Genomic DNA, 57,671 nt, shown 5'->3' with positions numbered 1-57,671 from the left:
GGCAAAGTCTGTTCCATGATCAAGATTAAAACCACGAATAAAATATTGATTCGCTTTTCCAGAGCCGCTGTGTTGGGTGACAGCCATGCCGGGAATTAACTCAAGCAATTCAGTAGATCGAAGCATGGGTCTATTTTCTATTTCACCCTGACCAATAATACCGCTAGAGGCGCTTATAGACTCACCAATTAATCCAGTACGGTGACCATAAACCGTTATTTTTTCTATATTAGCAAACGCGTTAAAAGAGCAGCAGAAGGTTACAACACTGATACATAGCTTATTCATTTGAAAGATCCTTATTTGAAAGGTGCTAATCAACAAACGAGTAATTGCTAATATTGGATGCAAAAAACGTTTAAAAAATTGAGTTAATTTGCTTCATGGTCAATTTGTGTTAGATTTAATAAAATATTCCAAAAATAATAACAAGTGGGAATTTTATTTTATGTATGTGAAAGGTGCATATCAAAACAGGCTGGCTATAAGTTGCACCCTGATACTCTTGGCAGGTTGTCAAACAAGCACTGAAAAAGCCCCGTTAACCGACCAACAATACTTCGAGCAGGTGATGTTAGCGCCTGCTATTTTGCCAAACGATTTAACCAATACTGGCTGTTTATCGCTTGAGAGTGAAACTAAGCTGCAAGGCTATAAATCAGCGGCTGAGGTTAATTATCAGCAAGCAGGTTGGCAAAACAGAGTGGCAGCCGATTGGCAGTATTTTTTAGCCCCAGAGCAACCGGGTAAGCTACTCCTAATTGATTATCAAGTTCAAGCAGGGCAATTAGCTTACCGGTATTTAAGTGACGGCAGCCACAATGAGCTGTATGAACCTTGGAGCTCATCGAAGGTTCAAGCGTTTAGCGGTGCGCTGTCAAAAGTAAGACAAACTCACCCAGAGCTTGGTGCAGCTTCTTTTGCTGGTGATATGGCACTCGCTGATTTGATCAGCAGTATTAATAGTTACGAAGCATTTGGTAAAGCCGATGGTAACTCAAATGCGATAGCCAGTTATTTTGTCAATGTCGCAGGGCGCGAATATTTACGTGGGCTTTTTAATGATGGCTGGCTAAAACTACAGGATCAGCGTTTGTTATTTAACGGCGCATATGGCTCAGAGCAGTTTATGCCATCAGACGAATACTGGCATAACTCTGTTAATAATGAGCTTGATGCAAAGATAAGCCGGTTCAAAGCAAGCAGTGATGATCCTGGCTATTTAGGGTATCGTTGTGAGGGTTGTGGTTTAACGGGCAACAAAGCAATGACCACACTTGTTCAAGCGGAATGGTTAAAACGTCTGGTTAGTCATCAGCGTGAACCAAGTACGCAAATGCCTTATTTACAAGCAACTGATGTTGACGTGCTACTTAACGGCACAGGTCATACAGATGAACATGCTCCTGTAGGCGGCATGATGGTGGGTATCAGTCATATCGTTACAAATGCATTGGCAAATGTTATTGCACCAAATGATAGTCGCTCAGCAAAGGAAGTGCTCGATGGCGCAACGAATGGGCAGTGGCGTGTTTGGCAAAAAATTGGTTGGGGGCCAAGTGAAACGCGCTCCACCACAGAAACGGTTATGTTGGCACATGTGTGTTTAGGCAATTATCAAGGTGGCCGCGAGTTTACGTTTAGTGTGCAACAGTCAACTTTGGGGGCCGAAGAAGCCAATTTGCCAACAGTCGGTAAGCAAATGCAGCAAAAGTTGCAGCATGCTTTTACAAAATTATTAGATTCACGCGTTCAATAAGAATTAAGGTACAGCTATGCGTCGTTCAATTATCGCTTTATCAATTACTTTAGGTGTTGCTTTTAGTGCACCTATGCATGCTGAGGGGTGGCAATCAGATGTTATCGGGGTCACGCAGTCACAGCTTTCGCCCAGCTACTGGCTAGCACAAGGTGCATCGGCAAAAGTGATCATGACAGAGGCGCAAATTGCAGCCTTCAACGAGAAATTAATTAAAGATAATAAATACATTGTTGATCCTCTTTCATTTCAAAAATCGCTCACTAAAGACGAGCTAACAAGCGCCATTCATTCAGCAAGTTCAATTCCAAAAAGCCCGCGCTTTTTTACTGATGGCCGACAACTCACCGCGAAAGATTTTGCTAAATATCAGGAAAACTTAAACCTTAACAAAGTCGGAGATAACAATGAGGTACGCTTTGCTGTGGTCGTTAAGCGCACCGCATTACGCACTTTTCCAACCTGGGATCGGGTATTAAATAGCGGCCTTGATCAAGACTTAGATCGTTTTCAAGAAAGCGGTATGTTTCCGGGCGAAGCGGTTGCTGTATTGCATCAAAGCGCAGATAAAAAATGGTTGTTAGTTCGTGCTTACAACTACCTTGCATGGACGCCAGCCGAAGATCTTGCCTTTGCTGATGCGGATAAAATAAAAGCTTATCGCGAACAAGCTAACTTTTTGGTGGTAACCGGGGCAAAGGTCAATACTGCTTATGTGCCAAGCGATGAAACCCTCTCAGAAGTGCAGCTCGATATGGGAGTACGCTTACCATTGGTTGATAGTGAGCAAGTACCGTATTTGCTCAACGGCCAAAACAGCTATGCTAGCCATGTTGTACAGTTACCAACCCGCGATGAGCAAGGCAAACTTGTAATTAAACCGGCGATGATCAGTAAAACTGCCGATGTAAACTTAGGCTACCTAGACTACAACGAACAGAATCTGATTAAACAAGGCTTTAAGTTTTTAGGCGAGCGTTATGGTTGGGGCCATGATTACAATGGTCGCGACTGCACTGGGTTTGTTGGTGAAATTTATAAGAGCTTTGGCCTACTAATGCCGCGTAATTCAGGCCAGCAAGGCAGTAGTGAATACGGGCAAAATAGTCGTTTTGATAAAAATACTGCGGCAGATGATAAGTTGCCGACGGTTAAGAACATGGCGATTGGCGATCTAATTTATATTCCGGGTCATGTAATGATGTACTTAGGAGAGCATCACGGTGAGCCTTATGTTATTCATGACGTTAAAGGCTTAGGTTATAACAAAGGTGATGGTAGCTTTTATAGTAGTGCCTTGAATGGGGTGTCGGTCACGCCATTATTGCCACTTAGATTATCGCAAGAAACCAGCTACTTAGATCGTGTTTATAACATTAAGCGTATTCGTTAGAGGCCAGTATGAAAATTAAAGCTGTTCGCTTTGCAAAACTCAAAGTGCCATTAGTTACCCCATTTAAAACCGCACTGAGAGAAGTCAGTTTTATCGAGGATTTAGTGGTTTTAATCGACACTGAATGTGGTCAAATTGGCTATGGCTCTGCGGCCTCAACTCCGGTTATTACAGGCGATACCCATCAAGGAATGATAGCGGTCATTCAGCAGTTTATTGCTCCTAAATTAGTGGGGCAAGAAATCGAAAACATTAATCAGCTTACCCACATTATTCAATCAACGGTGGTTGGTAACAGTAGTGCAAAAGCGGCTTTAGAGTTGGCGGTTTACGACTTGTGGGGCAAGCTCTATCAAGCGCCTTTATATAAGCTACTTGGTGGTGGTAAATCAGCGCTAAAAACCGATATCACCATTAGTGTCGATAACATAGATAAAATGCTCAGTGACTGTCAGCGAGCGATTGAGCAAGGCTTTGATGTATTAAAAATAAAAATCGGCAATAACCTTAATCAAGATATTGAACGTGTAAAAGCAATTCATGCCGGCTTTGCCGATAAGGCTCAGCTGCGTTTAGATGTAAACCAAGGTTGGAATGCCAAACAAACTGTGTTTGCACTGCAGCAACTTGAGCAAGCCGGCGTGGTATTAGAGTTGGTTGAGCAGCCAGTAAAAAGCAGTGATATTCAAGGTCTAAAATATATTACTGAGCGAGTGAACACCCCGATTATGGCCGATGAAAGCGCCTTTTCACCGAAGCAAGTAATACAACTTTTAGAACTTGGCGCAGTTGATATCATCAATATTAAATTAATGAAAACGGGCGGTTTAAGCCGAGCAATAGAGATTGCTAATATCACAGCGCAATACCAAGCAGAGTGCATGATAGGTTGTATGCTAGAGGGCAGTATTGCCGTTGCAGGTGCTGCACATTTAGCCTCTGCCAAAGCGCAGCAAATCAGTAAAATCGATTTAGATGGTCCAGCCCTTGGTCAATATGACCCTGTGCAAGGGGGCGTTGAATTTAGCGGCCCACAAATACGCTTATCGGAATCCCCAGGTCTTGGTATTGAATCAATAACGGGGCTTGAACTAATTACAAACGGAGTATGGCCAGCATGAAAAAACTAGTCAGTCTTATTGCAGTTATGAGTTTATCGGCTTGTGCCAGTAAAGAGTTACCTAAACCTGTTATTGATAACAGTCATCAACAGCTCGTGGTGGTGGTAGCCAATGACAGTGATGCCATTGATGCTACCTTGTATCGCTTTGAAAAAACCGCTGGTAGTTGGCAACAACAAGGCCAGCAACACGCGGTGGTACTGGGTCGTACTGGCCTTGCGTGGGGAGTGGGGCTGCATCCTGCACAGCCGGGTCAGCAAAAACAAGAAGGTGATGGTAAAGCGCCGGCAGGTATTTTTGAGCTTGGTACTGCTTTTGGCTATTTAGATTCATTACAAACGAACCTTAGTTATCAAGCAATGACAGCAAATGATTATTGTATCGATGTGAAAGGCTCACCGTTTTACAACCAATTGGTTGATAAAGCACAAGTAGGTGAAGATGCCGTAAAAGACTCTTCAGAGTGGATGCGTCGTGATATTTACAGCCAAGATAACCTTTATAAAAAAGGCATTGTTGTTAAGCATAACCCAAGCAATATCAATGGCGCGGGCAGTTGTATCTTTATGCATTTATGGCGGGCGCCAAGTAAGCCTACAGCAGGTTGCACAGCAATGACAGAAAGCAATATGGATGCGTTACTTGCGTGGTTAGATGAGCGTAAAAAGCCGCTATTAGTCAGCTTAACCAAAGCGCAATATCAACAAAAGCAAAGTCAGTGGCAATTACCTAACTTAGCTAAATAAAAATAATGAAATAAAAGTATTTTAATTTTGTCATAATGATGGAATAATATATTCCATCAAGGTTTGGGTTAGGATAATAAATGAGTGCAAATTACGCTTTTCTCGATTGGCTAGTATTCGCAAGTTACGGTGCAATTTTATTGCTAAGTGGCTGGTGGTTTAATCGCAAACGCGCTAACTCAAGCCAAGATTTTTTTCTAGGCGGAAATAGCATGCCAACGTGGATGGTGGCTATTTCTGTTTTAGCGACTTCGCAATCAGCGGCAACGTTTATTGGCGGGCCTGATCAAGGCTATCAAGGTGATTTTTCTTATATTGCGACTAATATCGGTGCCTTTATTGCGGCCTTCATAGTATCGGCATTTTTAATTCCGAAGTTCTACCAGCAAAAAGTGTTCACTGTATATGAACTGCTTGAAAAACGTATCGGGCCAAAGGCCAAGCGCCGTAGCGGCATGATGTATTTATTTGGTCGTGTGTTTGCCAGTGGCGCCCGCTTATACATGGCAGCGATTGCTGTGGCGATGATTCTGTATGGCAATATCGATGCCGATAGTGTGGTCATCGCGACTTTAGTATTGGCGCTTGCGGGTCTGCTTTATACCTTTTTGGGTGGCATTCGCAGCGTTATTTATTCTGATGTACTGCAAAGTATCGTTTATGTCAGTGCGGCTATTGCGGTTATTTGGTGCTTGTTGAGTGTTATTCCGGCTGATTTCTCAACCATTATTGCAACTTTGAGTGAACCAAGTCCTGGTGCAGATTCAAAACTTGCGCTGTTTAAATTTGATTTAGATTTTGGCCCGTCAGGTGTGTTTAACATGGCCTCTGTGTTAACGGGGTTTGTGCTATTAAACATCGCTGCATTTGGTTTAGACCAAGATATGACGCAGCGCTTATTAACCTGTAAAAGTCCAAAAGAAGGCAGTAAAGCGTTATTACTATCGGTGGTGATGGTGATCCCAGTTATGGCTATTTTTATCTTTATTGGTTTGCTGCTGTATATTGTTTATCAGCAACCTGCACTAATGAATAGCGAAGCTGGGCAAACGGTCGTACAAGAATTTAATGGCGAAAAAATTACTATCTTTATGTACTACGTATTAAACGAAGTACCAGCCGGGGTTAAAGGTTTAGTCAGCGTGGGTATTATTGCTGCCGCTATTTCTACTTTGAACTCTGGGCTTAGTTCGATGTCTTCAGTCATCGTACAAGATATCTATCGCCCTTACTTGGAAAAACACAATAAACAAGTAAATGACCATCACTTTGTAAAAGCGGGTCGTGTAGGCATGGCTTTAGTAAGCCTTGCTTTAGCGCTTATGGCTATTCTTTGCTATTTCTGGCAGCAATACAGTGATATGCCATTATTAAAATTTGCGCTAAGTGTCATGGTGTTTTCGTACAGCGGTTTGTTAGGTGTGTATTTTACTACCTTGTTCACCAAACGAGGTAGTGAAGGTTCAGTGTTAGCGGCGCTAATAGCGGGCTTTATGGTGACCTTATTAATGCAGCCCTACATGATTGACTGGCTACTACCTGAGTCAATGCGCTTTTACTTAGGATTTACTTGGCAGCTATGCATAGGTACATTGCTCGCAACACTTGTATGTTGCCTAGGTAAAGCGGCACACGAGAAGAGCGCATAAATGGCCTTACGCTATATTTTAGCCATCGATGGCGGCGGCACCAAAGTGTTAGCTGAGCTAAAAGAGCAGGCAAGTGGTGCGACTTTCCGTGCCCAAGCGGGTTCGGCATCAATTTCGAATGATCTTGATTTAGCGTTAGAAAACATTGTTAAAGTGACCCGTGATGTTTGTCAGCAAAGTGGCGCAAAGCCAAGTGAAATTGTCACCGTTATGGGGGTTGCTGGTGGCTCATCGCAGAGTCTTGCTGAACAATTAACAGTGATGCTCAAGCTAGTGTACGAAATAGAATTTGCCAGTTTGCAAATTACCAGCGATGCAATTACGTCATTATATGGTGCTAATCTTGGTGACCCATGTGTGGTTATTGCCCTTGGCACCGGTGCTGTCGGGGCACGATTAAACGCCCAAAAGCAAACAAAGTTGGTGAGCGGCTGGGGCTTTTCCGTTGATGATTTTGGCGGTGGTGCCCGCATCGGCCTGATGGCAGTGCAGCAATTATTAAACGATATAGATATTTATGATTTACCAAAAAGTCGATTAACGGTTCGTTTGAGTGAGCAGCTAGGATGCACTCGTCAAACAATTAGTAGTTGGCTTAAACAAGCAAAACCTGCGGATTATGCAGCATTTAGCCCATTAGTGTTTAGCTTACAAAACGACTGTGAGGCGGCAAAAACGGTATTAACAGAGCATACCCAATCGGTGGTTAGGTTAATAGATAAAAGCCGAGGTAACTCGCCGTTACCGGTGATTTTAATTGGTGGTTTAGCGAAAGTCAGCCAACCATTATTGCCACGAGCCTTACAAAACGAATTATCTCCTTGTAAAGGAGATTCATTAACTGGTGCCGCCATTTTAGCGGCAAAGCATTACCATGACATTATTGAAAAAGGACAACCCAATGAGCCCTGAGCACGTCTTTAAGCAACAACGTGAGTTACTCGAAGAGTTAAACGGTATTGTCTCCGAAGGGCAAAACCCAGACACTTTGGATATCGATCTGCTCAGCTCCACTGAGATCCTCACTAAGATCAATAATGAAGATCACAAAGTAGCGGGTGCCGTGAAACAAGTGATCCCACAAATTAGTGAAGCTGTCGATCATGTCGTTGACGCATTTCAACAAGGTGGCAGGTTAATCTACATTGGCGCTGGCACCAGTGGTCGCTTAGGTATTTTGGATGCAGTTGAATGTGCGCCTACCTATAGCGTTAGCGATCAGCAAGTGCTCGGTATTATTGCAGGTGGTGACACCGCGGTTAAAAAAGCCGTAGAAGGCGCTGAGGATAGTACAACACTTGCTGTTGAAGATTTAAAAAATGTGAGTTTAACCAGTAAAGATGTCGTGGTTGGCATAGCTGCCAGTGGCCGTACCCCCTATGTTTGCTCGGCAATTGAATACGCTAAATCGTTAGGTTGTGTCACTGTGGGTGTTACTTGTAACCCAGACTCAGCAGTGATGCGTTTACCACAAATTGGTATTTGCCCTGTAGTTGGTGCAGAAGCTGTGACTGGTTCTACACGTATGAAATCGGGCACTGCACAGAAACTGGTGTTGAATATGCTAAGTACAGCCAGCATGATCCGCACAGGTAAAGTCTATAAAAACCTGATGGTTGATGTAAATGCCAGTAACGAAAAGCTACATGCTCGTGCTATTCGTATTGTGATGCAAGCAACAGAGTGTTCGCAGCAGCAAGCCGTTGATGCATTAAAGCAAGCAGGGCAAAGCGCAAAACTGGCTATTTTAATTGTGTTGACCGGAAAACCAGCTCCTGAAGCAAAACAGTTATTGTCAAATGCAGGTGGCTTTTTACGTAAGGCGGTTGAAGAATAATGCGTTTATTAGTTATTTTACTTCTTAGTTGTTTTGCGCTTTTAGGTTGCCAAGAAACACCCGTACAAGCGCCTAAAAATGCACAGCCTTTACAGGTGGGCGCAGCCAATTTTCAAGCTTATGTTCCTGCATTAGAAGGTAAACGTGTTGGCTTGGTAGTTAATCAAACGTCAGTGGTGAATGGTCAACATTTGGTTGATGCATTACTTGATAATGGCGTAGTGATCGGCAAAATATTTGCCCCAGAGCATGGTTTTCGCGGCGATCATGACGCCGGTGCTCACGTTAAAAGCACAGTAGATGCTAAAACCGGCATTGATGTTGTGTCGATTTATGGCAGTAATAAAAAGCCAAGCCCTGAGATGCTTGCAGATCTAGATGTCATTATTTTTGATATTCAAGATGTTGGTGTGCGTTTTTATACTTACATCAGCTCAATGCATTACGTAATGGAAGCTGCCGCTGAAAATGGTAAACAGGTTGTGGTACTCGATAGACCTAATCCGAATATTGCCTATGTTGATGGGCCTATTCTTGACCCACAATTTCGCTCATTTGTTGGCATGCACGAAATTCCTGTTCTACACGGTATGACAGTGGCTGAACTTGCTCAAATGATCAAAGGCGAAGGCTGGATAAATGACGCAGATAAGCTTGAGCTAAGTGTCGTGCCTGTTACAAACTATGACCGTACTATGGCCTATGATCTACCAATAAAGCCAAGCCCTAACTTACCGAATGCCCAATCAATTGCGCTTTATCCATCATTGTGTTTCTTTGAAGCAACGCCTGTAACTATTGGCCGTGGCACTGATTTTCCGTTTCAAGTTGTCGGTTACTCGCCAGTTAAACTCGGTGAATTTAGCTTTACCCCAAGGGCAATTAAAGGCGCTTCAATGCACCCTAAATTCAAAGGGGTTGAAGTATTTGGTCAAGACTTACGAGATGCTGATATTCAAGGCCTAGATTTAAGCTTGTTTATTTCGGCTTATCAAAAGCTAACTGCGAATGATCAAACGTTTTTTGAACGAGCTGGTTTTATGGATAAACTTGCAGGAACTGATAAATTGCGTTTAGCGATTGAAGCTGGCCAAACTGAGCAACAAATCAAGCAAAGCTGGCAAGCGGATTTGAACGCTTTTAAACGCAAGCGAACGCCATATTTGCTGTATCAATAATAATTAGATAATTAGATAAATAACAACGAGGCGCTTGCCTCGTTTTTTATATTTCTAAAAATTAATTGTGGTATATTCAGGGACTTGATTTATAAGGATATACCATGAAAGTTCATTTAATTGCTGCATTTTCTTTACTCGCTGGCTGCTCACAACTCCCAAACAGTGCAACAAGTAACTCAACCGATGTGCTCGACCTTCGTGATGATAAAAACGCAGCGGAGCAGCTGTGGACACTTAAACATGCAACAAAGCCCAACTATCCTCAAGCTGCTTTAATATCTAAGCAGACAGGCTGTGCGCGCTTTATTATTACTATTGATAAACAAGGTAATACCACTGATATTCGTTTTGTAGAGAGCTTCCCTGAAGGGCTGTTTGTCGATGTGTCGCGAGAGTCACTTAAACATTGGCTGTGGCAGGCAAGTAAAAGTAACAGCGAGTCGCGAGCGATAACCCGAACGGTGCAGCTAGACTACTTCATGAAAGAAGCGGCTAATATAGATGCTGCAAAAGCATTTTGTACAATTTAAGTTTTTACTGTTTTTGAGGCATAAAAAAGGGCCGTAATAGCGGCCCCAACAGGATTGATTAACTTAGAACTTGAAGTTAACTGAAAGCTGCAAACTACGCGGGTTATAGTAACTGCGTGATTCACCATAGTTTTCATCAAGTACATATGGGTTTTTGTTGTAACCTGTTTGGCGGTTAAAGACATTAAATATATCTGCGCGGAATTGTAATTCCATATCACCTGAGAACTTAAAGTCTTGGGTGTAGTTTAAGTCAAGTTGCCAGTGACTTGCTGTTCTTCGAGAACCTGCAGGCTCGGCATAGCGGCTAACATGGCTGGTTGGATAACCATACATAGTACCATCCCAGTTTTCCCAAGCTTGACCAGATTGGAATACAAAGTAAGCACCAATGTTTGCTTCCCACGGCACGGTGTAGTAACCATACACTTTAACTTTATGTGGCTTATCACCGGAAAGAGTCCCGTATCGGTTATCCCATGAGTAACGACCGCGACCATCACCATAGTATGATGAGCCGATAAAGTTATTTGCATCATTACTTGTTGTGGTATTGTCTTGGTCGAAATTACCGTAGTAATGGCTCCAAACATATGAAGCATTGATGTAGCTGTTTTCACCTAAGTATTCAGCTTCGATGCTGGCTTCCCAATATTTGGTTTCACCGCCATCGACTTCAGCAATCACATAAGAAGAACCACCAATTTCATCGCGGATTTCATCTAGGTTATCTACATATAAACCTTTATCTGCAATATGTTGCGGTACGCCATCAGCATCAACGCCAGAGTAGTCAGTTAAGCGTGCAGTGTTTGGCATATCTTCCCAAAAATGCATACCTTTACGGTGACGTACGTGAGCACGTAATACTAAATCAGAACCCACGTATTTAGTGGTACCAAGCGTGAACTCATTAATTCGACGAGGCTTCATGCCTTCTTGGAATGCTTTACCTGACGAGCCGCGTCGAGGTGACGCAGAAAGAATATTACCTGATTCATCAAGTAGTAATTCAATTTCAGCGCGAGTATTACGATCCCATGAAGCTGCACGAGCCAAAGAGCTTGCTTCAGGGTTATAAATAGCAAAGTTCGCAAATACTGAATCTTCGCCAGAGTATGTCCAGGTTGCACCTAAACGAGGTTGAAGCATATCACTCCAATCTGTTTTATACATTTCGTACTTATTTCCTGGAGCCAACTCATAACCTGAAACGGTTCCTGACTTCGCTTTTAAGCCTTGTCCGTACCAAGTATCTTGGCTCACAAGTAAACCGATATTATAAGTCCAGTCACCATGCTCAATAGTATCGTTTATTTCGAAATTGAGGCTGCGCATTTCAGAATCGATACCTGAGACTGTGCTTCCATCTTCGGTTGCCAGACTCATTTGTTGTACATGTGCGCGATAAATGGCATCGGCAGGGTCAAAGCCTTCAGTGTCTGCATCAGCATCGACTAAACCGCCAAGGTAAGAGATGCGTCCCCAGCCATTTGATAATCGGGTAAGTTGCTCTTCACTTTCTTCCCACTTAGCACCAAAATGAAGCGTGTGGTATGTGTCACCCCAGTCAAATTCATGCTCTAAGCTAATTTCAAACGAATCACGATAGAAGTTAATATTGTCATATTGTGAATAAGCGCCAACTCCACCACCGCCTTTTAACACTCCATCTTCCGTGTAACCGTAGGTATTAATTAATCCGGTAGCTCCAGCATTGTAAATAGCAATTTGTTCTTCAGTGAAGCCTTCTTCAGGATCATAGTCTCTAAGGCTTGGTACCGAGAAGTAACCCATCTGAGTAAGGTTGTTAACATCAAGCTGACTATCTAATGAAGGTACGACACTCAGCTCTGTATCTGGTTTCGAACCTGTTTCTAATTCAAACTTACTGTATTGGAATGATAGAGTGGTTGCAGAGCCTAAAATCCAAGAGCCATCTAAAGTAAAAATATCTTGGTCAGCTTTACTACCGACAGATACACTGTCAGTTTCGTAAGCGCCAATTGAATCACCTTTAACTTCTTTGTCGGATGTACGTTGTGAAATATTAATTAAAATATCGTCAGTTGGCGCCCAAGTTAATTTACCAAAGTATTCATCACGGATACTTTCATATTCTTTAACGCCACCATAGGCAGTATCTTTATTCGAGCGAGTTTCTTCTGGGCGATAATAAGAGGTATAGAAATATAAGGTATCCTCAATAAGTGGGCCGCCTAAACTTGCTGTTAACCAGCTTTTATCGAGCTCATAGCTTTCTTCACCAACAGGTGTTGCAACAAAGCTTTTTGGTTGTACTTTGTATTCTACATTGCCGTGAAACTCGTCAGTACCCGATTTTGATACGGTGTTAATTGAGAAGCCACCTGAGCGGTTAAAACCAACCGCTTTTGCACCACCGCGGTCCATAGTAACGTAAGCAACGTCGTGAGTTGATGGCTCTGATGCTAAGTTACCAAACATCGGCATTGAAACATTTACACCGTCAAATCCATAAGAGTTATCAACCCCAGAACCACCCGCTGACGGACCTAAAATTGTATTTGCCGAAAGCTCAACACCCGGTACAAGTTTTAATAGGTCACGATAATCTTGACCAACAGGCACGCTGTTGATTGCTTCTTCACCTAATGAGTTAGTCAGTGCAGACTTACCTTGGCGGAATAATTTACTGCCGGTAACCGTGATGACTTCAACGTTTTCGTTAGCACCACCCATAGTGACGTTTAGGCTCGAAGTTTGTTCAAGTAAAACATCCACAGTCATGGTTTGAGTTACACCGTTTTTATCGGTGAAAGTCAGTTCATAAGTACCCGGTTTTAATTGTGGTAAGTCGTAGCTGCCGTCTTCTCGTGTAACGACAGTACGTGGTTTTGGCATCACATTACTTTTTGCTGTAACGGTGATCCCCGCCAGTGACTGCTGTGCTTCTGGTGATGATACCTTACCTTTGATCCCCCCGGTTAGATTTGCAAAGGCTGGCGCGCTGGCGAGTGCCGCGGCCATAACAACACCGGTTAAGGCTGTTTTCTTTGCGCGAAGTGCATTGCTAGTCGCTTTTGCTATATAGCTCATTGCGAGTGTGGATGCATGTTGTTTCATTGTTTCCCGTCCTTATATTTATATGCTTTGCTGGACTACTTACCCAATTGAGACTTATGAACTTTAAAATTATGTTGCCCATATATTAAACAGGTGTTATTGAATGTGGTCAAGAATATTTTTTTGTTTTAAGGTGTGTTTTTAGGAATAAAATATATAACCGATTTTAGGTAAAGCTTAGCAATGGCTAGCCTTAGCGAGTGGCTAATTTAGTGTTAGCAAAACTTTGTAAGAAATTATGACTTTTTGGTCAGTATCTTAGCTAAACGAGTAAATGATTTAGAGGGTAAAAATGAATTGTTAATTACAAATATAAAATAGACACAAAAAAGCAGCCTAAGCTGCTTTTTAGTATTTAAGTAACTTTAATGAAGAAATTAGTTATTCTTAAATTCGCCAACAACTTCATTAGAATGTTCTAGTAACTTACGGCCTTGACGGCTTGATTGCGTCAGGGCTATAAACAAAATATCAATGACAAAATCTTGTGCCGTTCGCGCTAAAATTGACGATAAACGTACAGACTCACCCTCAGCAACCGAGTAAAGTTTTACATCAGCTGAGTCGGCAACAAGGCTACTGCCAAATTTTGTCACTGAGATCACCGAGCTTGAATTTTTCTTGGCTTGCTTAACAACTTCGGCAATTTCGCGAGTCATACCTGATTCACTAATCGCGATGACCAAATCACCTTTCGAAAAGGTCGCAACATACGCAAGTTGTGCATGCCCATCTGGCTCTGCAATTGCAGGCATACCGAGTTTTTGTAATTTATAAGAAAAATCTTTTGCAACCAGCGCTGAGCCACCTAAACCACAAATTAAAATGCGCTTTGCTGATTTTAATAGCTCTACCGCCTTTTCGACAGCCGGTGCTTCGTTGAGGTTTTTGGTTTCGGTTAACACCGCCAATTTACTGCTTAATAGTTTTTCGGCGATTTGCTCTAGCGAGTCATTCAGGGTGATTTTGCCATGTAGCTTAGGTTCGCTCGTTTCATCGTTAAGGGCATCAATTACCGCAAGCTTAAAAGCAGGGAAGCCTTTATAACCTAACTTTTGCGAAAACTTCACCACACTTGATTGGCTTACACCAACCACTTTTGCTAGTTCAACCGATGATAAATTACGAATCGCATTCGCTGAATTTAACGTAAAGTCAGCAAGCTTAGCTTCGCTGCTCGATAGAGATTGGCGTAAGGCTTTAATTTTTACAAAAGTAGACATAGGGCTCACTTTGTTTGCTTAACTTAGTCAAAACGCAAAGCATGGTTCTATTATAAACACAGGGCTTGGGCGCATTGTTTGCTTAACACGACGACTTATTTTTGTTTTAGCAGACCTAAGTTTGGAATATTTTTCTTAATTTAGATGGAATAATATAGTTTTATTCCATAATAGATACAACACTAATTATTGAGAAAGCCCTATTTTTAGTAACTTAGCGATAATGTATGCTTTTTATTCTTCAAATGTGAAATAAAATATTTTACATGTTAAGTGGGTGTTGCTACTGTATTGCTGAGAATCGTCAATGCTTAAATCATCAGGTATGAATCTGTTATGAGTTTTACCCCTTTGAAAACATTACTTAAACAGCTGTGTTATCTCAGTAGTGCGGCATTATTAGTAAGCTGTGCCAGTAATCCATATACCTACACACAATCAGCTAATTACAGCCATCGTGTTAAGTTCTTAGTGATGCATTACACCGCTATTGATTACGAAAAATCAATGCGTGCGCTCGTGGATGAAGGGGGATTGAGTTCACATTATTTATTACCCGAATCAGGCGATCCTAGTTACCCAAAAGATGATTTAGAAATTATTCAGCTAGTTGATGAAAAAGATAGAGCATGGCACGCCGGACGCAGCTTTTGGCAAGGACGAGAAGATTTAAACGATCATTCTATTGGTATTGAAATAGTGAATGTACCAAGCTGTCATATTCCTGAGCAAACAAAGCTTGCAATGGAAAACGACGCCAGCAAGTTATGTATTTTTCCAGACTATGATGCCAAACAAATTGAACTACTAATCAAGCTAAGCAAAGATATTCTTGCTCGTAATCCAGATATCGGCCCAACTCAAGTTATTGGCCATTCTGATATTGCCCCAAGCCGTAAGAACGACCCAGGCCCGCGTTTTCCTTGGTATCAACTGTATAAAGCAGGTATCGGTGCGTGGTATGACAGCAACACCGTTGATAAGTATTGGCAGCTATTTAGCGCATCAAAACCTTCTGTTGAGTTAATGCAAAAAGCATTGCGCAGTTACGGCTATGAGGTGATTGCAACGGGTCAGCTTGATTCGCAAACGCTCGATGCCCTAAGTGCTTTTCAAATGCACTTTTTGCCTTGGCATGTAAGCGGTAATAGTGATGCAAGAAGTGCCGCTGTGCTATTTGCATTACTAGATAAGTACTTTCCTAAAAAGCTTGAGCGGTTATTTAAAGAATATCAGCAGCAACAGCAAGCGGTTGAGCCTGCGCCAAAAACACTGGCCAATGCACAAGTTGTAGCGCGTATTCCGGCGCTTGATCCGAGTAGCCGCGCGCTAGTGAACGACAGAGGCACTTTTATAGCCTATAAAGGTCGCGGTGAAATCATCATTGAAAATCAAGATGCAACCAGTGCTGATATTTTCATTAATGGTGAAAAAATTAATATTGCCTCACCATTAACAGCCGAAAAAATATATCAATACAGTTTAGCTAAACGCACCCGCGATGGCATTAACACTTATAAGGTAGAGAATGTGTTGCCTGAAGGGGCAAGCTTAACCTTACGTTTTCCTTACCCAACGCTTGATACAAACAACAGTCAAAAGCGTTTTAGTGCCGTTGATGAGTTAATTAATCATGAGATTAAAGAGGGCTTTCCGGGCGCAGTACTTGCCGTTATTAAAGATGGCAAGTTGATCAAACTAAGCCATTATGGCGCGGCTAAAAAGTACCATGTTGATGGCAGTGAGCTTGCAAGCCCACAAGCCATGCAAAACGATACCTTGTTTGATATAGCTTCAAATTCAAAAATGTTTGCCACTAACTTTGCGCTGATGAAGCTTGCCAGCGAAGGAAAACTCGACGTAGAAAAACCGCTGTTCTATTACCTACCAGAATTTAGAGGCGGCGGCCGTGAACAGCGTTTAGTAAAAGATTTACTCACCCATAGTGCGGGTTACCCAGCCGTGGTTGATTTTCATCGTAAAGACAATAAATTTGGTGAGCGCTTTTTTTCTCAAAACAGCCTACGTACTAAAAACCTGTTATTAACAGGCGTGCCTTTTGTGGCTGGTCGTAACGTAAAACACCTATATTCTGATATCGATTATATGTTGCTTGGTGTATTAGTTGAGCGTATCAGCGGTATGGCGCTCGATACCTATGTTGAGAGCCAAGTTTATCAGCCGCTTGGTTTAACACATACGGTTTATAATCCATTGCAAAAAGGCTTTTTAGCTTCACAGATTGCCGCTACTGAGATTAACGGCAACACCCGAGGTGGTCGCATTGAGTTTGAAAACATTCGAACCGATGTACTGCAAGGTGAAGTACATGATGAAAAAGCCTTTTATGCTTTAGGTGGTGTAGCGGGGCATGCGGGGCTATTTAGTACCGCTGGTGACTTGTCCGTACTTATGCAGGTGTTACTCAATGGTGGCGGTTACGACAACAAACAAATTTTTACGCCACAAGTACTTGAACAATTCACAAACTCCCAAGCAAGCGATGAGACCTATGGGTTAGGGTGGCGACGCGCTGGGCATCAAGCGCGCAAATGGCATTTTGGCCCTTATGCTAGCCCGCGGGCTTTTGGTCATACGGGCTGGACAGGCACTGTAACCGTTATTGACCCCGAATACGACCTTGCTATTGTACTACTAACCAATGCGCGTCATACCCCAATTGAAGGCTCGCAAAAAAATTACCAGTTTGTCGGCAAGCGTTTTGAAACAGGTAAGTATGGCTCTATTATCTCACTGATTTATGAGAGTATATTAAATCACTAGTCGAATTAAGTTGAGTTTGGTGGCAAAGCCATTAAGCTTAGCAAGTTTTCGCATAATAAAAATAAAATGTTGTTCTTAATTTAAAAGGGTTTTTATGTCTTGGTATTCAATTTTACCACCCTTGATTGCTATCTTAATTGTGTTTTGGCGCAAAGAAGTGATCATGGCGTTATTAGTCGCTGTTGCGTCGTCTGAGTTTTTACTTGCTCTGAATGGTGAAGGTAATACCTTGTTTTTCACCTTTATTAATACCATAGAGCGAGTCATTGAAGTTGCCAGCTCCCCTGGTAATAGCCGTATCCTTATTTTTAGTGTTCTAATCGGTGCTTTACTTGCCTACATTCGTGAATCTGGCGGTGTGGCTGCGACGGTTAATTTACTGATGAACAAAGGGGTTGCAAAAAGTAAGCGCCAAGTGGGTTACTTAACCATGTTCTCAGGTATTGCGGTGTTCATTGAATCGAACTTAAGTGTATTAACCTCGGGGATTTTATCGCGTGGTTTGTTTGATAAATTTAAAATGAGCCGAGCGCGCCTTGCTTACATTATCGATAGTACTAGTGCACCTGTATGTATTTTAATCTTGCTAAATGGCTGGGGCGCTTATGTGTTGGGCTTGCTTGGCAACTACGAAATGGAAGAGTCAGCTGTATCGGTATTATGGGGCAGTATTGGTTATAACTTCTATGCCATTATCGCGCTACTTATCGTGTTTTATACGATTACTTTCGACAAGGTACATGGCCCATTAAAGCAAGCAGAAGAAAATTTTGAACAACAAGAAACCGAACTAACAGAAGAAGTCAAAGGCTCAAAAGCGCGTTACATGCTTGTGCCACTTATCACTTTAATTGGTAGCATGGTTGGTTTTATGTTCTGGACTGGCGATGGCGATATTGCCAGCGGCAGCGGCTCTAAATCAGTGCTGTATGCAACTATTTTAGCTTGTGTTGTGGCTTACTTTTTAATGATTAGCTCGCGTGAATTTACGCATCATAAGCTTGTTGATATTGGCTTTAAAGGAATGGGTGAGTTACTGCCATTAGTGTCTATTGTATTACTTTCACTCACTTTAGGTGCAAGCTTAAAAGACCTAGGTACGGGTGTGTTTGTAGCCGGACTAGTCGGTGATTTCTTACCTATTTACTTGGTTGTGCCAGTGCTGTTTTTAACCGGTGCAGTAATTTCATTTACCACAGGTACCTCGTGGGGCACATTCGCAATACTTATTCCAATTGGTGTGCCGCTCATTCAAGCATTAGGTTTACCACCTTCATTGGTCATTGCTGCTATTCTAGGTGGTGGTGTGTTTGGCGATCACTGCTCGCCAATCTCAGATACCAGCGCAGTATCGGCCATTGCATCAGGGTGTGATTTATTAACTCACGTAAAAACCCAAATGCCATATGCCTTATTCGGCGGTGCGCTAACTTTTATTGCTTACCTAGTGACGAGCATAATTGTTTTATAAGTAATAGCTTTAAGCCTTAAGTTATAAGTAAAAAACCACAGAGGAGTCTGTGGTTTTTTATTGCTTGTAACGTAAGTCGTATGTTCAAGTTTGATAGCCGTCAGTTTGAAAGCTGATAGCTCTGAGGTGTTGGGTTTCGCTTCGCTCTATCCAACCTACGATTTAGGTACAACCTTATAAACACCGACACCATCAACACCAAGATATAAATCACCATTAGGGTGGGTGGCTAGGCTGCGCACGCGACCTACACCTTCAAATACCTTGCTGTGGCCTGTTACTTTGTCACCATCAAGTTTCACCAAAACAAGGTGACCAAACTTCATCGAACCTACGGCAATTTGACCTTGCCACTGCGGGTATTTATCGCTGGTGATAAATTCCATTCCAGAAGGGGCAATTGAAGGCACCCAATACCAATCAGGTTGCTCCATTCCCTCGCGACTGGTTTCGTCAGTAATTTTTGTACCAATGTAGTTGATCCCATAAGTGATCTCAGGCCAACCATAGTTAGCACCTGCTTTAACTATGTTGATTTCATCGCCGCCCCGCGGGCCATGTTCATGGCTCCAAATAACTCCCGTTTCTGGGTGCATCGCCATACCTTGAGGGTTACGGTGTCCATATGAATAAATACTTTTGTGAGTTGTTTTATGGTTATAAAACGGGTTTGATTTAGGGATAGAGCCATCGCTATTGATACGGTGAATTTTGCCAGCATCATAGTCAAGGCTTTGTGGGTGAACGTCTCTTTTGCCACGGTCGCCAATAGAGAAGTACAAGTAACCTTGTTTGTCGAACTCAATACGCGAACCATAGTGTTTTGTTGTTTCAATATTAGGCTCGCCATCAAACAATAATTGCTGATCGATAAGAGCCATATCTTTAAAGCGGGCGCGCATAATCGAGGTGTTATAACCCTCACCATCGCCTTCATAGCCCGAGTACGAAAAGTAAATCCAGCCATTGTCGGCAAAGTTCGGATCAAGCTCTATGTCTAATAAGCCCCCTTGACCTTCATCATGTACTTTAGGTGTGCCTTTAACTATTTGCTCAACGAGTTTGCCATCACGAATTAATCTAAGCTCGCCACGTCTGTCGGTAACGAGTAAGTCACGCTCGTTAAGCCAAGCCATACCCCACGGAATTTGAATTCCTTCACTTACTAATTCTAGTTTGTAGTTATCAGCGCTAGCATCCAGAGGGATCTTTTGCTCCGGCTGAGCGCACGCTTGCAAGCTCGACAAGCTAATTGAGGTAATGATTAAACTGTTAAACAAAGACCTTTTCATGGTAACTCCATAATATTTAAACACGATGTTACTAGCCTAGCTGGTTCAGCATTAAATTGTTATTAACATTAGAGCAATGTGCGATTATTGGTAGGAAAAGCGAGGTAAAGAGTGGAGTATTAGCTGTCAGCCGTAAGTTTGAAAGCTGGTGGCTCGTTGAACCATCGCGCGAAATAAATTTCACGCCCACGGTACTCCTTTACTCTTTCCCCTTGTAACTCGCTAACTTGTTTTAAATCTGCTAGCTTAGCAAGTTCTTATTCTTAAAAGGATTTAACAAGTCGTATGAAGTCAGAAAAGTTTTTTAAATGGGTGTGGAATGTTAACGGCCTAATTTTACTTATGGGCTTAATTATTGGAGCAGCAGCAATAGGGTATAACTTTGTTGCTTACTTACTAAAGTCCGATAACCATGTTCAGCAACAAACACTAAACTTAGCTGAAGATGAAAAGCAGCAAGAAAAGTGGAAACTGGGTTACCCGCGTAAGGTCGAGGGGAGTGATTTTTACTTTATCCCTTTGGAATCAGAAAAACTGGATATCGAGGTGAAAGCTGACGTAACAGTTTACAATAATTTTAGCGGTGGTTATAAATACAGACCTACGCGCTCAAAGAACATCTTGTTTCTAAATGACAAAACCAATCACGCCAAGTGGCTATTTAAAACAACGGATCAGTTGATCATAGAGTTTGGTGCTTTAAGCCATTACGAAGAGTTTGATACTCGAGTTTACAATGAGCAAAAAGCCAATGCTCCTAAGGCCGTTTCTTACGAAGTTATCAAAAACGATACCAACAACGACAAACTGCTCGATGGCAAAGATAAGCGCACCTTCGCGCTAAGCAAGATTGATGGCTCAAACTACAGCGAAGTTATTTCAGGTTACAACCGCATTGTAGAGTCTAACCTCAACGCTGAAGGCAATTTATTCGTTGTATTTATCAACAACGATGAAGTTTACTCTATGCTGGTAGACTTAGATACATTTGAAGTGATTAGTAAAAGCATGTTGCCGAAGGTAGGGGAGTGAAATTGATATTGATATTAGGTATCAGATGTCAGAAGAATGATCTGACATCTGAAAACTAACTACGCGGGGTAAACCAGCTGCTACCTAAAAACTTGCGACTTTACTCTTGTAACTCGCTAGGTTGTTTTAAATCTGATAGCTGAAAGCTCTGAGTGTGTTGGTTTTCACTCCGTTCTAACCAACGTCACGTAGGTCGTCATTTATGGCGAAACATGTTTTATCAATCATACGTGGCGGGCTAAAGCCCGACCTACAAGAGTATGGATTGCGGCCATCGCGCGAAATAAATTTCACGCCTACGGTACTCCTTTACTCTTTCCCCTTGTAGCTCGCTAACTTTTTTAAATCTGACTGCTCTGAGTGTGTTGGGTTTCGCTACGCTCTACCCAACCTACGAGCTCGCTAACTCGTACAATTTTCCGCCTCATGGGTTAGCTGTTTGAGTGCGATGATTTGCCCTTGTTTGTTTTGGTCTAGGGCGAGTAGGTCACCTTGGTGAATATGAGTATCTAGGGTGCCGTGTTTTTGTAGCTCTTCTAGGAGTGATTGTTTAATTTGTACTATGACATTTTGCTCGCAGTCGGCGATATACCAGTCGTTATCAACACTGACGAGACGGCCGGTGAAGCTGGTACGGGCTTGGTGATTGGCTAATGCTTGTTGGTAGTTCGCATCTAGGTTTTGTTTTTGTTGTTTAAGATTACTCACATAGCTGCCTTTGGCGTCGAGCTCGTGTACCTCAAGCCATTGATAGTTTGATAAATCTACTGCATAAACATCGGTTAACTCGCGGTTGTTATATTGCAGCATGACAAAGCCAAGAATCGCTAAAGCAGCAAAAACTCCGGTCATTTGCAGGCCTAAAAAGCGCTGTGGTCTTGGCGTTGCCGACTGTGGCTTTTGCATATGTGAAAGCTCGTCGCTGCTTAAGCTGTGCTCTGCCTTACGTTTTTGAAAATGTGCTTTTAAATCAGTATCGAGTTGCTCGTCGTTACGCTTCATGGAGGCCTCCTAGTTGTTGTTTCAGGTTTTGACGGGCATATCGCAGCCGAGTTTTAATGGTCTCTGGGTTACTTTGTGTGATAGCTACAATATCATCGAGACTAAAGCCTTCTTGCTGTAAGGTCAGCGCTTCACGTTGTACAAAGCTAAGCGCCATAAGTGCTTTATCAAAGGCTTCATAGTCGTAGTGATAACTTGCATCCTGAGATTCAGAAAATAGTTGGTTATCTTCTAATTCAACGAACTTTTGCTGCTTACGAAATTCATCAATTAATAAATTACGAGCTAAGCGAAAAAGCCACGCTTTTGGGTTGTTCTGATCATTGTAAAAGTCGCGTTTATCAATAACTTTTAACCAGGTTTGCTGGCATATATCAAGGGCAAGATCTTTATCACTTTGTGTAACTAGATAGTGATAAAGATCGTTCCCGTATTGAGCAACGAGTTGGTTAAGGTAACGGTTGTCGCCCGTTTTGGCATACTGCGCCAAACAATCTGTGTTTGGCTTGTCAAATAACCATGTCTTGATGCTCATTAGCATAGGCAGTTATCCATCTATTTTAAAATCAAGTTGAACGCTTTGGTTTGTTTGCAATTGTGCCACACCTTCAACAACTTTAGGGCGATATTTCCAACGTTTAATGGCGCGAATTGCTTCACGGTCAAATACCCGTTTTGGCTCAGCATCAATAATAACAGGATCAATCACTTCACCAGTCGGTGAAATACTAAAGCTAATTTGCACCCAACCTTCAATGCCGTCGCGAGCTGCTACCGGAGGGTACTTAGGGTTAATACGCACAATTGGCGTTGCATCTCCTGTTGGTTGATTAATAGTTTTGCTCAGTGTGTCGCCAATGTTATCGAATGTCATTGTTGGTGTTAAATCAGCTACCACAACTGTTTCGGTCGTATCAATGGTTGGCCGCGGTGGCACTTTTGGTGGCATTTTAGCAACTGGCGGTGGCGGCAGTGTTTGCTTTACTTGCACTTTTGAGTCTTCCGGTACTTCATAAATTTCAACCGTGATGTCTGGGCCTGTTTTTACATCGGCTCTTTGCTCAGCAGAAATTAAGTACTGCATAAATGCAAATGCTGCAAAGGTCATGACACCACCACCAATAATTGCTGCGGTTGTCTTTAAAGCAGCATTGCTGTTATTCAAGCTTGCTGAGTTTAGTGGTAAAGTATGCATAGCCGTTCCTCTTTGGATAATTGCTTTCATAGCTAAAACGGCTGGCAAATAAAAAAGGGGTGAAATTTTTTTCACTTTTTATTTTTCACAAGTTTTTTAGGTTGTTATGAAACTTATTCAAATAGATAAAGCCCGTTACCGTAAACATTTAAACCAAGTAATTATTGCTTGTGTAATTGCTTTAGCCGTTGGCAGTTTAGCCATTTCACAAACATTAATTGCGTTATTTCCTGATCCAAGCGGTAGCCATTTTCATTGGAACCTATTAGGTGTTGTTGTGTGTAGTTTGCTGGTGGGCTTTGTGCTTAATAAGTACCGCAATCATGATTACATGACTGAAATTGTCTATGTGTGGGAGCTTAAAAAAGCGCTGAATAAAATCACCCGTAAAATGCCAAAGTTAAAAGCAGCAGGGCGTGAGGGCAATGCCGATGCTTTATTAGCAATTCAATACAGTTATGCGGGGTCACGTTTGTTATGGCAGCTTGATGACAACACTATTACCATGGATGAGTTGGCAATTAAACAGGCTGAGCTTGATAGTGTTGCGCAGCGGTACAATTTAACTTTAGATGTTGATAAGTATGACGAAAAGATACTAAATCAATACTAAAAAGTTGTCTTTGTACCTATTTTGCTTTATTTTTTGTTGCGTCAAAATTTTAAAGATTGTGAACAATGAAAAAAATAACACATACAGTTGTCTCGTTGCTGCTACTAGGCCCCACTTTTGCTAGCGCTAATGATATTAGTTTTTCGATTGGTGGTGGCTATCCGTACTTTGTAATACCTGAAGTATCTGTTGCAAGTGCTGACTTAAGCCAGCGTTGGTATGGCAATTATAAGATAGGCCTTGATGATGGTTTTTCTGTGGGTTTTGAGCAAGCTATAAGTGATAATAATAAACATGCAATCGGCTTGCTGGTTGGCGCATTAGGAAACAGAGAAGTAGATACTCAGTGCGATGAATCTCAAAATAGCGATGAACTTACAGCAGCATTTGCCAACGCAATTGGTTGTGCTCTCGCTGAAGCGTTTGATGAAGAAACCACTAATGGTATTGGGCTTAGTTACAGCTATAATTTCAGTGGCTTAAACCAAGACGGTTGGCGATTGAGGTTTGAATTAGGGTACGGTGAAGCCTCAAACGATGATAATAAACGTGTTGATGGTGGTATCAACTTGAGTTATGAGTTTTAAGCAATTTTTTGAAGCAAATAATAAAGGTGGTTCATTTTAATGAAGAAGATTTTGATTGTTTGCTTGGGCAATATTTGTCGCTCACCCACAGCTGAGGCGGTGCTTCGTAGTCGAGCAAAGTCATTAGGTATTAATGTCAAAGTTGATTCTGCTGGCACCATTGGTTATCACCAAGGTAATCCACCAGATCCTCGCTCAAAAGCAGCAGCCGAAAAGCGCGGCTATAGTTTTAAAGGAATTTATTCGCGACCTGTGACTCAAGCTGATTTTTATGAGTTTGATTTAATCCTCGCAGCCGACAAGCAAAATCTTGCTGATTTAAAAGCCCAGTGTCCAGAGCACTTACAATATAAGCTGTCGCTATTTTTAAGTCATGGTGACGCAGGGGAAAGCGAGATCCCTGATCCCTACTATGGTGGCGATCAAGGCTTCGAAAAAGTACTCGATTTAATTGAGAACGCAGCAGATAAACTACTTAACAAGATATGATAGGGTCGCACTGCGACCCTGTTATTTAGTTGTTGATTTTAAAATCTAATTGCACCCGAGAAGTCGCAGCAATAGCTTGCCCATTTTCAAACTTAGGGGCATAACGCCACTGTTTTACTGCTTTAACAGCTTCTCTTTCAAATGCAGAGCCACCCTCAGAGCCAACCACAGTAATGTTGTCTACAAAGCCTGACGGGGTTACTTCAAACTCCATTACGACACTGCCATCTTCCATACGTTGAACTTTTGATTTTGGATATTTAGGATGTACGCGATATAACGGCTCTTGTTCTTGGCTTTCTTTCCACGGCACCATTTTCGCAATCGCTAAGCAATGTTTAGTTGCTTCGTCGCTTTTACCTGTTTTTTCGTATAAGTGAACTAGCTTTGAATGGGCGTTTAATTCGGTTTGATGATCAAAGTCTAGCTCTTGATCAAATACGCTTACCACGTGATTTAAACGCTCAATGGCGGTGCTGTATTTACGTTGATTTTCTGCAAATGCGGCAACTAAAAAGTCAGCGCTAATACGATCGACAGCGTTATTGGGTAAATTCTCTTGATAGTAATCATCGGCTTCTTCAAGATATTTCTTTGCTGTGTAATAGCGCTCACCAGTGCCTTTATATGCAAGGATACGAGCGGCGGTCATTTTTGCATCTGCAACAAGCTTGGCGGAGTTTTGTTTTTCAGCAATAGCAATGACATCATCTAAATACGTATCTGCACGCTTAGCTGAAGGTGTTGATTCTGCCATGCCGATTAATGAGTCATACACTTGTGCACTGAGTTTACCGTGATTTTGTTCTAGTATTTCGTAGGCTGTACGATATAACTCAAAGCGTTGCTCTTGCTCGCTTTTATCTAGGCTGTTTGCATAGTTAATAGCAAGGTTCGCTGTGTTGTCGGCGCTTTCGCCATAAACTTTTTTGCCTAGTTCAAACGCTTTTTTTGCAAGCTCACTACTGTCTTGCTGATTTTTTACAGCGGCGACATAAGCGCGGTAGGTGTCGTTAAACTCTTGTGTGGTCATTTCATTAGCCATGCTTTGCTGGCTAAATAAAAGTGCCATGCATAAGGCAAGCGAGCTCTTTTTCATAATATTCCTTATTATTTTGCCCTGAGATAGAGAAGGGAATTAATACTAGTTGATGATAATCATTATCATCATTAGGTGCAAGGTAGCAAGTTACACTCGCTGTGTCACTGTTGAATATTAAGATACATAGTATGTTTTTATTAACAATTTGAACAAGGTCTGACTGTTTATCGAGATTAAACTAATCTATTTTTTCGAATATTTTGAATGTGATTTTTTAAAACGCATTACAATTCAATTAGGTAGCTGTATGACGGCGAGTTTTCAAGTGTTTGATGAGCGCCACTAAAGCGAGGCGCAAAGCTCGTATCTTGGGGTGGTTTGAGTGTATAATACTTGAATTGCTGGTAACTGCCTCAATATTAGTTATCACTCGTCGTATGTTGCATCCTTACAACCTCAAGCTGTTGTAATCACATTTGCAGTATCGCATTTATTTTTTAATTTGGATTTGTCGTGGCGCAAGTAAGAGCAAGAGTCCAGCTGAATGTTGGCAAAAACAGTGATATCCCTGCAGAAATCGTATCTTTTAGTGGCTTAAATGATGGCCAAGAACATGTCGCTTTAGTGTTTAATCAAGCCGACACAGAGCAAGATGTTCCTTTAATTCGAATGCATTCAGAGTGTTTAACGGGCGATGTATTTCACTCTTCACGTTGTGATTGTGGTGAGCAATTAAATGAGTGTATCGAGATGATGCACCAGCAAGGTGGTATTTTACTGTATTTACGCCAAGAAGGCCGTGGTATTGGCTTATACAATAAGATTGATGCTTACGTATTACAGTCGCAAGGTATGAATACTTATGAAGCAAATAACCATTTGGGTTTTGCTGATGATTTACGTGATTTTTCAGACGCGGTATTAATGCTCGAAGCATTAAATCAAAAGCATGTTAAGTTAATGACTAACAACCCAAATAAGCTCAAAGCACTGCGTGATGCGGGTATTGAAGTTGATTCAGTGGTTGGCACTCATGCGCACATTAAAGCGGGTGTGGTAGGTAACCGAGCTTACCTTGAAACGAAAATCAAACATGGCTCGCACATGCTTGATATTAAAAAAATTAAAAAGCCTGAGTAAATTTCACAACAGGTGACTATAAACAAGCGGCGCACCCAGTTATACTCGGTGCGTTTTGTCGTTATTGAATGAGAAACTATGTCGATCGAAGTACGTATTTTTAAAGCTGATGCGGGCGTTAAATGGTTTAAAGCTGGGTGGGAAATCTTTAAGCTGCAACCTTTGACTTTTATTTTAATGCATCTGCTAATCGTGATAATTAGCTTTTTGGCATTGCTGCTACCTTTACTGCAAGTTGTTGGTGCGTTTGTGACGCCATTTTTGATGGCGGGTTTTTATCAAGCTGTGTTAACAAAGCAGCAAGGCGGGACTATCAGCCAAGCTGATATTTTTAAGCCATTTAGTAATAAAGGAAACCGTATAGGTTTAGTGCGTGTGGCTGTGTATCAGATGGCGGCAGGTATTTTATTAGCCTTACTGTCTAATTTCATTTTTGCAGATGCCTACACAGTTATTTCGAGTCAAACTTTCGACCCACAAAACCAAACACATATTGCCGATTTATTAGCAACCATTTCAATGGGGCAAGTTGCGGTATTTCTATTGGCGATCTGTGTGTATTTAACTGCTTTTGCCTATGCAGTGCCTTTGGTTTATTTTCAAAAGCAAAGCAATATGTTTCAGGTTTTAAAAACCTCATTCATGGTGTTTTACCATAATATGGCGCCACTTGGTGTTTATGGCCTAATTTGCGCTGTTTTAATGGTGATCTGTATTCCTTTATCGTTTATTCCACTATTGGTTTTAATGCCAATTTGTTACATTAGCTTCTTCGTGTCTTTTCAGGCCATTTTTATGCCAGTTGTGCCAAAAGGTGATGACCAAACAAAAGCACATGAAGCACAGTCACAATCAGGACGCTTTGACGCGTAATGGATGATAAAGAACAAAAGTTAAAGAATTACGTACTTTGGTTATTGTCCCGACAAGATTATTCGCGTCGGGATTTAACGCGAAAGTTACAGCAAAAAGAGGCGACGCCCGAGTTCACAGAGCGCTTGTTAGATTGGTGTGAATCACACAACTTTATTAACGAACAGCGCTATTGCGAAGGGTTTGTACGCCGCCATTTAGCTAAGTATCATGGTGTAAAACGCATTCAGAGCGAAGCAATGGCAAAAGGGATAGATCGAGCACTACTAGACAAGACGCTCGAGGAGTTCGAAGTCGATTGGTTCGAACTCGCAAAGGACGCATATTTAAAGAAGTTTTCAAATTCAGGTAAAGAACTCGACCAGAAAGAAAGAGCGAAACGTGTACGCTACTTGATGTATCGAGGCTTTAATTACGAACAAATTGATTTTGCAATGCAAGCACAGCAATAAACGGGTGAGATTTTCACATGCAGCATATGACTACCGCACAGATCAGGCAACAGTTCTTAGACTTTTTTGCCTCTAAACAACACCAAATTGTTCCTTCAAGCTCGCTGATCCCGGGTAACGATGCCACGTTATTATTCAATAACGCCGGTATGGTGCAATTTAAAGATGTATTTTTAGGTGCGGAAAGCCGCCCTTATTCACGTGCAACCAGCTCTCAACGTTGTGTACGCGCAGGTGGTAAACATAACGACCTTGAAAACGTAGGCTACACTGCACGTCACCATACATTCTTTGAAATGCTAGGTAACTTTAGCTTTGGTGATTACTTCAAGCAAGACGCAATCAAATTTGCTTGGGAGTTTTTAACTGACGTTGTAAAACTACCGCAAGAAAAGCTCCTTGTTACTATTTATCACGATGATGAAGAAGCCTTCAACATTTGGCATAAAGAAGTGGGTCTAAGTGAAGACCGTATTATTCGCATTGCAACTAGCGATAACTTCTGGTCAATGGGTGATACAGGTCCTTGTGGTCCATGCTCTGAAATCTTTTACGATCACGGTGAAGAAATTTGGGGTGGTCCTCCAGGTTCACCTGAAGAAGACGGTGACCGTTTCATCGAGATCTGGAACCTAGTATTTATGCAGTATAACCGCCATGCCGACGGTACAATGGAGCCGCTTCCTAAGCAGTCTGTTGATACAGGTATGGGTCTTGAGCGTATTTCTGCAATTTTACAAGGCGTGCACTCAAACTACGAAATCGATTTATTCCAAGCTCTTATTGCAGCTGCGGCCAAAGTAACAAACGCACAAGATTTAGATGATAAATCGTTACGCGTTGTGGCTGACCACATTCGTTCGTGTGCGTTCTTAGTGTCTGACGGCGTTATGCCGTCAAACGAAGGCCGTGGTTATGTATTACGTCGTATCATTCGTCGTGCTGTTCGTCACGGTAACAAGCTAGGCGCGAAAGGGGCATTCTTCTACAAGCTAGTTGCTGCGCTAATTGAGCAAATGGGTCAAGCGTACCCAGAGCTTGCTAAGCAACAGGAAATTATTGAAAAAGTACTGCGTATTGAAGAAGAGCAGTTTGGTAAAACACTTGAGCGTGGTCTGGCTATTTTAGAAGAAAGCCTAACTGATATCGAAGGCGATGTGATCCCAGGTGACTTAGTATTCAAACTTTACGATACTTACGGTTTCCCAGCTGACTTAACGGCAGACGTGGCGCGTGAGCGTTTCATGACGATTGATGAGCACGGCTTCCAAGAGTGTATGGCTGTTCAGCGTAAGCAAGCACAGCAAGCGGGTAAGTTTGGTGCTGATTACAACCAACAACTTAAGTCTGAAAAACACACAGACTTTAAAGGTTACGATGCAGAACATTACACAGGTACTGTGGTTGAACTTTTCTCTGAAGGTCAATCGGTTTCTGTACTTGAAGATGGTCAAGAAGGTATCGCAATCTTAGACCGTACACCGTTCTACGCTGAATCAGGTGGTCAGGTTGGTGACACGGGTGTGTTAAAAGTAGCTGGTGGTGAGTTTGTAGTGACTAACACCACGAAACTTGGTAATGCATTTGCACACCATGGTCGTGTACAAGGTCGTATTGGTACAAACGATAAAGCAGAGGCAACCATTGATGCAGCACGTCGCGATAGCATCAAGAAAAACCACACTGCAACGCATATCTTGCATGAAACATTACGCCAAATTTTAGGTGAGCACGTAAGTCAAAAAGGCTCACTAGTTGACCCTGAACGTTTACGTTTTGACTTCTCTCACTTTGAAGCGGTAACAAAAGACGAATTACGTCAAATCGAGCGCGCAGTAAACGATGAAATCCGTCGTAACTTTGCGCTTGAAACTGAGCTAATGGCTATCGAAGATGCTAAATCAAAAGGTGCGATGGCATTATTCGGTGAAAAATACGATGACGAAGTGCGCGTAGTAACCATTGGTGATTACTCAATCGAGCTATGTGGTGGTACTCACGTTAAGCGCGCAGGTGATATCGGTTTATTTAAAATCGTATCAGAAAGCGGTATCGCTGCCGGTATCCGCCGTATTGAAGCGGTAACGGGTGCTGAAGCGGTTGCTTATGTAAGTGAGCAAGAACAACAGTTAAACGATGTTGCAGCACTAGTAAAAGGTGATAGCAGCACAGTACTTGAAAAAGTAACTGCGTTACTAGAGAAATCAAAAGGCCTTGAGAAGCAAATTGCACAGCTTAACGACAAGCTAGCAAGTGCGGCAGGTGCATCGTTACTTGACTCTGTTGTTGAAGTGAACGGTATTAAACTACTGGTTGCAGATGTTGCAGGTACTGAGTCTAAAGCACTACGTGGCATGGTTGATGACCTGAAAACGAAGATTGGCTCAGGTGTTATTGCCCTTGGTGTTGCTAATGGCGACAAAGTAAGCCTAATTGCCGGTGTAACTAAAGACTTAACAGGTAAAGTGAAAGCCGGTGAACTTGTAAATCACATGGCTGCACAAGTAGGCGGTAAGGGCGGTGGTCGTCCTGATATGGCGCAAGCAGGTGGTACTCAGCCAGAGAACCTTGCTGCAGCCTTAGAAAGTGTAACTGCTTGGTTAACTGAGCGTTCTTAATCACTAGTGGCACTTATCGTCCAAAAATTCGGTGGCACCTCAGTTGGCTCAATAGAGCGAATTGAGGCCGTCGCCGACCTTGTTGTAAAAACCAAGCAACAAGGCCATCAAGTTGTGGTGGTGCTCTCGGCGATGTCGGGAGAAACTAACCGTCTGATTGAACTCGCTAAACAAATCGATTCTAGACCCAGTGCTCGTGAGCTTGATGTATTGCTAACCACCGGTGAGCAAGTGTCGGTCTCTTTACTCGCTATGGCTATTATTAAACGTGGTCACTCAGCGGTAAGCTTACTTGCTGATCAGGTCAACATTCGCACCGATAACATGTTTGGTAAAGCGCGGATTGAAGAGATTGCGGCGACTCGTCTAAAGCATGAACTTGAACATAACCGGATTGCTATAATAGCGGGCTTTCAGGGCCGCGATATTGAAGGCAATATCACCACGCTTGGTCGCGGTGGTACTGATACCTCTGCGGTTGAGATTGCAGGCGCTATTAATGCCGATGAATGTCAAATTTACACCGATGTTGATGGGGTATACACCACCGACCCACGTATTGAGCCTAATGCGCGACGTATGAGCCATGTCACCTTCGAAGAAATGCTCGAAATGGCCAGTCTTGGGGCTAAGGTACTGCATATTCGTAGTGTCGAAGCGGCAGGAAAATATAATATACCGCTCAGAGTGTTATCGAGTTTTAACCCGGATCAAGGGACCTTGATCAGTTTTGAGGAGCCGGATGTGCAAGCAAACATTGTGTCGGGTATCGCCTTTAATCGTGACGAAAGCTTGATTTACGTCAATGGCGTACACCAAGGAACGGAAAACCTTGCAAAAATTTTGAAACTTTTTGCAGAATTTGGCATCGAAATAGATATGATTAATCAAGTTAATCATAACTTTGAAAAAATAGACTATGCTTTTACTGTGCACACGAATGATTTTGAGCAAGCCCTTGAAATTTTGACCAGTAACCAAGATGGTATCAGCGCAGAATCTATTAAAGGGATCAGCAATGTTGCCAAGGTGTCTGCAGTAGGTGTAGGGATGAAATCTCACTCTGGTGTGGCAAGTTTATTTTTTAATGCCCTTGCCGATGAAAACATCAAAGTGATGCTTGTATCGACATCAGAAATAAAGATATCAGTTTTAATTGACGAAAAGTATTTAGAACTGGCTGTACGTGCGCTACACAAAGTTTTTTTAACCGAAAATGAATAAGATCTAGAGTTTTTACTTACTTTTAAGTCTAGATTTCATTAGAATGTTTTTGACGCGGAATCTTTTAATTTTTTGGAACATGGGAGCAAGAGAATGCTAATACTAACTCGTAGAGTAGGTGAAACCCTAATGATCGGTGACGAAGTAACAGTTACTGTTCTTGGTGTTAAAGGAAATCAAGTTCGCATTGGTGTAAACGCACCGAAAGATGTATCAGTACATCGTGAAGAAATCTACATGCGAATTCAAGCAGAGAAATCTAACCCAAATCCGGGCAACGTTTAATCAGCGACAGATATTTTAAGAGCCACTCACTGAGTGGCTCTTTTATTTAGTTCGGCTGTCATTTCATCATTTAGCGCTTGTTTAGAAATATATTGCATACCGCGCTGTGCCTTTAAAATATAACCTCGCTCAGTTTCAATAATCTCACTAATCTGTTGCCAGCTTAATTGGTAGCTTTTATGCGGGTTTTCGGCTTTCACCCCATTATCATCAAATACGATAGTCACTTCGCTGCCTGATGCACGGCTCATCATTTGTCTTGCGACCCACCATGGGCGCTTGTAATAAAACGATAAGCACTCAACGACGGCAAGCATAATCATAAAGCTACCAAGGTAATGATTCTCTAATTGATAAAACGCCAATAAGCCTAAGGTTATTAACAATATCAACAGCGGGTATTTAGGCTTGGCTTGAGATGAATAAGGCAAAGACTCATCAAAGCATTCGTAATAATACGGTTTATCTAGTGTGTAAGTTGTACTTAATGTCATTTGGGGACTCAATTAATCGACTGGCAGCAGTTTAACATTGATAGAAAAAAACTGCCGCAGTTGGTTTTCATTTAGTTGTCATTATGAGAGCTTAAGGTATCTGTATTTTTTAGGTGTAAGTTGTATGTTTGTTAGCTCAATGTCATTAGCACTTGCAATGACCACAAATACTTTTTTAGTTATGGGCGATATGCCATACACCCCGATTGATGAAATTAATCTCGCCAAAGATGGAAAAATTACTAAAGCAATCGCAGCAACACCCCATGGCTTTTTAATGCACCTTGGTGATATGAAATCGGGAGCACTTGCTTGCACGAACAAGCTTTTGCAAACAAATAAAGCGTTATTGACGTCGTTGACCAAACAGCCTTTTATTTATACCCCCGGTGATAATGAATGGACCGATTGTGACCGAGAGAAGCTATCGGTGCGTTTTGATGAGCTTGAGCGCCTAAGCTTTGTTAAAGGCCTAATGTTCGACGATGCTTATACACAAAAAGCACAGCAACTACAGGGTTATGCCACACAAGCTGAAATGCTAGAGAATGCCCGTTGGCAGTTTGATGGTATTGAGTTTCGTACTTTGCATATACCGGGCACTTTTAATGGCCGCTCGCAAATTTTAAAAAGTGACAAAAACGCAGCACTTGATGCCGCTGACAAACGTGATAAGTACAACTTAATTTGGTTAAAACAAGCACTTGTTCAACAAGATGCTAAGGCCTATGTGTTTGGCTTTCAGGCTGATATTTACCACCCAAGCAGTAAACCCGCCTGTAGTGAATCGCAGCGCTCTAAATGTGATGCATTTAAACTATACCGAGATGCCATCAGCGACTTTGCAAAGCACACTAAGAAGCCTGTGCTTGTAATGCATGGCGATACCGGCCCATATTGCCAGCAGCAGTTAGCGAGTAACTTAACGCGTTTAAATGTCCCCGGAGATTTTGCTGTAAGCGATGTCGCAAAAGTAAGTTTTATCGACGGCCAATGGCATATAGCAAGTATAACGACAAACGAGCCCCTCACTAAGGTATGTGAGTAATAACGTTGGGTAGAACGGAGACGCACTCAGAGCCGTCAGCTATCAGATTAAAACCCAACAAGTTAGCGAATTTCTAGAGGAAAGAGTAAAGTTATCGAGTTTGAGGCTCACGTAGGCGTGAAATTTATTTCGCGCGGTGGTTTATAAAGTCATCAGACTTTAAACCCAAGTTAAGACTTGTAGGAGGCGTTTTAACGCCGAAAAAACTCACGCTATAGCCAAAAGTTCACGGTTAAAACCATTCCTACGATTATCTCAGATCTCATGCATCATTTAAAAAACAAAAAAGCGGCACTTGGCCGCTTTTCTTAAGTAAGGTGTGCTATTAGCAGTTAGTTTCTTCTGCGTTAACACCTTCTTTTACTTCTTCACATGCATCTTCAACTGCATTTTGTGTATCAGTAATTGCTTCGTCAATACGCTCACCTGCGTCTTCAGCAGAGTTGTCTTCACAACCCATGATGAAAAGACCTGAAAATAGGGCGATAGTTGCGGCTTTTAAAGTTGAATTTTTCATAATGAAATTCCTTGTAAATTTAAAAATAAAGTAAGTGGTTATCTGCTTTTAACTACTTAGGGACGTTGCCTCTAAGTGCTCCTGATACCAGCGAAATAACAAGTAATACTAAAAATATAAAAAAGATAATCTTAGCGATGCCTGCAGCGGCTCCTGCGATACCGCCAAAACCTAACACTGCTGCGATTAACGCGATAACTAGAAAAGTAATTGTCCAGCGTAACATAGTGGTCTCCTTGGCTATTTAAATTTTCTTAAGTTCGATGTAACTGAAGCGAGTTTTATGCCAGAACTTTTATTTTATATATTTCAATGGGTTGTGTGTTTTTGTTGTTCTTTAGATAGCTCATCATTTGGTAACTTTTACGAGTAAGCATGTAACTTATTCATAGTGATATTTTTTCATATTGAGATGCATGAGAAAAAGAGATAATGCACCAATAAATGGTAAGACCAATTTAACTTTATTTGGGTTGGCTACCTCTAACACCTTGTTGTGTGTGGTTTTTAGCCATTTTGTTGCTATTAATTAATAGTTCAGCATATAACGACTGGCTATATTGATTATTTATATCATCTATAGCGGGGCTTTAAATGCATAAATAGTGGGGTGTTAATTATATGTACGTCATGTTATTTTAAATTTAATTGGTTTTACCAATTTACAATGGTGCTATACAAATGAATTTTGTTTGTTATTATTGGTGCATAATTATTTAACAAAAATAACTTTTTATTTTAAGTAAGCGAGGGGAGTCGTATGGATATAGGTGGATTACTCACCACTGCGGCCAGTTTGATGGTGACAGGCATGGTAGGCGTGTTTGTTTTTCTGACTATTTTGATTTCAGCAGTCACTTTAATGTCAAAGGTAGTGGGTCGATTTGATGATCCTGCAATTGCAGAACCTACGCGTACAGCAAAAATTCAACCTCAACAGGGTGTGCCACAGGCACATATTGCAGCAATCAGCGCTGCAATTGCTCAATTTCGAAATAAACAAAAATAACGGGGCAGCTTAAACATGGCTAAATTAAAACTAACCGAATTAGTATTGCGTGACGCACACCAGTCTCTTTTGGCAACGCGTATGCGCTTAGACGACATGCTACCCATGGCAGAAAAACTCGATAATGCGGGTTATTGGTCAATTGAATCATGGGGTGGTGCGACGTTTGACTCGTGTATCCGTTATTTAGGTGAAGATCCTTGGCAACGTATTCGCGAGCTAAAAGCGGCAATGCCAAACACTAAGCAACAAATGCTACTACGCGGACAGAATCTCCTAGGTTACCGTCATTATGCTGATGATGTAGTCGAAAAGTTTGTTGAGCGTGCCCACAAAAACGGTGTTGATGTTTTCCGTATTTTCGATGCGATGAACGATGTGCGTAACCTTGAAACTGCCATTAAAGCTGCTGTTAAAGTAGGTGCTCATGCCCAAGGTACTATTTCGTACACAGTAAGCCCAGTCCACACGCTTGATATGTGGCTTGAGCTTGCAAAACAACTAGAAGATCTTGGTTGTCATTCAATTTGTATCAAAGATATGGCAGGTTTATTAAAGCCTTATGATTGTGAACAGTTGATCAAAGGTTTAAAAGAAACTGTGTCTATTCCTATTGCGATGCAATGCCACGCAACCACAGGTTTAAGCACTGCAACTTATCAAAAAGCGATCGATGCAGGTATCGATATGCTTGATACGGCTATTTCGTCAATGAGTATGACCTATGGTCATAGCGCCACAGAAACCATCGTTTCAATTGTAGAAGGCACTGAGCGAGATACAGGCCTTGATTTAAACCAATTAGAAGAAATTGCTGCTTACTTCCGTGACGTACGCAAGAAATATGCTGCATTTGAAGGCAGCCTTAAAGGCGTTGATGGACGTATCTTATTAGCGCAAGTGCCGGGCGGCATGTTAACTAATATGGAAAATCAGCTTAAAGAGCAAGGTGCTGCTGATAAACTTGATCAAGTATTACTTGAGATCCCGCGTGTTCGCGAAGACTTAGGTTACATTCCACTCGTTACACCAACCTCGCAAATTGTTGGTACTCAAGCGGTACTTAATGTGTTGACTGGCGAGCGATATAAAACCATCACGAAAGAAACTGCGGGTGTGCTTAAAGGCGAGTATGGTGCAACACCAGCGCCAATGAATAAAGAGCTGCAAGAACGTGTACTAGATGGCGCTGAAGCAATCACTTGCCGTCCTGCTGATAAGCTTGAGCCTGAACTTGAGAAGCTTGAAGCAGAGTTATTAAGTGAAGCTAAAGAGCAAGGTTTAGAGCTTGCTGATGACGTGATTGATGATGTGCTTACTTACGCATTATTCCCTCAAATTGGCCTTAAGTTTATTAAAAACCGTAACAACCCTGATGCGTTTGAAGCAATTCCAACGGGTGAAGTTGCTAAGTCAGAAAGCAAACCAGCCGCTTCAAGTCCTGCAAAAGCAGAGCAATACAGCGTTAAAGTTGACGGTAAAGTTTACGATGTCGTTGTAGCGCAAGGTGGTGAACTAAAAGAAGTAACTCTAAAAGACAGTGAGTTAATTCCTCAATCTGCCTCAGCGTCTGTTAGCGAAACCTTAAACGCGCCGTTAGCAGGCAATATTTTCAAAGTGAAAGTAAAAGCTGGCCAAACAGTAAATGAAGGTGATGTGGTTATCATAATGGAAGCAATGAAAATGGAAACAGAAGTTCGCGCCGCACACTCAGGTACAATAGCTGAAGTATTAGTAGCAGAGGGCGACTCTGTTGCCACTGGCGATGCGCTAATCGCGCTAGCATAGGAGACAGAGGATGGATGGTGTTTTAAACCTCTGGCATGCGACAGGTATTGCTAACTTTACCTTTCCTGCATTAATAATGATTGCGGTAGGTTGCGGGTTATTATATCTCGCAATCGCCCGTAAATTTGAGCCATTATTGTTATTACCTATCGGCTTTGGGGCTATTTTAACTAATATTCCTGTAGCCGGGTTATCTGAACCGGGTGGTTTGCTTTATTACGTGTATCACATAGGGATTGACTCTGGGGTGTTCCCACTTTTGATCTTTATGGGCGTGGGGGCGCTTACAGACTTTAGTGCCTTGATAGCAAATCCGCGTATGTTGCTGTTAGGCGCGGCTGCGCAGTTTGGTATTTTTGCTACTTTATTTGGTGCAATTCTACTTAACTTTATTCCTGGTTTTGAGTTTACACTTCAAGATGCATCGGCCATTGCCATTATTGGTGGAGCAGATGGTCCAACAGCTATTTTCTTAGCATCTAAGCTGGCACCTGATTTACTTGGTGCAATAGCAGTAGCGGCTTATTCATATATGGCACTTGTGCCAATTATTCAGCCGCCAATTATGCGTGCATTAACAACGCAAGAAGAACGTGAAATTCAAATGCCGCAACTTCGTACAGTATCGAAGAAAGAGAAAATTGTTTTTCCGTTAATGGTGCTTAGTTTAACCATCTTGTTTTTACCAGCAGCAACGCCGCTTGTGGGCATGTTCTGCCTAGGTAACTTGATGCGTGAATCGGGCGTGGTTGATCGTTTAAGCAATAGTGCACAAAACGAAATCATCAACATTACCACCATTTTCTTAGGCTTAGCGGTAGGCTCAAAGCTTGCGGCCGATAAGTTCTTAACCGTAGAAACAATCGGTATTTTGGTGTTAGGTGCATTGGCCTTTGCAATTGGTACAGCGTCAGGGGTGTTTATGGCAAAAGGTCTGAATAAGATCTCTAAATCGCCAATCAACCCATTAGTAGGCGCAGCAGGTGTGTCAGCGGTACCAATGGCAGCACGGGTGGTTAATAAGGTCGGCCTTGAGAGCAACCCGCATAACTTCTTGTTAATGCATGCCATGGGACCAAACGTAGCAGGGGTATTAGGAAGTGCCGTTGCAGCAGGTATTCTGTTAGCGATTGTTGGCTAAGTCGATTTACTTCCAACCGACTGGCGCAGTTATTTTACTGCGCTTTTTTTTGCCTATAGACTAGGGTCACCCTAAAGAAATTGTAGTTAAATGATAGTTGTGTAAGGAAGCCGCCATGAATGTTTTTATTATCTTATTATGCCTTTTTGTTGCCTTGGTTATTCTGATACCGCTACTTGAAAAGTATCAGTCTAGAATGGGGCTTGATGGCGCGACAAAGTATGCAAAGTACATTTGGCCACTGGTGATGATTTCGCTGATTATTCAACTTATCTATGTTCTTTTAAGGTAATAGTTGTATTAAACCGCAGTGCCATCAGTACTCATTTTAGTAAAGTCTATAATAGTTTTAGCCGGGTTTATTTGGCACAAAAAAGCCACTTCAATTGAAGCGGCTTTCATATGTTTACTTAACTACTTATTTAACGCCAATTGTAACTCACGGTTACGTTGTAATTGCGCTAAGAAGTTATCAGCAATCGGTTTAAACTTAGCTAACTCATCGCGCGGTAAAGGCTCTGATTTAGGTAGTTTGACCGTTTTCGGATTACGGTGTACACCGTTTACTAAGAATTCATAGTGTAAGTGTGGGCCCGTTACACGACCTGTCGCACCAACCGTACCAATCTTTTGGCCTTGCTTCACTTTCTGACCAGTTCTAACCATCTTTTTGTCTAAGTGTAAGTACTTAGTTACATATTGTGTGCCATGGCTAATAAATACATAGTTACCATTGTATTTACTGTAGCCTGCTCTAATCACTTTACCATTACCTGATGACACAACAGGTGTACCTGTACGCGCTGCGTAATCGATACCGTTATGTGGTTTTACCGTTTTGGTCACTGGGTGTAAACGACGTGGGTTAAAGCTCGAACTAATATACTTAAAGTTAACTGGCGCACGTAAGAAAGCTTTTTTCATGCTGCGGCCTTCAGGCGTATAGAAGTTACCATCGGTATGGCGAATAGCAGTGTAACGCTCGCCTTGGTTAATAAACTCTGCGGCAATAATTTTACCGTCGCCAATGTATTCACCATCAACATAGTGAGCTTCGTAAATAAGACCAAATTGGTCACCTTTACGAATGTCATTAGCAAAGTCGACATCCCAACCAAAGATGTCAGCAAAATTCATAATTTGACGCTCGCTTAAGCCAGCGGCAATGCCTGATGTCCAAAAGCTATTAGAGATCTCGCCGCCTGCAGATTTACTTAGCGTTTCGATTTCTTTGCTATCGATAGAAGTGTCGTAGTTACCTTCGTCATTTAATGTAACGTATAAGGTATCTGTTTTTGAGATCACATAACGAAGCTGCGCTAAAGAGCCATCTTCAGCGGTTGCAAAGCTTAAGATTTCGCCTGGGTGAATTTTTGTTAACTTACGAGTTTCAGCGTTGGTATTAACTAGTTTGTGTAATGTTTGCGCTGAGAAACCCGCACGTTTAAAGATAAGTGCTAAATTATCGCCATTACGTACTTCATGGTCGATAAGCTCGTATTCTGGAAGTTTTGCTGCTGCTTGCTCCGAATTAAGCTCAGTTAGTTTTTCGTTATCATCAACTTTAACTTGTAATTCGTAGCGTTTGCCAATTTCAAGTGCGTTTGCACTGTTGTCCTTTGATGCGGTGGCTTTTTCAGAAGGCAATAACGCCAAGCCGACAATAGCAGAAACCAAACCGAGAATAAGCAGTTTGTGTTTTTTGGGAAGTTTGTGCACTACGTGAACCATATCGTGCCTTTTCTGCTGTCAAGAAATTTAAATACTAATATCGCAGGATATACCTAAAATAGAGCAAATACCAGTGTTTTGTAGATTTAAACTGGCGCTATTTTACGCTAGAATTGGCCTGCGCGTTAAACTTTTTTGTTTAAAATTGCAGCAGATGTCTATGGTTAAACTAAATCTACATTAGTTAACTAAAGTCCCTTCATTAAATTGCAATAACGCGGTATAAAGAACAATCATGCGCGCTGCCTTCAGGGCTGTTTCTTAAACTATTTAAGTTAGGCTTTTTTCTAGTGTCGCTTTTTGGTGCTAACTAGCTAAATTTTAAAGTTTTTAGCTCTATATTTATAACCCTGACAGGCCACCACGCCCCGGTAGCTGAATTTTTGGAGTAATACACAGTGGATTTACAAACCGCTCTAGCTGAGATAAAACGCGGTGCAGAAGAGATATTAATTGAAGACGAATTAGTCGAAAAGCTAAAGTCTGGTAAGAAACTTAAGATCAAAGCGGGTTTCGATCCAACTGCGCCTGATCTGCATTTAGGTCACACAGTTCTTATCAACAAAATGAAAACCTTCCAAGACCTAGGTCATGAAGTGATTTTCTTGATCGGTGACTTCACCGGTATGATTGGTGATCCGACGGGTAAAAACGTAACGCGTAAACCGTTAACGCGTGAAGATGTATTAGCTAATGCTGAAACCTATAAAGAGCAAGTATTTAAGATTCTTGATCCTGCTAAAACTACAGTTGCATTCAACTCTACTTGGATGGAGAACTTAGGTGCAGCAGGTATGATTAAACTGGCTGCGCGTCAAACAGTAGCACGTATGCTAGAACGTGATGACTTTAAAAAGCGTTATGCCAGCGGTCAATCAATTGCTATCCACGAATTTTTATATCCACTGGTACAGGGTTGGGACTCAGTTGCATTAGAAGCTGATGTTGAGCTTGGCGGTACAGACCAACGCTTTAACCTATTAATGGGTCGTGAATTACAAAAAGACGAAGGTCAAAAGCCACAAACAGTACTTATGATGCCACTGCTTGAAGGTACTGATGGCGTTCAGAAAATGTCTAAGTCATTAGGTAATTACATTGGTATTACTGATGAGCCTAACGACATGTTTGGTAAAGTGATGTCTATTAGTGATGAGCTAATGTGGCGTTACTATGACTTATTAAGTGCATTATCTATCGAAGAGATTGCAGCGCTTAAACAACGTGTTGCAGATGGTGCAAACCCGCGCGACATTAAGATTGAGCTTGCCAAAGAAATGATTGCACGTTTCCACAGCGAAGAAGCAGCCGAAGGTGCTCATCAAGATTTCATCAAGCGTTTCCAAAAGAATGCATTACCAGATGAGATCCCTGAAGTAACAGTAACAATTGCTGAAGACACTGTGTTTATCACTAATCTATTAAAAGAAGCGAACCTTGTAGCTAGTACGTCAGAAGCAATGCGTATGATTAAACAAGGCGCTGTAAAGATTAATGGTGAAGAAAAAGTAACGGATACTAAGCTTGAAGTTGCTAAAGGCACTACACAGATTTACCAAGTAGGTAAACGTAAGTTTGCTAAAATCACCTTAGCTTAAATAAGCTAACAGAATAAAAACCAGCTGCGGCTGGTTTTTTTGTGCCTTTTTTTAGTTAATAAACAGCGTAGCCACTTCAATGGCGATGATAAGTAGTAACCAAAATGCTTTCGCTTGATTTAAGCGATTCACTAAAGCGGGAATATCATCGGCATCTGGTAGGCGATCGGTACCAACACGCATTTTATTAAAGCGCTCACCTTGGTAAAGGGCAGGGCCGCCTAATTGCACTTGTAGAGCAGCCGATGTAACACTTAACAGCCAACCCGTATTGGTTTGATAAAAATGTCTGCCATAGTGCTTAATGTAATGAATACATTGTTTGCTGGCATTGGTTGCTGCAATGGTTAATGCAACTAATCGAGTGGGTAACCACTCCAATACAAATAGTAACTTAGCAATGGTAGCCAAAAACGGGTTGTTTGGTTTTTGGTTTTTTCGCCATGCTTGATGAATTAATGTCAGTAAGCGATAAACTAAAGCAAGGATAGCGCCGCCAAGTAGATAAAAGAAGATAACGGCAAAATAATGCCGCGCACTTTGTAACACCAGTGACTCCATGGTTGCTTTACAAATTCCAGAAGCCGATAAACGTGATACATCACGGGCAACAAGGCTCGAGAGTAGCTCTCTAGCAGTCGCTTTTTGGTTGAGCTTGAGCAATCTGGCAATACGTAATGATTTCTTCTCTTGCGCGCGGCTACTGAGTAACAAATATAAAATTAAGCCACTTAATAACTCAGGGTAAAAAGCAAACTCTAAAAACAGCACAACTAATGTCACTATCACTAAAATGGTGAGTGTAAAAGCCAAAGTTGAGGCTAAATATTGATAGCTTTTAGGATTCGTTGGGTTGTATAAACGATCGCTGAGGGCAGAGAAAATAACGCTTAAAAAGGTATTAGGATGATACCAACTAACCAAAGGAAAGAAGCGCTCAGCTAAGAGCGCTACAAAAAATACAATAATGTCCAAATGGTTTTGAACAATATTTGCAATCACCTTATAAACTCACCGATGTTAGCTTCTCTAAAAGAGCAACAACCATTTTAGATGAGTTGATAGATGCAGTTTCGATATACTCTTCAAATGATTGCGGCGATTCTTTGCCAGCAATGTCAGACATTGAACGAATAACAACAAATGGTGTTTCTAGCACGTGACAAGCTTGTGCAATTGCTGCACCTTCCATTTCTACTGCAAGCATAGTTGGAAATTCTGCGCGTGTTTTTTCAATTCTTACCGGGTCACACATGAATGAATCACCAGTACAAATTAGGCCAATCATGGTTTTAACATCGCTGATTTGGCTTACGCTTTGCTCTGCCGCTTCAATCAATTTAGGGTGCGCAGCAAAGCCCGCTGGCATTTGTGGTACTTGGCCGATTTCGTAACCGAATGCAGTCACGTCTACATCGTGGTGACGAACTTCTGAAGAAATAACGACATCACCTACATTTAGCGATGGCTCAAAACCACCTGCAGAACCTGTGTTGATCACACAATCTGGGCTGAAGTTGTCTATTAGTAGTGTCGTTGCTACTGCAGAAGCTACTTTACCAATACCAGATTGAACTAAAGTAACAGTGTTACCCGCTAATTCACCGGTGTAAAAGGTAAAACCAGCTTTAGTCATGATGCTTGGGTTTACCATTGCTTCGCGTAAGATTTTTACTTCTGGCTCCATCGCGCCAATAATACCAACGTGCATAATATTTGATTCCTTAGATTGAATAGGATGATTATACCTAAAAATGTCTAAAACAAACAAAAAAGCAGACCTTAAAGTCTGCTTTTGCCAATATTATGACGGACTATATTTCTGCAAGCGCCGTTGAGTGTGCTTTTGCTTGTGATGGTGATAGTACTGCTGGTTTAGTTACTCGATTGCGTGCAGGTCTTGCCGGTGCTGCTGCAGGTTTACCAAGTTTAAACATGATAGCGTCTCGCACTTCTCTTGGTTGATAGCCTGATTTTACTTTCATACGAATATGCGGAATGCCTGCCGCTTCTAACGCGCCACTGACAAACCAGTCACGTTGTGCTTTATGGCCGTCGCGGTTGGTGTTATTTACTAAATCAACAGCGGCAACAATGCTAAGTTTGTCCTTGTCGATAAGCACGTAATCTAACTGTTTGTTTTTGGCTTTAGCCATTGCAGCACGTTTAGCTTTGACAGATAAGCCTTGCTTACAGTCGATTAAATCAATTAGTTTAACACGGCTGACGATTTTGTACTGGTCACCTACAGCACGTTCTAGCAGGTGTAAAAAAGCACTCTCAACTTGCGTAAAAACAGTTTGCTTACGAGTGAAAGGGTAAGGGTTTCCGCCTTCATCGGTAAACTTTGACGCAACAACAGAGGCTACGACGACTAATACTAAAATTGATAATAAAGCGAATTCCATACGGTAACTCCACAACAACAAATTGACACTGAAAACTAATAGCAATTAGCGTGCCTAACTGTATGGAGCTACCCGAAATTTTTAAGCCGTGTATCCGCCAGCAACCCCTTTAACTGCGATTGCTACCGCGTCATGGGCATGAAGTGATTCGTAGTGGTTTATTTGTAGCCAGTAATCTGCGTAGTTATGCTGTTCAAGTAAGCCTTTAATTTTACGTGCAGCATCTTCGCAGAACATGAGGTTTTGACCATTTAAGCGGGCAAACTCTTGCTCATCTTCACGTTTAACCGCCGCTTGTACTGGCGTTTTTAGCTCAGCTTCTAAAGCATCAATTAAGCCAACCACATCAAAGCTGTCAATTTGGCTGTCGAGTTTTACTTTCACGTTGGCGATTGAACGCTGTGAGTGTGGTGTAGCTACAATCCCGTCAGTTGTGCCTAGCCATTCTAAAACAGTTTGCTTATCAACATTTTGCTCTGCAAACTTTTCGCTAAAGGCATTTTGAATTAATTGACGAGCAAGAGCCGCTGAACATGGGCATGTTGACGAGTAAGTGACATTAACCATTAACTCAAAGCTTACAATGCCTTGGTTGATCTTAGCGATCAGATGAATCGGGTAGTTTTTCCAACCTACTTTGCCACTTAATAAAGATTTTCGGCGCAGTGGTAGCTCAAACTTAAATTCGATTTGTGCTTGGTCACTTAAATCATCATGGCTGCTAATAAAGGCATCAAGTGCTTGCTTGAGAGTTTGTGGATTAACTTGCTGCTCGGTTGATAAGGTATCAAGGGCTAAAAATAGACGCGACATATGAATGCCTTTGGCGTCTTCTTTATGCAAGTTTACAAAAGCGCGTGCCTTGGCAATTACGTTTACAGGGGCAATATTGCGAGTTTCAAAAATGAAAGGAAGTTCAATTTCGCCCATGCCAACCCAGTCTAATTTACCTGTTTGTAAGGCGGGAGCCGTATCAGCAATATCTGGCATTGTGGTTTGCATGGTAATACTCATTCTTTGCAATTATTAAAGCGCGGTATTTTACATGAAAAAATATAAAAAAGCGGCGTTGATGAAAAAATTCTATGTTTATCGCACAATATGAATATTTCTAAAGGAATAGTGATAAAATTAACTATGCTGTTTTTTTTCGATTATGTGCCTAAGCTTTAATATATGATTGATTCTTCTTTGAGTCCCTGGGCTCGCACACTCTCAAGCTTTATTTCTAAGTACGGTGAGTTTAAAACTGCCGCTGCCTGTTATGCCTTATTACTGGTCATGTCGCTGATTTTATCGTGCATGTTTTATTATGTAGCAGTCGGTACGGTAACTTTAGTTGATGTTTTAGCTGTGTTGTTTTTTACCGCAGTAGTATCGCCGATATTAATAACAGTGCTGCTCAATTCTATTCGCCAGTTAGAAGCATCTTATAGTTATCTAGATAGCGCAACCAAACAAGAAAAACTGCTCAATCAAACGCTAAAAGACAATATCAGTCGCTTAAACGAAGAGATTGATGAACGTAAAATGGCGTTTCATGCTAAGCACAGAGCAATAGAAGAACTAAGACGCGAAATTGCTGAGCGTAAGAAAACTCAACAAGAACTAGCTCAACAAGGCATGTTATTACGCTCTATTGTCGACTCATCTCCCGATTTGTTTTATTACCGCGACAACAATGGTGTGTTTGCTGGCTGTAATAAAATGTTCGAACAAGTGATTGGTAAAAGCAGCGATGAGTTAATCGGCAAGAGTGTCGAAGAAATCTATCCAAGTGATTATTTACCAGAAGTACTTCGCACTGACAAAAAAGTATCTCAAACTCACCAGGCTCTTACACTTGACGTTGAATACCCTGTTAATGGTGAAAAGCGTTGGTTTGAGATGCGTAAGTTACCCTTTATTAATGAAAAAGGTGAGTACATTGGTTTACTTGCCTTTGGCCGTGATATCACCAGCCGTAAAGAGGCGGCTCAGGCCCTTGAAGCGGCTTACAAAGATAAAGGTAAATTCATTGCGACTCTAAGTCATGAACTAAGAACACCGCTTAACGGTATAGTGGGTTTAACCCGCATGTTGCTAGATACAGAACTTGATAAACAACAACGTAGTTGGTGTAACACGGTATTTTCAAGTGCCGAAACCCTTGGCAATATATTTAACGATATTATCGACTTGGATAAAATTGATCGTGAGCAGCTTGATATTGTTGCTGACTCAGTCAATGTGGCCGACTTTATAAATGATGTGGTGAACTTTGCAGGCTTAATTGCTGAGCAAAAGGGGCTTGAGTTCAATATTAAACGCAAAGGTACGTTAGACGTTTATGCGTCACTTGATCCGACTCGTTTACGTCAAGTTGTTTGGAATCTTATCAATAATGCGGTTAAGTTCACCCAACAGGGTCATGTTGAGCTTGAATGTCGCCGTGAGAATCGCGCTGATGGGCCTTGGTTAGTGATGCGTGTAAGCGACACCGGTCAAGGCATTCCTCAAGAGCAGCTGCACCGTATTTTTGACATGTACTATAAGGCACCAGATATCAAAGGCACCAATGCAATTGGTTCAGGGATTGGTCTTGCAGTAACTAAAGCACTTGTTACTGCGATGAAAGGTGAAATCAATGTCAGCAGTACTGAAGGTGAGGGCAGTGTTTTTGTTGTCGAAATTCCCCTTAAGCTTTGTATTGCGCCAGCTGAGCAAAGTTATGCGGTACGCAGCTTAAATATTCTTTTAGTTGAAGATGTGCCGCTAAATGCTGAGATTGCTACCAACTTACTTGAGCAGCGTGGCCACGAAGTTATTTGGGCTGAAACTGGTGAAGATGCGCTGTCGTTTGTCTACACAGAAGATGACTTAGACCTCGTTTTACTTGATATGCAATTACCAGACATCAATGGTGATGAAGTTGCTCGTCAAATTCGTGATGATGAGCACTTTGATAAGCTGCCAATCGTTGCCTTGACTGCCAACGTGCGTAGTGCCGAAGAAGAACTTGCGGGTATTAATATTCAAGGTGCACTCGCTAAGCCTATCAACACCACTAAACTCGATAAAATGCTCGGCGAGCTATTTGATATAAAACAGCAACAAAATTGTCAGCCTGAGCCAATTAAAGCCGTGACGGAAAAAGACTTATCGTGTATACGTGTTGAGCTTCTCGATATAGAAACCATCGAAGACTTTGTAGGCTCAATGGGGCTGGTTATTTTTAATCGTAGCTGTGAGTTATTTAATAAGTTAAACCCTCAGTATCAAACTGAGCTAGCAGATGCGTTAGCTGAAGATGATAGAGAAGAATACAAATCGGTGGCGCATAAATTGAAAGGTGCAGCTGGCTCTGTAGGCTTAAACGATGTGCAGTTACATGCTAAGAAGATGGAACACGGCGCGCTTGAAGAAAGTAGTGAAGAGTTACAACAGTGGCTTGATGAACTTGCAGTTAAAATAAATGAAGGGCGTGACGCCCTCCAATTATTCTTACAGCAGTTAGAAGATTAATTCTAATTAGCTGTCGATTTTACCTATGAAACGATAGCCTTCACCATGGATGGTGCTGATCAGCTCAGAGGTGCTGTTATCGCTTTCAAAGTGTTTTCTGATACGACGAATGGTTACGTCTACAGTGCGGTCATTTGCGCGAAGCTCACGGCCAGTCATGTGCTTAATTAATTGCTCACGGCTGAAAATACGGCCCGGTGAATCGAGCATTAAACGAAGTGCGCGGTATTCACCTTTAGGTAAACGCTTAGCGTCGCCACTTGGAGATGTTAAACAACGGCTGTTTTCATCAAGTTCCCAACCGTTAAATGTAATAACACCATTTGTTTCGATATTCGCTTCTTCGCCACCTAATGCTGTGCGCGAAATAAGGTTACGAGCACGAATAGTTAATTCGCGAGGGTTGAATGGTTTTGTGATGTAATCATCAGCACCAATTTCAAGACCTAAAATGCGATCAACGTCGTTGTCACGACCTGTTAAGAAAATTAAACCAACATTACGTTTTTGACGTAATTCACGCGCTAAAATAAGCCCGTTTTTACCTGGTAGGTTGATATCCATAACTACAAGGTTCACATCATCATTATTTGTAAGCTTGTCATGCATATCATCGCCATCAATGGCTTCAATAACTTTGTAACCTTCGGCTTCAAATAAACTAACGAGGTTTAGTCGAGTTACGTCTTCATCCTCTACGATCAGAATGACTGGCGTTTGCATTGTATATTAACCTTTTCGGAAATTTTATTTACAAAAATTCGGTATTATCAAGCAAAACCGAATACTAGAGATTATAGGATTAGATCCAATTGTTAACAAGTAAAATCAATTTGGATAAAACTTAGCCATAGCTAACAATCGAGATTGCACTTTAAAGTTATGCTGCAATACGTGCTGCTTATTGATATACAGTCGGATTTTATTTCCTTCTTGAACCAGAGAGGCTATTCCGCCTTTCTCTAAAAAGCGAATACTTTCACCTATAGTTAAAGTATTTAATGAAATTGTATCGGTCCAAAGTGGAAGTATATCATTTTCTAATGTTTCATCAATGTATGTGATATCACAAATCTGAGAAAGTTCAGAAATTTGCTGAGTTTTTTTCACTAAAATAACTTTGATAGGTTTTTTGTTAATTTGCAGTTCACTTTTGTCCTTTAGGAACGACCCAGGCCCTGTTTCTACATTATAAAAACAGAAAGAAATAGGTGGAGGATCCATGCTTTCAGTAAACTTAGTGAACTTAGCAATTTGATATAAAAACGCCGATTTTACTTGTTCTGGTGATTTTGCAAAACTCGGGGTGGCGTAAATAACAAAAGCAAAAAGGCAACATATGATTTTCATCATGCATTACCTTCAGATAAGGGCAGAGTAATAATAAAATGAGCACCCTCGGTATTTAACTCATCGTGAATTATTGTACCGCCTAAGGCTTGGGTTACCAGGTTATAAACTAAATGCATACCTAGTCCACTTCCACCTTCGCCTCGTTTGGTTGTCACAAATGGGTCGAAAATACGTTTTCGAATCGTCTTTTCAACACCAACGCCATTATCGAAATAGTGAATAATAAAGCTGCTTTCATTGCGCTCAACGTTAAAGGTGATCTCGTTATCAAGCTCGTCGCTAAAACCATGGATCACAGAGTTACTCAATAACTGCTGTAACACCTGCTGTAATGGTCCCGATTTAGTCTCAATACTAAAGTCATTATTGCAGTTAATCGTGATTTTAGGATTGCGATATTGTATTTCTGAGCGCATCGACATAATCACATCATTTAATAAATTATATAAGTTTACGTTAGTGGTTATTTCGACATCTTGATTAACTGCCACTTTCTTAAAGCTTGAGACTAGCTCTGCGGCTCGGTTTAAGTTGCGATAGATAAGATCTAGATTTTCAATGCCATCAGTTATAAAGCGTTTTAAATGTGCTGAGGTGAGTGTTTTTTGCTCAAACTGCGCGTTGATTTCTGCCAGCTTGTCACGCAGCAAAGTTGAACCCGTAATACCTAAGCCGATAGGTGTATTTACCTCATGGGCTACACCTGCAACCATTTGCCCTAAAGAGGCCATTTTTTCATTTTCTACTATTTGATTTTGGTATTGATGCATACGCTCAAGTGTATTGAGTAGTTCTTGGTTAGCCTCACGCAAGGCAATAGTACGTTGATTTACTTTCTCTTCAAGGCTTTGGTTAAGCTGTTTTATTTCTTGTTTGTCTTTTTCGTGGCGCTCGATTTGCTTTTGGGTTCGGGCAAGCATGATATTTAAGCTGCTAGAAAGCTGATTAATTTCATCGACATTAGTTTTTTGTGCGCGAGTGTCATAGTTATGGTTTTTTGACACATCTTGAAGCAAGTTACTCAGTTCATCAATTGGGTTCGCAATACGTTTTTGAATACGCAGAGCAACAAAATACACCAACACTAAAACAAATAGGGTTAGTAAAATATCAATAAAGATTTTACGGTTAATATACTGATTGAGCCTATCTAAGCCACCACGAACATAGGCATAGCCAATCACTTCTCCTTCATATTTGATTGGTTTTATTAATTCTATTACATCATCTTTAAACTTTGGCTCAGACAGCTCGCTGATACTGTTTACTTTGATAGGAACTGGCGGAGTTCTATTGGCGTTAAAGCTGCTGAAAAAAACAGGCTCATTCGATAATTCGTCAATTGCGTATATGTGAATGTTTTTAATGAGCGGCACTGTCTCGAAAGATTTTAGGCGCTCTGTTTCAGTTTCGTTATCATCAAATAACACTGTGACCTGGGCGTTATATGCAATAATTTCAGATAGAATAGTTATTTTATCGACAATTAAGGCTTTTTGTTCTTTTACATCTAGGTAGGTCGAAATAGAGATAGACAAAGACAAGCACAACGCAGTAACAAGCATAACCGCATTAGTTAATGCCTTACGAATACTCGTTTGTGCCGATAAAATTGACATGCGCTATAGAAAGCCTAAATTTTTATTTTATTAGTAAGAGTTTAGTCTAGCAAAGACATTTAAAAGTAACTAAATATTTTAAAAAATATTTTTGCTACGAATAAGCTATTTACTCAACTTTTATTTAGCTGAGTAAACTGCAAATTTTGTATTTTTGAAATCGGTACTGTATTGGCCAAATTGCGCTTCTAAAATAGGTGGGTATTTTAAGAAGCTGTTTGCAACTATGGTCAGTTTACCTTGCTTACTCAAGTGTTGCTTTGCAGAGCTAAGAAATGCCTCGGCAATGGTGTAATCAGTGGCAATACCGGTGTGGAAAGGAGGGTTACTGATGATTAAGTCGAATTTACCATTAATATCAGATAAGCCATCACTTAATACCGCTTGGCCTTTAAGGTTATTTAATGCAAGTGTTTGCTCTGTGGCGTAAGTAGCAAGAGCACTTACATCGCTACATACAAACTCAAGCTCAGGCTGCTTTTTTCCTAAATAAGTAGCAATAATGCCTGCGCCACATGCAAAGTCGAGCACTTTACCCTTGCTAATACTTGGCGCATTATTTAGAAGTACCGCGGTACCTACATCAAGCGCACCGTGGTTAAATACGCCCGGCACACTAATCGCCGTAAATTCAATATCGCCGGCTTTCACTTGAAATTGCTTATGATAACGACCGATAGCAAAGTTATCGTTTAGCGTAAGCTCAGAGAATAAATACAAAATACAGTGCTTGGCACTATCGATTTTGTTACTAAAACCACAGTGATCTTTTAGTTGTTTCTCTGCTGATTTAACACCGCTTTTATTTTCACCTACCACAAATAGTTGCGCGTCTTGATGACAAACAGCACGAATGTTATCGAGGCACATTTGTGCTTCGGGCTTAGCTTTTGGGTAATAATAGATAACTAAATCGTAGTTATTATCTGGAATAGTGTGGCTAACCACAGCATGTACACGGGCAATTTTGCTAGCATACATGGCATTTGCGTGGTTATAACTGAACGCAGTAATTTTTGCGTCAGGGTTTAGCGTTTTAAGTTCGCGTAAGAAGCCATCTTGCTCAAAGTTAACCACTAAAATCGATTGTCCAACAAGTTCGTCTTCATTTCGAAGCAATAATAAACTTGGGTTGGTTAACTTACTCATGCTGCTTTACCTTTTGTTACTTAGTACGCTCAAACATTAGATCCCATACGCCGTGACCTAAACGGTGACCGCGCTGCTCAAATTTTGTCAGTGGACGTGAATCTGGGCGAGGAACGTAATCGTTAGTTTCTGATTGGTTTTTGTAACCTTCAGCAACTTGCATTACTTCAAGCATATGCTCAGCATAATTTTCCCAGTCAGTCGCCATATGGAAAACACCGCCAATTTTTAATTTGCTACGTAACTTTTGCGCAAACTCTGGTTGTACGATACGACGCTTATGGTGACGTTTTTTATGCCATGGATCAGGGAAGAATAATTGCAGCTTAGATAAGCTTTCATCGGCAATACAATCAGCTAGAACTTCAACTGCATCGTGTTCGAATACGCGTAAGTTTGTTACACCTGCTTCGTCGGCATCCATTAAACAGGCACCTACACCTGGGCGGTGAACTTCAATACCGATGAAGTTAAGCTCTGGTGCGTTTTTAGCCATTTCGACTAGCGATTTACCCATACCAAAACCGATTTCTAGTACCACATCGTTATCGTTACCAAACACTTCTTTTAGGTTTAGCATGCCATTTTTATGCTCAAGGCCCATCGTTGGCCAACACTTCTCGATGGCTGCCGCTTGGCCTTTTGTGAGGCGACCTTCGCGCTTTACGAAACTACGAATCGTGCGGATATATTTACCCTCTTGCTTTGCTTGCTCGAGGTTTGGGTTACTTGAGTCACTCATATATTTTGGCCTGATAAAAATACTGACGATAGAAAAAGGGTGCGTATTATCCCTGACCTGCGCCTTGAGTACAATAGTCTGGGCTTGTTTATCTTATGAGATTAATATTGCAGCCATATGCTAGCTATTTAGGCAAAGTAGGGGCTGTTCGACTTGCTTGGCCTAACCAACTACAATAGACTTGGCCGCAATGAGCTTCAGCAAGTAAAGATGTTATTTTGAATTTAAGCAATAAGGAGTCAACTTGGTTTGCAAACCAAGTGGTTGACTGGTACCACCTTCACGGCCGTAAAACTCTCCCTTGGCAGTTAAATAAAACCCCTTATAAGGTATGGATCTCTGAGGTCATGCTACAGCAGACTCAAGTGGTGACTGTTATTCCATACTTTGAAAAGTTTATGCAAAGCTTTCCTGACATTATTGCGCTTGCTAATGCCGATGAAGATCAGGTGTTACACCATTGGACTGGCCTTGGCTACTACGCCCGAGCGCGTAACTTACATAAAACTGCAAAAATAGTCCGTGATAACTACCAAGGTGAGTTTCCAACTACGCTTGAAGAAGTAATGGACTTGCCGGGTATTGGTCGTTCAACGGCAGGGGCTATCTTGTCTTTATCGCTTGGTCAACATCATCCAATTTTAGATGGCAATGTTAAACGAGTGCTAGCACGCTTTTTTATGGTTGAAGGCTGGTACGGAGTGAAAAAGGTCGAAAATCAACTTTGGTCATTATCATCGCAATTAACGCCTAAAGAGTCGGTTACTGAGTTTAATCAGGCAATGATGGATTTAGGTGCAAGCCTTTGTTCACGTAGTAAGTTTGACTGTGAGCCTTGTCCTTTGAATAGTAAATGCCTTGCTTTTAAAGAAGGTAAAGTAAAAGAGTTCCCGCATTCAAAGCCTAAAAAAGCTGTACCGAAAAAGTCATGCCATCAGCTCATTCTAGCCTGCGACAATAAAGTGCTTATGGAAAAGCGCCCAAGCTCAGGGATATGGGGTGGATTGTTTGGCTTTTTTGAGTTTAGCGAATTAACTGAGTTAGAAACATTTTTAGCCCAGCATGGTTTATCAAACAATACGCAAGCACTTGAAGCCTTTACCCATGTATTTTCGCATTTTGAGCTAACCATCAATCCACATGTTTTAACCTTGCCGAGCATTCCAGATCTCATTAATGAACGACAACTGGTTTGGTATCCGCTTGATGAGTCTGTTGAGGTTGGTCTTGCTGCACCAACGAAAAAGCTGGTTAAACAATTAAGCGCAATAGATTACAATAGCATCACGCAATAAGAGTAGAGAGCAATTATGGCACGTACAGTATTTTGTCAAAAGTTACAAAAAGAAGCTGAAGGCTTAGGCTTCCAACTATACCCAGGTGAGCTTGGTGAAAAGATTTTCAACAACATCAGTAAAGAAGCGTGGGGCCAATGGCAACACAAGCAAACAATGCTGATCAACGAAAAACACCTGAACATGATGGACCCAGAGCACCGTGCTTTTTTAGAAGAGCAAATGGTGGGTTTCTTATTTGAAGGTAAAGACGTAGAAATAGAAGGCTACCGTCCACCAGAAAAATAAGCGCATAATCAAAAGTAAAAAGGGCCGTAATGGCCCTTTTTGATCTGTATTATTCAGCTTCTTGTTCGGCTTTGTTAATTTGTTCTTTTAAGAACTGAGCCACCTTAGAGTATTCAATTTCGAAACTATCTCTAAGTGCAATTAATTCGTCGCTTGTAGGCTCGCCTTCTTTGCAGGTTTGTTCAAATCCAGCGGCAAGCTCAGCAACCTTCATTGCTCCTATGGTTTTCGAAATTGACTTTAGCTGATGGCAAGAAGTGATAATTTTATCTAAATCATATTCTATAACCCCAGCGTTTACCTCTTTACTGAGTTGATTACTCTGTTCTAAATACATCTTAAAGAAACGTAGCTTCTTCGCTTCATCATTGACATATTTACCTAGCACATCCATATCAATTGGTGTTGTAAGTTTTTTACTTTCCAATTTTGCAGCTTCTGGGTTTGCTTTATAAGCACATTTATGAAGTGTTCCTTCAAGCACATTTAGCTCAACAGGTTTTGTAATGTAATCGTTCATGCCTATGCTTAAACAACGCTCTTTTTCACCTTTAAGCGCATTAGCTGTTATAGCAATTACATAAGGCTGGGCGTTGATATCTTCAAGTTGCGATGCTTCATGGCGTATTTTTTCTACCATATCGTAACCAGACATTTTTGGCATGTGTAAATCAGTTAAAATAATAGAGTGCTTACCTTCACGCCATGCTTCTAAACCTTTCTCACCATTTTCAGCCATTTCAACACCATAGCCTAGTAGATGTAGCTGATCGGTCAGCACTTGCTGATTTAGCACGTTATCTTCAACAAGAAGTACTAACTTGTTTTCTTCACGAGCCTTATCAACACTTAGGTAGTCGTTAAATGATTTGGTAGAAGAAATTTGTTTAGGCTTATGTAACCCAGCTGCTACGAGAAGTGACATCATAAAGTTTGACTTACATAATGGTACTGCATTTAGATAAAAAATATTCTTATGATTTACGGCAGCTTCATCTAATCTACTTAATACGATAACTTGCTGATTATTATCTTCTAAAGTGTAAAGTAAGCGACGTAAGATATAGTTAATATCTTCCATGGTTTCGATCCCATCAAGGATCCAAATCAGCTCTTTTCGGTCCTGCTCAACTTCAATTTGCTCATTGTTTTGGGCGATAACTGGTGTTGCCCCCATAAATGATAAATAACGTGTCAGTAATTTTTTTCGACCGTCATGATTAGAGACCACAACAACTCTTTGATCTTTCATGACTTGTTTGTGAGCATAATCAACTTTACCTTGCGTACTAAAAGGTAATTCAACGACAAACTCACTGCCAATACCTAAGTCACTGGTTACAGAAATTGTACCCAACATTAGTTCGGTTAAGCTTTTACAAATCGATAAACCTAACCCTGTGCCACCGTATTCGCGGGTTATTGACCCTTCAGCTTGAATAAATGGATTAAATATTTCGCGAAGCTGCGCTTGCGTCATCCCTTTACCGTTATCTAATACACTAAAGCGTAATGTGTAGTGATCAGTGGTGTTTTGTGCAACCTCCACCGAAATTTTTACATGACCTTTTTGCTTGTCGTCTGTGCTAGTGAACTTAATTGCATTACTACATAGATTGTAAAGTACTTGGCGAACTCGTACCGTGTCGCCAATTAGGTTTGTTGGGATATCGGGCGCAATAGCGAGCTCTAGTTCAAGGTCACGCTTTTTGGCAACCGATGATAAAACACGGGCAACTTCTTCAATCGTGTCAGATACTGAAAAAGGAATGTTATCGATATTTAATTTACCCGCTTCGATTTTCGAGAAATCGAGAATGTCATCTAATATCCCTAATAACGAAAATGCAGAATCACGAATAATTGTACTTAGTCTATGTTGCGCCCCATCAAGCTCTGTTTGGCGAAGTAAATCAATTGTGCCAATAACACCGTTCATTGGGGTGCGAATCTCATGGCTCATGGTAGCCAAGAAAGTGGTTTTAGTTTCGTTTGCTTGTTCAGCTTTTAGAGTTGCTTGCTCAAGAGCGAGAGTACGATTTTGTACCTCTGTCTCTAGGCTGTTTTGTAATTTTTGCAAATCAGCTTGTGCTGCTTTGTTCTCGGTAATTGCTGATTCAACTTTTTTAAGTAATTGATTTACATGCTTTGCGACAGAGTCTAGGCCAAAGTCAAGGGTTTCAGTTACTTGCCCTTGGTAGTCCGCATTGTCAGTAATAGCTTTTAGCTCTTTATTTAACGATGAACTACTTTTACTAAAACGCTTATTGATAAAAATACTCAGGGCAAAAGATAATATAATTAAAGCTAGAAGCGTTAAGCCAGCAAGACCGATTGAAAGCACAGAAGATTGTGTAATAGGCTGCTCAATAGGGTGTTGTTTCACAATTAACTCGCCAACAGGCTGGTCATTAAATTCAAGAACAGTATGTATTAGTGTTTTTTCAGCTAGTTGTTGATTGACTTTAGTGGGTTGAATAAGCTCTTTGTTGTTTGCATAAACTAAAGAAACATCACCGTTAAACTCGTATCTATATAAATAGTAATCAAAGCCAGTATTAAGAAGTAAGCTTAAATCCAGTACTTCTTTTACTTTATCTTGCCCTGGCATTGTTAAAGCACTAACAAGGGGGGCACGCAATTGATTTGAAACTTGAATGGCCGTTAAATTTGGCTGCAACTCTTTTACTGGTGCTTCATCATTAGTTGGATAAAACGAAAAAGCAACGACCGCTAACAGGGTGATGACGAGATTCGTAATTATAAAAAGCGGTAGTAAGCCTTTTACAGGTGAATTCGATTTACTTGGCATGGTTCTTATCCAACAATTTTACAGCTAGGTACATTTCCTTGATATTTAGACAATCCTACCATCTGTGAAGAAAAATTCATCACGTTTTTAACAGAGGTAACTCTTTTATGATGAGAGTCAATTTAAAAGCATAAAAGTTGTTGGTTAAATAGGCTAAAAACTATTGAAAACAGCAATCTTGATTGAAAACTGTGCAAACAGTTAGAATCCTCAAAAAAAAGTTGACTTGAGAAGGCAAAACCCGTTTAATACGCCGCACGCCCAGATAGCTCAGTCGGTAGAGCAGAGGATTGAAAATCCTCGTGTCGGTGGTTCGATTCCGCCTCTGGGCACCATTATTTAGTATATTGGTGTTTAACTTATGATTTAAACATCAATATCGTGCCAAGCACACAGATTTAGTGTGCCGACTTAGCTCAGTTGGTAGAGCAACTGACTTGTAATCAGTAGGTCATCCGTTCAACTCGGATAGTCGGCACCATTTATTTTTAAACGAAAGTTTAAAATGCCCAGATAGCTCAGTCGGTAGAGC

The 57,671-nt window shown here is 41.3% G+C and carries 51 protein-coding genes and 2 tRNA genes (1 of these 53 running past the window's edge); 31 read left to right on the top strand and 22 right to left on the bottom strand.

Going from position 1 to position 57,671, the window contains the following annotated elements:
* Nucleotides 1-288, bottom strand: the 5' portion of a protein-coding gene (locus tag CWC02_RS08215; RefSeq protein WP_138617563.1) for a TonB-dependent receptor. The gene continues 1,728 nt to the left of window position 1, outside the view; the window shows 288 of its 2,016 coding nt (coding positions 1-288); the start codon lies at nt 286-288; the stop codon falls past the left edge of the window.
* 217 nt (nt 289-505) lie between these two features.
* On the opposite strand from CWC02_RS08215, the gene CWC02_RS08210 reads away from it, so the two are divergent.
* The 9 genes from CWC02_RS08210 to CWC02_RS08170 all read left to right on the top strand — a co-directional run bounded on the left by CWC02_RS08210 (nt 506) and on the right by CWC02_RS08170 (nt 10,216).
* Nucleotides 506-1,759: a hypothetical protein gene (locus CWC02_RS08210; protein ID WP_138617561.1), complete on the top strand. Its 1,254-nt coding sequence runs from the start codon at nt 506-508 to the stop codon at nt 1,757-1,759.
* A gap of 16 nt (nt 1,760-1,775) precedes the next feature.
* Nucleotides 1,776-3,152, top strand: coding sequence for an SH3 domain-containing protein (locus CWC02_RS08205; protein ID WP_138617559.1), 1,377 nt, complete (start codon nt 1,776-1,778; stop codon nt 3,150-3,152).
* Nucleotides 3,153-3,160: 8 nt separating this feature from the next.
* On the top strand, nt 3,161-4,273 hold the full coding sequence (locus tag CWC02_RS08200; RefSeq protein WP_138617557.1) for a dipeptide epimerase: 1,113 nt from the start codon (nt 3,161-3,163) through the stop codon (nt 4,271-4,273).
* The gene (locus CWC02_RS08195) at nt 4,270-5,019 is read left to right on the top strand and encodes a L,D-transpeptidase family protein (RefSeq protein ID WP_082389162.1); all 750 of its coding nucleotides are present in this window, start codon (nt 4,270-4,272) and stop codon (nt 5,017-5,019) included. Before CWC02_RS08200 ends, CWC02_RS08195 begins: the two co-directional genes overlap by 4 nt.
* Nucleotides 5,020-5,099: 80 nt before the next feature.
* On the top strand, nt 5,100-6,668 hold the full coding sequence (locus CWC02_RS08190; protein ID WP_138617555.1) for a sodium:solute symporter: 1,569 nt from the start codon (nt 5,100-5,102) through the stop codon (nt 6,666-6,668).
* Entirely contained in the window at nt 6,669-7,580 is a 912-nt protein-coding gene (locus tag CWC02_RS08185) for a glucosamine kinase nucleotide-binding domain-containing protein (RefSeq protein ID WP_138617553.1), read from the top strand.
* Nucleotides 7,570-8,505 (top strand): N-acetylmuramic acid 6-phosphate etherase, encoded by a 936-nt coding sequence (gene murQ, locus CWC02_RS08180; protein ID WP_138617551.1) that lies wholly within the window; start codon nt 7,570-7,572, stop codon nt 8,503-8,505. Before CWC02_RS08185 ends, murQ begins: the two co-directional genes overlap by 11 nt.
* Nucleotides 8,505-9,683 carry an exo-beta-N-acetylmuramidase NamZ family protein gene (locus CWC02_RS08175; protein WP_138617549.1) on the top strand — a complete coding sequence of 393 codons (1,179 nt, stop codon included), beginning with the start codon at nt 8,505-8,507 and terminating at the stop codon, nt 9,681-9,683. Before murQ ends, CWC02_RS08175 begins: the two co-directional genes overlap by 1 nt.
* A gap of 104 nt (nt 9,684-9,787) precedes the next feature.
* Nucleotides 9,788-10,216, top strand: coding sequence for an energy transducer TonB (locus CWC02_RS08170; protein WP_138601978.1), 429 nt, complete (start codon nt 9,788-9,790; stop codon nt 10,214-10,216).
* Between the two features lie 63 nt (nt 10,217-10,279).
* Here CWC02_RS08170 and CWC02_RS08165 read toward each other — a convergent pair whose 3' ends face one another.
* Nucleotides 10,280-13,321: a carboxypeptidase regulatory-like domain-containing protein gene (locus tag CWC02_RS08165; protein WP_138617547.1), complete on the bottom strand. Its 3,042-nt coding sequence runs from the start codon at nt 13,319-13,321 to the stop codon at nt 10,280-10,282.
* A gap of 377 nt (nt 13,322-13,698) precedes the next feature.
* Entirely contained in the window at nt 13,699-14,544 is an 846-nt protein-coding gene (locus tag CWC02_RS08160) for a MurR/RpiR family transcriptional regulator (protein WP_054551264.1), read from the bottom strand.
* A gap of 336 nt (nt 14,545-14,880) precedes the next feature.
* Here CWC02_RS08160 and pbp4b point away from each other — a divergent pair, with 336 nt between their 5' ends.
* Both pbp4b and CWC02_RS08150 read left to right on the top strand, forming a co-directional pair.
* A complete protein-coding gene (gene pbp4b / locus CWC02_RS08155; RefSeq protein ID WP_138617545.1) occupies nt 14,881-17,328 on the top strand; it encodes a penicillin binding protein PBP4B in 2,448 nt (815 codons plus the stop codon).
* A gap of 94 nt (nt 17,329-17,422) precedes the next feature.
* Entirely contained in the window at nt 17,423-18,799 is a 1,377-nt protein-coding gene (locus tag CWC02_RS08150; protein WP_054551265.1) for a Na+/H+ antiporter NhaC family protein, read from the top strand.
* 155 nt (nt 18,800-18,954) lie between these two features.
* Here CWC02_RS08150 and CWC02_RS08145 read toward each other — a convergent pair whose 3' ends face one another.
* Nucleotides 18,955-20,091 carry a PQQ-dependent sugar dehydrogenase gene (locus CWC02_RS08145; protein WP_138601970.1) on the bottom strand — a complete coding sequence of 379 codons (1,137 nt, stop codon included), beginning with the start codon at nt 20,089-20,091 and terminating at the stop codon, nt 18,955-18,957.
* Between the two features lie 285 nt (nt 20,092-20,376).
* Here CWC02_RS08145 and CWC02_RS08140 point away from each other — a divergent pair, with 285 nt between their 5' ends.
* Nucleotides 20,377-21,123 (top strand): hypothetical protein, encoded by a 747-nt coding sequence (locus tag CWC02_RS08140; protein WP_138601875.1) that lies wholly within the window; start codon nt 20,377-20,379, stop codon nt 21,121-21,123.
* Nucleotides 21,124-21,525: 402 nt separating this feature from the next.
* On the opposite strand, the gene CWC02_RS08135 is transcribed toward CWC02_RS08140, so the two are convergent.
* From CWC02_RS08135 to CWC02_RS08125, 3 genes are read right to left on the bottom strand one after another with little or no spacing between them, the layout of a single operon-like run.
* Entirely contained in the window at nt 21,526-22,125 is a 600-nt protein-coding gene (locus CWC02_RS08135) for a hypothetical protein (RefSeq protein WP_138617543.1), read from the bottom strand.
* The gene (locus CWC02_RS08130; protein WP_138617541.1) at nt 22,115-22,666 is read right to left on the bottom strand and encodes an RNA polymerase sigma factor; all 552 of its coding nucleotides are present in this window, start codon (nt 22,664-22,666) and stop codon (nt 22,115-22,117) included. Before CWC02_RS08130 ends, CWC02_RS08135 begins: the two co-directional genes overlap by 11 nt.
* Nucleotides 22,667-22,672: 6 nt before the next feature.
* Complete coding sequence (locus CWC02_RS08125; RefSeq protein WP_054551272.1) at nt 22,673-23,320, bottom strand: energy transducer TonB; 648 nt, start codon at nt 23,318-23,320, stop codon at nt 22,673-22,675.
* A 106-nt stretch (nt 23,321-23,426) separates the two neighbouring features.
* On the opposite strand from CWC02_RS08125, the gene CWC02_RS08120 reads away from it, so the two are divergent.
* The 3 genes from CWC02_RS08120 (at nt 23,427) to CWC02_RS08110 (ending at nt 25,009) form a co-directional block, all read left to right on the top strand.
* Complete coding sequence (locus CWC02_RS08120; RefSeq protein ID WP_138617539.1) at nt 23,427-23,933, top strand: DUF3087 domain-containing protein; 507 nt, start codon at nt 23,427-23,429, stop codon at nt 23,931-23,933.
* A 65-nt stretch (nt 23,934-23,998) separates the two neighbouring features.
* Nucleotides 23,999-24,520, top strand: a complete 522-nt coding sequence (locus CWC02_RS08115; RefSeq protein ID WP_138617537.1) for a hypothetical protein — start codon at nt 23,999-24,001, stop codon at nt 24,518-24,520.
* A 39-nt stretch (nt 24,521-24,559) separates the two neighbouring features.
* On the top strand, nt 24,560-25,009 hold the full coding sequence (locus CWC02_RS08110) for a low molecular weight protein-tyrosine-phosphatase (RefSeq protein ID WP_138601887.1): 450 nt from the start codon (nt 24,560-24,562) through the stop codon (nt 25,007-25,009).
* 25 nt (nt 25,010-25,034) lie between these two features.
* Here the strand turns inward: CWC02_RS08110 and CWC02_RS08105 are convergent, their stop codons facing one another.
* Nucleotides 25,035-26,108 (bottom strand): energy transducer TonB, encoded by a 1,074-nt coding sequence (locus tag CWC02_RS08105; RefSeq protein ID WP_138617535.1) that lies wholly within the window; start codon nt 26,106-26,108, stop codon nt 25,035-25,037.
* A 456-nt stretch (nt 26,109-26,564) separates the two neighbouring features.
* On the opposite strand from CWC02_RS08105, the gene CWC02_RS08100 reads away from it, so the two are divergent.
* The 6 genes from CWC02_RS08100 to csrA all read left to right on the top strand — a co-directional run bounded on the left by CWC02_RS08100 (nt 26,565) and on the right by csrA (nt 32,643).
* On the top strand, nt 26,565-27,191 hold the full coding sequence (locus CWC02_RS08100; protein ID WP_054551277.1) for a GTP cyclohydrolase II: 627 nt from the start codon (nt 26,565-26,567) through the stop codon (nt 27,189-27,191).
* 78 nt (nt 27,192-27,269) lie between these two features.
* Nucleotides 27,270-28,064 carry a BPSS1780 family membrane protein gene (locus tag CWC02_RS08095; RefSeq protein ID WP_138617533.1) on the top strand — a complete coding sequence of 265 codons (795 nt, stop codon included), beginning with the start codon at nt 27,270-27,272 and terminating at the stop codon, nt 28,062-28,064.
* Nucleotides 28,064-28,516: a regulatory protein RecX gene (locus CWC02_RS08090; protein ID WP_054551279.1), complete on the top strand. Its 453-nt coding sequence runs from the start codon at nt 28,064-28,066 to the stop codon at nt 28,514-28,516. Before CWC02_RS08095 ends, CWC02_RS08090 begins: the two co-directional genes overlap by 1 nt.
* Before the next feature lie 17 nt (nt 28,517-28,533).
* A complete protein-coding gene (gene alaS / locus CWC02_RS08085; protein ID WP_138617531.1) occupies nt 28,534-31,134 on the top strand; it encodes an alanine--tRNA ligase in 2,601 nt (866 codons plus the stop codon).
* 6 nt (nt 31,135-31,140) lie between these two features.
* Nucleotides 31,141-32,358: an aspartate kinase gene (locus tag CWC02_RS08080; RefSeq protein WP_054551281.1), complete on the top strand. Its 1,218-nt coding sequence runs from the start codon at nt 31,141-31,143 to the stop codon at nt 32,356-32,358.
* A gap of 93 nt (nt 32,359-32,451) precedes the next feature.
* Nucleotides 32,452-32,643 (top strand): carbon storage regulator CsrA, encoded by a 192-nt coding sequence (gene csrA, locus CWC02_RS08075; protein WP_036970495.1) that lies wholly within the window; start codon nt 32,452-32,454, stop codon nt 32,641-32,643.
* A 26-nt stretch (nt 32,644-32,669) separates the two neighbouring features.
* Here the strand turns inward: csrA and CWC02_RS08070 are convergent, their stop codons facing one another.
* Nucleotides 32,670-33,137: a YcxB family protein gene (locus CWC02_RS08070; RefSeq protein ID WP_138617529.1), complete on the bottom strand. Its 468-nt coding sequence runs from the start codon at nt 33,135-33,137 to the stop codon at nt 32,670-32,672.
* 124 nt (nt 33,138-33,261) lie between these two features.
* On the opposite strand from CWC02_RS08070, the gene CWC02_RS08065 reads away from it, so the two are divergent.
* Entirely contained in the window at nt 33,262-34,185 is a 924-nt protein-coding gene (locus CWC02_RS08065; protein WP_138617527.1) for a hypothetical protein, read from the top strand.
* A gap of 325 nt (nt 34,186-34,510) precedes the next feature.
* Here CWC02_RS08065 and CWC02_RS08060 read toward each other — a convergent pair whose 3' ends face one another.
* Entirely contained in the window at nt 34,511-34,702 is a 192-nt protein-coding gene (locus CWC02_RS08060; protein WP_054551284.1) for a hypothetical protein, read from the bottom strand.
* Nucleotides 34,703-34,754: 52 nt separating this feature from the next.
* Complete coding sequence (locus CWC02_RS08055) at nt 34,755-34,928, bottom strand: DUF1328 domain-containing protein (RefSeq protein WP_064485886.1); 174 nt, start codon at nt 34,926-34,928, stop codon at nt 34,755-34,757.
* 534 nt (nt 34,929-35,462) lie between these two features.
* On the opposite strand from CWC02_RS08055, the gene CWC02_RS08050 reads away from it, so the two are divergent.
* From CWC02_RS08050 to CWC02_RS08040, 3 genes are read left to right on the top strand one after another with little or no spacing between them, the layout of a single operon-like run.
* A complete protein-coding gene (locus tag CWC02_RS08050; protein WP_054551285.1) occupies nt 35,463-35,711 on the top strand; it encodes an OadG family protein in 249 nt (82 codons plus the stop codon).
* 15 nt (nt 35,712-35,726) lie between these two features.
* Nucleotides 35,727-37,499 carry a sodium-extruding oxaloacetate decarboxylase subunit alpha gene (oadA, locus tag CWC02_RS08045; protein WP_054551286.1) on the top strand — a complete coding sequence of 591 codons (1,773 nt, stop codon included), beginning with the start codon at nt 35,727-35,729 and terminating at the stop codon, nt 37,497-37,499.
* A 10-nt stretch (nt 37,500-37,509) separates the two neighbouring features.
* Complete coding sequence (locus CWC02_RS08040) at nt 37,510-38,640, top strand: sodium ion-translocating decarboxylase subunit beta (RefSeq protein ID WP_138602040.1); 1,131 nt, start codon at nt 37,510-37,512, stop codon at nt 38,638-38,640.
* A gap of 414 nt (nt 38,641-39,054) precedes the next feature.
* On the opposite strand, the gene CWC02_RS08035 is transcribed toward CWC02_RS08040, so the two are convergent.
* Entirely contained in the window at nt 39,055-40,371 is a 1,317-nt protein-coding gene (locus tag CWC02_RS08035; RefSeq protein ID WP_054551288.1) for a peptidoglycan DD-metalloendopeptidase family protein, read from the bottom strand.
* Between the two features lie 398 nt (nt 40,372-40,769).
* On the opposite strand from CWC02_RS08035, the gene tyrS reads away from it, so the two are divergent.
* Nucleotides 40,770-41,969: a tyrosine--tRNA ligase gene (gene tyrS / locus CWC02_RS08030; RefSeq protein WP_138602042.1), complete on the top strand. Its 1,200-nt coding sequence runs from the start codon at nt 40,770-40,772 to the stop codon at nt 41,967-41,969.
* Nucleotides 41,970-42,020: 51 nt separating this feature from the next.
* Here the strand turns inward: tyrS and CWC02_RS08025 are convergent, their stop codons facing one another.
* The 4 genes from CWC02_RS08025 to folE2 all read right to left on the bottom strand — a co-directional run bounded on the left by CWC02_RS08025 (nt 42,021) and on the right by folE2 (nt 45,379).
* On the bottom strand, nt 42,021-42,971 hold the full coding sequence (locus CWC02_RS08025; protein ID WP_138617525.1) for a cobalamin biosynthesis protein CobD/CbiB: 951 nt from the start codon (nt 42,969-42,971) through the stop codon (nt 42,021-42,023).
* A gap of 1 nt (nt 42,972) precedes the next feature.
* Nucleotides 42,973-43,680 (bottom strand): 5'-methylthioadenosine/S-adenosylhomocysteine nucleosidase, encoded by a 708-nt coding sequence (gene mtnN, locus CWC02_RS08020; RefSeq protein WP_054551291.1) that lies wholly within the window; start codon nt 43,678-43,680, stop codon nt 42,973-42,975.
* Between the two features lie 103 nt (nt 43,681-43,783).
* Nucleotides 43,784-44,377 carry a DUF2726 domain-containing protein gene (locus tag CWC02_RS08015; protein ID WP_054551292.1) on the bottom strand — a complete coding sequence of 198 codons (594 nt, stop codon included), beginning with the start codon at nt 44,375-44,377 and terminating at the stop codon, nt 43,784-43,786.
* Nucleotides 44,378-44,458: 81 nt separating this feature from the next.
* Nucleotides 44,459-45,379: a GTP cyclohydrolase FolE2 gene (gene folE2 / locus CWC02_RS08010; protein ID WP_138617523.1), complete on the bottom strand. Its 921-nt coding sequence runs from the start codon at nt 45,377-45,379 to the stop codon at nt 44,459-44,461.
* A 174-nt stretch (nt 45,380-45,553) separates the two neighbouring features.
* Between folE2 and arcB the strand changes: the two genes are divergently transcribed.
* A complete protein-coding gene (gene arcB / locus CWC02_RS08005; RefSeq protein ID WP_138617521.1) occupies nt 45,554-47,881 on the top strand; it encodes an aerobic respiration two-component sensor histidine kinase ArcB in 2,328 nt (775 codons plus the stop codon).
* Nucleotides 47,882-47,887: 6 nt separating this feature from the next.
* Here the strand turns inward: arcB and arcA are convergent, their stop codons facing one another.
* The 5 genes from arcA to trmB all read right to left on the bottom strand — a co-directional run bounded on the left by arcA (nt 47,888) and on the right by trmB (nt 52,744).
* Entirely contained in the window at nt 47,888-48,604 is a 717-nt protein-coding gene (gene arcA, locus CWC02_RS08000) for a two-component system response regulator ArcA (protein ID WP_054551295.1), read from the bottom strand.
* Nucleotides 48,605-48,709: 105 nt separating this feature from the next.
* Nucleotides 48,710-49,234 carry a YfiR family protein gene (locus CWC02_RS07995; RefSeq protein ID WP_249364087.1) on the bottom strand — a complete coding sequence of 175 codons (525 nt, stop codon included), beginning with the start codon at nt 49,232-49,234 and terminating at the stop codon, nt 48,710-48,712.
* Nucleotides 49,231-50,853, bottom strand: coding sequence for an ATP-binding protein (locus CWC02_RS07990; protein ID WP_054551297.1), 1,623 nt, complete (start codon nt 50,851-50,853; stop codon nt 49,231-49,233). The genes CWC02_RS07995 and CWC02_RS07990 overlap by 4 nt, the downstream gene beginning before the upstream one ends.
* A gap of 120 nt (nt 50,854-50,973) precedes the next feature.
* Complete coding sequence (gene rsmC / locus CWC02_RS07985) at nt 50,974-52,002, bottom strand: 16S rRNA (guanine(1207)-N(2))-methyltransferase RsmC (protein ID WP_138617519.1); 1,029 nt, start codon at nt 52,000-52,002, stop codon at nt 50,974-50,976.
* A gap of 16 nt (nt 52,003-52,018) precedes the next feature.
* Nucleotides 52,019-52,744 (bottom strand): tRNA (guanosine(46)-N7)-methyltransferase TrmB, encoded by a 726-nt coding sequence (gene trmB, locus CWC02_RS07980; RefSeq protein WP_054551299.1) that lies wholly within the window; start codon nt 52,742-52,744, stop codon nt 52,019-52,021.
* Between the two features lie 218 nt (nt 52,745-52,962).
* Between trmB and mutY the strand changes: the two genes are divergently transcribed.
* Nucleotides 52,963-54,039 carry an A/G-specific adenine glycosylase gene (gene mutY / locus CWC02_RS07975; protein WP_206004068.1) on the top strand — a complete coding sequence of 359 codons (1,077 nt, stop codon included), beginning with the start codon at nt 52,963-52,965 and terminating at the stop codon, nt 54,037-54,039.
* Nucleotides 54,040-54,054: 15 nt separating this feature from the next.
* Complete coding sequence (locus tag CWC02_RS07970; protein WP_036970432.1) at nt 54,055-54,327, top strand: oxidative damage protection protein; 273 nt, start codon at nt 54,055-54,057, stop codon at nt 54,325-54,327.
* A 49-nt stretch (nt 54,328-54,376) separates the two neighbouring features.
* Here CWC02_RS07970 and CWC02_RS07965 read toward each other — a convergent pair whose 3' ends face one another.
* On the bottom strand, nt 54,377-57,139 hold the full coding sequence (locus CWC02_RS07965) for an ATP-binding protein (RefSeq protein WP_138602055.1): 2,763 nt from the start codon (nt 57,137-57,139) through the stop codon (nt 54,377-54,379).
* A 259-nt stretch (nt 57,140-57,398) separates the two neighbouring features.
* Here CWC02_RS07965 and CWC02_RS07960 point away from each other — a divergent pair.
* Together CWC02_RS07960 and CWC02_RS07955 are read left to right on the top strand one after the other, a co-directional pair.
* Nucleotides 57,399-57,474: transfer RNA gene (locus CWC02_RS07960), tRNA-Phe, on the top strand.
* Nucleotides 57,475-57,544: 70 nt separating this feature from the next.
* Nucleotides 57,545-57,620: transfer RNA gene (locus CWC02_RS07955), tRNA-Thr, on the top strand.
* The last annotated feature ends 51 nt before the right edge of the window (nt 57,621-57,671 follow it).

This window comes from Pseudoalteromonas sp. S2721, from assembly GCF_005887425.1.
In the GTDB taxonomy this organism is placed as follows: domain Bacteria; phylum Pseudomonadota; class Gammaproteobacteria; order Enterobacterales; family Alteromonadaceae; genus Pseudoalteromonas; species Pseudoalteromonas simplex.
Note: the sequence above shows the minus strand (reverse complement) of the source record. Positions and strands in the feature narration are given on the sequence as shown.

Coding starts and splice junctions, on each gene's coding strand:
- rsmC (WP_138617519.1), bottom strand. CDS start 52,002: ATGAGTAAGTTAACCAACCCAAGTTTATTATTGCTTCGAAATGAAGAC.
- CWC02_RS08095 (WP_138617533.1), top strand. CDS start 27,270: ATGTCGATCGAAGTACGTATTTTTAAAGCTGATGCGGGCGTTAAATGG.
- CWC02_RS08205 (WP_138617559.1), top strand. CDS start 1,776: ATGCGTCGTTCAATTATCGCTTTATCAATTACTTTAGGTGTTGCTTTT.
- CWC02_RS07995 (WP_249364087.1), bottom strand. CDS start 49,234: ATGATGAAAATCATATGTTGCCTTTTTGCTTTTGTTATTTACGCCACC.
- CWC02_RS08050 (WP_054551285.1), top strand. CDS start 35,463: ATGGATATAGGTGGATTACTCACCACTGCGGCCAGTTTGATGGTGACA.
- alaS (WP_138617531.1), top strand. CDS start 28,534: ATGCAGCATATGACTACCGCACAGATCAGGCAACAGTTCTTAGACTTT.
- pbp4b (WP_138617545.1), top strand. CDS start 14,881: ATGAGTTTTACCCCTTTGAAAACATTACTTAAACAGCTGTGTTATCTC.
- CWC02_RS08185 (WP_138617553.1), top strand. CDS start 6,669: ATGGCCTTACGCTATATTTTAGCCATCGATGGCGGCGGCACCAAAGTG.
- CWC02_RS07970 (WP_036970432.1), top strand. CDS start 54,055: ATGGCACGTACAGTATTTTGTCAAAAGTTACAAAAAGAAGCTGAAGGC.
- CWC02_RS08195 (WP_082389162.1), top strand. CDS start 4,270: ATGAAAAAACTAGTCAGTCTTATTGCAGTTATGAGTTTATCGGCTTGT.
- CWC02_RS08135 (WP_138617543.1), bottom strand. CDS start 22,125: ATGAAGCGTAACGACGAGCAACTCGATACTGATTTAAAAGCACATTTT.
- CWC02_RS08015 (WP_054551292.1), bottom strand. CDS start 44,377: ATGGAATTCGCTTTATTATCAATTTTAGTATTAGTCGTCGTAGCCTCT.
- arcB (WP_138617521.1), top strand. CDS start 45,554: ATGATTGATTCTTCTTTGAGTCCCTGGGCTCGCACACTCTCAAGCTTT.
- CWC02_RS08175 (WP_138617549.1), top strand. CDS start 8,505: ATGCGTTTATTAGTTATTTTACTTCTTAGTTGTTTTGCGCTTTTAGGT.
- CWC02_RS08200 (WP_138617557.1), top strand. CDS start 3,161: ATGAAAATTAAAGCTGTTCGCTTTGCAAAACTCAAAGTGCCATTAGTT.
- CWC02_RS08150 (WP_054551265.1), top strand. CDS start 17,423: ATGTCTTGGTATTCAATTTTACCACCCTTGATTGCTATCTTAATTGTG.
- CWC02_RS07990 (WP_054551297.1), bottom strand. CDS start 50,853: ATGTCAATTTTATCGGCACAAACGAGTATTCGTAAGGCATTAACTAAT.
- CWC02_RS08040 (WP_138602040.1), top strand. CDS start 37,510: ATGGATGGTGTTTTAAACCTCTGGCATGCGACAGGTATTGCTAACTTT.
- CWC02_RS08055 (WP_064485886.1), bottom strand. CDS start 34,928: ATGTTACGCTGGACAATTACTTTTCTAGTTATCGCGTTAATCGCAGCA.
- folE2 (WP_138617523.1), bottom strand. CDS start 45,379: ATGCAAACCACAATGCCAGATATTGCTGATACGGCTCCCGCCTTACAA.
- CWC02_RS08165 (WP_138617547.1), bottom strand. CDS start 13,321: ATGAAACAACATGCATCCACACTCGCAATGAGCTATATAGCAAAAGCG.
- CWC02_RS08140 (WP_138601875.1), top strand. CDS start 20,377: ATGAAGTCAGAAAAGTTTTTTAAATGGGTGTGGAATGTTAACGGCCTA.
- CWC02_RS08145 (WP_138601970.1), bottom strand. CDS start 20,091: ATGAAAAGGTCTTTGTTTAACAGTTTAATCATTACCTCAATTAGCTTG.
- CWC02_RS08125 (WP_054551272.1), bottom strand. CDS start 23,320: ATGCATACTTTACCACTAAACTCAGCAAGCTTGAATAACAGCAATGCT.
- CWC02_RS08060 (WP_054551284.1), bottom strand. CDS start 34,702: ATGAAAAATTCAACTTTAAAAGCCGCAACTATCGCCCTATTTTCAGGT.
- mtnN (WP_054551291.1), bottom strand. CDS start 43,680: ATGCACGTTGGTATTATTGGCGCGATGGAGCCAGAAGTAAAAATCTTA.
- trmB (WP_054551299.1), bottom strand. CDS start 52,744: ATGAGTGACTCAAGTAACCCAAACCTCGAGCAAGCAAAGCAAGAGGGT.
- CWC02_RS08070 (WP_138617529.1), bottom strand. CDS start 33,137: ATGACATTAAGTACAACTTACACACTAGATAAACCGTATTATTACGAA.
- CWC02_RS08110 (WP_138601887.1), top strand. CDS start 24,560: ATGAAGAAGATTTTGATTGTTTGCTTGGGCAATATTTGTCGCTCACCC.
- CWC02_RS08160 (WP_054551264.1), bottom strand. CDS start 14,544: ATGTCTACTTTTGTAAAAATTAAAGCCTTACGCCAATCTCTATCGAGC.
- csrA (WP_036970495.1), top strand. CDS start 32,452: ATGCTAATACTAACTCGTAGAGTAGGTGAAACCCTAATGATCGGTGAC.
- CWC02_RS07965 (WP_138602055.1), bottom strand. CDS start 57,139: ATGCCAAGTAAATCGAATTCACCTGTAAAAGGCTTACTACCGCTTTTT.
- CWC02_RS08120 (WP_138617539.1), top strand. CDS start 23,427: ATGAAACTTATTCAAATAGATAAAGCCCGTTACCGTAAACATTTAAAC.
- CWC02_RS08090 (WP_054551279.1), top strand. CDS start 28,064: ATGGATGATAAAGAACAAAAGTTAAAGAATTACGTACTTTGGTTATTG.
- oadA (WP_054551286.1), top strand. CDS start 35,727: ATGGCTAAATTAAAACTAACCGAATTAGTATTGCGTGACGCACACCAG.
- CWC02_RS08130 (WP_138617541.1), bottom strand. CDS start 22,666: ATGCTAATGAGCATCAAGACATGGTTATTTGACAAGCCAAACACAGAT.
- CWC02_RS08035 (WP_054551288.1), bottom strand. CDS start 40,371: ATGGTTCACGTAGTGCACAAACTTCCCAAAAAACACAAACTGCTTATT.
- CWC02_RS08190 (WP_138617555.1), top strand. CDS start 5,100: ATGAGTGCAAATTACGCTTTTCTCGATTGGCTAGTATTCGCAAGTTAC.
- CWC02_RS08115 (WP_138617537.1), top strand. CDS start 23,999: ATGAAAAAAATAACACATACAGTTGTCTCGTTGCTGCTACTAGGCCCC.
- CWC02_RS08170 (WP_138601978.1), top strand. CDS start 9,788: ATGAAAGTTCATTTAATTGCTGCATTTTCTTTACTCGCTGGCTGCTCA.
- CWC02_RS08065 (WP_138617527.1), top strand. CDS start 33,262: ATGTTTGTTAGCTCAATGTCATTAGCACTTGCAATGACCACAAATACT.
- arcA (WP_054551295.1), bottom strand. CDS start 48,604: ATGCAAACGCCAGTCATTCTGATCGTAGAGGATGAAGACGTAACTCGA.
- CWC02_RS08105 (WP_138617535.1), bottom strand. CDS start 26,108: ATGAAAAAGAGCTCGCTTGCCTTATGCATGGCACTTTTATTTAGCCAG.
- murQ (WP_138617551.1), top strand. CDS start 7,570: ATGAGCCCTGAGCACGTCTTTAAGCAACAACGTGAGTTACTCGAAGAG.